Raw genomic sequence first — 57,671 nt, 5'->3', positions numbered from 1 at the left:
TATTGTATCGTTAACGTCAACGTTAACTTTGTACATTTTTCTATTTTTATCTTTCTACAAAATTGTTGTTTTACTATAAAAACAGTACAAATAATCATTTTTGTTACCTATTCAAAAAACCCGAAAGATAAATACGGCTTATGCGCATTTTCTTTCGGGTTCTAACAAATATTTCAACCGAATATCGTTATCATACTTCCTTGTAAAATTCTGTTAGTCTTAGGCCGTTTGCTGTAATTTTCTCATTTTTTTAACTTTGTTTTTTCGTTTTAGCGCCCACATTGTAATCCCAGTTATCCCCAAACCAAGTGGAGCTATTCCAACTAAGGCATAAATTGTTTTTACGAACACACCACCAAAAGTTCCTCTATGCAAACTTTCTCGCCAAACAAAAAATTTATCATAGGCTGTTTCAGTATTTTTCGAAAAAGTTCCTAAATGCTTTCCAGAAAACTGATCGAAAAACTCACTGGTATTTCCTTTACCTTCAGGATCATAACTACCATCGCTTAATTGAGCTTCTATTACACCATCTTTATCCGTTGGAATTCTCAACTTGTATAACTCACCTTCCGGGTGCAATTTATTAATTTGGGCAACTATAGTATCCAGCCCTATTTGATGTTTACCATTATCAACTGATTTAAGTTCTTCAGGATAATTCGATGTAAATTTCAATTTCAAAGATTCTTCAATCTTTTCTTGGAATGGAAATAGCATTCCTGTTATTGCTACAACAAGTAAAAAGGGTAAAGTAATAACCCCAATGAAATTATGTAATGATAGATTTTTAGCCATTTGACTTTTATTCCATTTAATTTTTAAGCTTTTAAACATTCGTTTAATGCCTGGATACCATAAATAAATACCTGTAACAAGAATTAAAATAAATGCAATTGCAACGATACCAATAATTGTTTCACCAATATCATCTAATAATAAATGTGTATGCAACTCTTTAAAAAAAGAAACGATCGATTTCTCTCTATCAAAATTACCTAATAATTTTCCATTGCTAGGATCTACATATGCATCAATTTCATTATGTCCTTTTGACATACTTGCATGATATACATCTGATAACTTTGAAGGCACATCCATCCTCGAAATTTGAAAACCTTTGTAATGTTCAAGGAAAACCTTTTCTGCTTCTTTAATTCCAACATTTCTTTCACTACTTTCAGGCTTAAAATACTGCGGATTTAATACATGCTCAATCTGATTCCCAAACACCAATACACTACCCGTTGCACAAACAGCAATAATAAAAAGTCCAAAAACTAAGCTGCTTACCAAGTGTAGAGTTAAAATAGATTTCCTTACCCCTTTTTTCATCTTCATCTTCTCCCATAGTTTGATAACAATAATCGTTCTCAATTATAAAGGTAATGATTATCATTATCAATAGGATTTTACATTTTTTGTTAAATATTATTTGTATTGCTACAAGTGTTTCAATTTCAAATCAATATAAAAAGGCGACTTTTCGCTCTAATGAACGAAAAATCGCCTTTTCAAATCTTATTATTTTACCCAACCTAATAAAATTTCACGAATAAATTTACTTGCAGCAACTTGAGTTTGCTCTGCATGATCGTAAACTGGAGCTACTTCTACTAAGTCTGCCCCAACAACGTTTATATCACTATTTGCGATTGCTAAGATGCTATCAAGCATTTCTTTTGATGTAATACCACCTGCTTCAAGAGTTCCTGTTCCAGGAGCGTGTGCAGGATCTAATACATCGATATCAATCGTTACATATACTGGACGTCCAGCAAGCGTTGGAAGTACTTTCTTTAACGGTTCAAGCACTTCGAATTTGAATAAATTCATTCCAACTTCTTTAGCCCATTCAAATTCTTCCTTCATACCAGAACGGATTCCAAATGAATAAACATTTTTTGGTCCAATTAAATCACAAACTTTTTTAATTGGTGTTGAGTGAGATAATGGCTCACCTTCATATGAATCACGTAAATCAGTATGAGCATCAAAATGAATAATTGCTAAATCTGGGTATTTCTTGTACATAGCTTTCATTACTGGCCATGATACAAGATGCTCCCCACCCATTCCTAGAGGAAATTTACCTTCAGCTAATAAACCGTCAATATAATCTTCAATCATATCAAGGCTTCTTTGCGCGTTACCAAATGGTAATGGAATATCCCCTGCGTCGAAATACTTAACTTCTTCAAGTTCTTTATCTTGATATGGACTATATTCCTCTAATCCAATTGAAACTTCACGAATACGTGTAGGACCAAAACGAGAACCTGGTCTGAAACTTACAGTCCAATCCATAGGCATACCATAGATAACTGCTTTACTTTCTTCAAAGCTTGGATGACTCTTTATGAATACATTTCCAGAATAAGCTTCATCAAAACGCATAAATAAAGCCCCCTTATTTAGTAAGATCAGCTACAAATTTTGGTAATACGAACGCTGCTTTGTGTAGCTCTTTTGTATAATATTTTGTCTCAATATCAAAGAAACGATTCTCTTCTACTTCAAGAGGATCATGTTTTTTCGAACCGATTGTAAATGTCCACATTCCACTTGGGTATGTTGGAATATTTGCAATGTATAAACGAGTGATTGGGAAGATTTCTCTTACATCACGTTGAACTTGTGTGATTAACTCTGGCGTAAACCATGGGTTGTCCGTTTGTGCTACAAAAATACCATCTTCTTTTAATGCTTTAGAGATTCCAGCATAGAAGCCTTTTGTAAATAAGTTAACTGCAGGACCAACTGGTTCAGTTGAGTCTACCATAATTACATCGTATACATTTTCACTATTTGCAATATGCATAAATCCGTCGTCTACTTTTACTTCTACACGTGGATCTTCTAATTTCCCTGCAATTTCAGGTAAGTATATTTTAGAGTACTCAATTACTTTTCCATCGATTTCAACTAGAGTTGCTTTCTTCACGCTTGGGTGTTTTAATACTTCACGAATAACACCACCGTCACCGCCACCTACAACTAATACGTTTTCAGGATTTGGGTGTGTGAATAAAGGTACATGCGCGACCATTTCGTGGTAAACGAACTCATCTTTTTGAGTTGTCATAACCATACCATCTAAAATAAGCATGTTTCCGAACTCTTCTGTCTCTACCATGTCAAGCTTTTGAAACTCAGTTTGCTCTGTATGTAAAGTTTTATTAATTTTAGCAGTAATTCCAAAGTTTTTTGTTTGTTTTTCAGTAAACCATAATTCCATTTAATGCATCTACCCTTCTTTATCAAGATTTAGTTTGAAACATAAGTATTGTTTTGTCGGGGCTAAAACAATGCGCCTCGACTTTTCGATTATGTTCCGTATTATCCCCACTCTTCCTAATTCCTATCGGATTTGTGTTGTTACAACAATTTTTTGCCGTACAAAAGAAAAGTATAGAGTAATTTTTGTGAAATGCAAGATTTTTAAAGCTAAATTATTTGATATTTTTTACTACGGTAATTTGAATAAAATTTCTCTTAATCTACCATACTAGTATTAAATTAGAGAAACGAATCGAGAGGAGGATACATTTTTTGTATAATATCAACTACTCTTTTCATTGGCGTACACTTCAAAAGGTCGGCATTTTGCTTACTATTATTTCAATTTCAGGAACACTATTTTTATCTTGTGTTTATCTGTTTGCAATTACGTCTACTAAACCTTCATTATTTATTGAGTCAAATTCAAGTTATTATGATCACAATCAAAAACTAATTAGTAAAACTAAGCTACTTCAAAATCGTAAAACACTAAAAATTGCAGATGTGCCTCCGATTGCGATCAATAGTATTTTAGTTTCTGAAGATCGTAATTTTTTTCATCATCATGGCTTTGACTTAAAAAGGTTGGGCTCTGCTATTTTAATTAATATAACGAAAGGACAATACGCTCAAGGCGGAAGTACAATAACTCAGCAACTTGCAAAAAATTTATATCTTTCACAACAAAAAACGATTAGTCGTAAATTAAAAGAGGCTTTTTTTACTATGAGACTTGAGTCAGCCTACAGTAAAAATAAAATATTAGAAGCATATTTAAACACCATTTATTTTGGACATGGTATTTATGGTCTAGAAACTGCTGCGAATACCTTCTTAGGAAAAGAGACAAACGAGCTTACAATTGGTGAATCTACATTTTTATTAAGTATTCCGGCTAATCCTTCAACATATGATCCTTACGTTCATTTTTCATCTGTAAAGAAAAGGCAGCAACGAATTTTATCGGCATTAGAACAAAATAAACTAATCAGCTCAAAAACTGTTAAAAATGCAATTAATGAATCGATAAAGTTAAAACCGATTAAACATACTTCAAATTCTTCATTTACATCCTATTTTCAACAAAGTGTTCAAAAAGAGATTACAGCTTCAATTGGCCAATCAATCAATAACAATGGTAGTCAAATTTATACAACATTTAATTCCACTATTCAAAAGCATATTGATCAAGCATTTGATAAATATATTAGACCACAACCTGATTTACAGGCTAGTGTAGTCGTATTAAATAGTCAAACTGGTGAAGTATTAGGTATGACTGGGGGCCGCGAGAAAGGACAGTTTTTATTTAATCGAGCAATAACGTCAAAACGACAAGTAGGAAGTACAATAAAACCAATTCTATATTACAGTGCACTTGAAAATGGTTATACCCCATCAACAAGACTTCAAAGTAAGCCTACTATATTTCACTTTGAAAATGGAAATTCATATAGTCCCAAAAACAGTGGCAATCTATACGCGCATGATTCAATTACTCTAGCTAAAGCTATTGCTGTTTCAGACAATATATACGCTGTAAAAACACAACAGGCAGTTGGTACTGACGAATTTATTAAAGCACAGAAGTTATTCCATTTAACCACACCAAATAATAAACTACCTTCAATGGCACTCGGCACTCAAGATGCCTCATTGCTCGATATGACAAGAGCATACGCACTAATTGCGAATAATGGTAAAGAAGTTATTCCTCATTTCGTAAAAGAGATTAAAACTCAAACTGGAAAGACGATTTATAAAGAAAAGTTTGATAAAAAACAAATATTAGATAAAGATCAAACCATTATTCTTAAACAACTAATGAACGGAATGTTCAACACAAATTTTTCAAGCTACTTGCCAGTAACAGGTACTAGTATTATTCCTGAACTATCAAAAGATTATTATGGTAAAACTGGAACTACAAAAACGGACAGTTGGATGATTGGATTCCATTCGAATCTTATTGTTGGAGTATGGGTTGGGTATGATCATTCAAAAAATTTAACCGCAGAGGAAGGTACACTGTCCAAGAAGGTATGGGCATCCGTTATGACAAATTTAATGGATAAAAATATAGATTCTAAACTACCTAATGATCTAGTAAAAGTTGCTGTAGATGAAAAGACTGGCCTTTTGTATAAAGAAGGCTGCGGCGATAAGGTTTCACTTTATTTTCGTAGAGGGACACAACCTACAAAACCTTGTATGAATAAAAAAATGAACCAAAAACATAAAAAGGAAAATAAAGACAGTAAACCTTGGTATTCTAAATATTTACTATAAAAACAAAAGACCTCACCAAATTGGTAAGGTCTTTTGTTTGTCCTAGTCCTAGCTTTGTCCAAGCTAATATTAGTTTACTTTATTTAGTCTTAAATGTAAAAAGATTATTCGACGATTTCTTCAAATTTTTTATATAATTTACCAAAAGAAAACTCGTCAATTGGCGAGCCTTAGGGCGAAGACAGAGACGTAGTTGCACTTATACTTAATACTTAAAATTGGAAACTACGTGGACTTTCCTTCTTCGCTGCCAATTTATACTTACTTAATGTGCAAAAAAGTATACTATCCTAAAAGCACAGTTTTTAATTGGTCAGATGAATTATTCCACATCTCTTCATTGTGCGATTTTAAGAAATCGGCTAATAATTTGCGAGACTTTTCATCCATCTCTTCAACCATTATTTTTCGTTTCATTGCTTTATCCATTTTATTTACGTGGTCAGGAAGAAGTTTATATCCCCTTCTAGCTTCACGATCAACCGTCATATAACAGCCAGTTACTCCAGCATAATAAGGTCCACTTTCAGTTCGCTCCGTTGCGACCCACACTAACCAATATGGTTTTCCATTAGGAACTTCATCCTCATTTGTTAAAAACTTGATTCCTTTTTCAACTGAACTTCTTGCATGCATTGCACCGATATCTACAAAAACATCATTCTCTTGTATATCTATAAAGACTGGAGAAATATTTTCTAAACTAATTGCTCCAACACCGAATCCGCCATGCCCACTCGTTGAATCATTTTTTAATATATTAAAACCTAGTGATTTCTTTTTTGGTTGTTCAGACATTATGCCCCTCCTAAAAAATTAATGGTGTAACGATTGAATTAATCCAGTGGAAAACTGAAGGTATAGCAACCTGGAAAATTGGCTGTATTGTATAGTTATCTAATGGAGTTAATACTAAAACTAAAAATACAAATGCTCCATATTGCTCGTATTGTGACATTTTTGCACGAAGGTCATTAGGAGCCAAATCCTCTAAAATTCGATATCCATCTAATGGCGGAAGAGGAATTAAGTTAAACACAAATAATACGATATTCATTTGAACGAAAATATTAAAGAAAGAATCTAAAGTCATTGATAGCGATTGTGGGAAAGAATGAAAAAATCCGAACTTATACAATAGTGAATAAGCGATTAAACCAAGCGTCGCTAGTATTAAATTACTAATCGGTCCCGCTGCTGTCGTTAAGATACCCGCTAATCTAGGATGTTTAAAGTTATGGCGATTTACAGGAACTGGTCTTGCCCAACCAAAACCTAAAATAATAATCGCAATTGTTCCGAAAATGTCTAAATGTCTAAATGGTGAAAGCGTTAATCTGCCTTGTCTTTTTGCAGTGTCATCTCCAAATTTATAAGCTACATAAGCGTGCGCAAATTCGTGAACTGATAACGAAATCGCAACAACTAGTAATATTAATGGTATATCTTTTAATGGATATTGAAAAAATGATCCCATTCTTTACTCCTCTCAAGAAATTACTGTTTTACTTAACTGAACGGTTAATTTATTAATAGTTTAATTTATTCTTTATGATTTCTTCAATGTTAATCGATTTAATCGTTATTATTCTGACTTCCTGAGTTATAATAAAAATGACAAAACGAAGGAGGTCATAATATGCCATACGTTACAGTAAAAATGCTAGAAGGTCGCACTGAAGAACAAAAAAAAGCTTTAGTAGAAAAAGTTACTTCAGCTGTTAGTGAAACAACAGGTGCTCCAACCGAAAAGATTGTTGTTTTCATTGAAGAAATGACAAAAAACCATTATGCCGTTGCAGGTAAACGCCTAAGTGACGAATAGAATTCCTTACATACATCAACAGTAAACGTCAGACTGCCCGCCAAACGCTTTCAATCAGTCTGAAAAACAAGTTTTTAGTACTTTGTCTAAATAATGAGTAAACGGAGTAACTTCCGTTTACTGTTTTTATCTTCTTTTAGCCCCTGCTATTTCTTCAATCATTTCGATTACTTTCTTTTTCTTTTCATCAGGATTGCTATAAATTAAATCATGAGGAAAATATAACTTAGAATCGAATAACTTTTTACCAGTTATTCCATCTACTAGCTCTGATTTACGCGAGATTTCTTTCAAATCCCCGTTCGTTTGTAATAGTAGAATCGGCTTCTTTCCACCTTCTTCACCATACCTAAAGTAATCATAAGCCTCGTCTGAAATTGTATCGATAACTAAATAGTATTCTGGGTCTATATCTATTTCTAAAAATAACTCTTTTAGTTCAGCAAACTTTTCAGTATGCTTTTGCGTATCAAAGTCTACATATTGAAATAATTTTCTACTTAAGAACCGTTGACACAGATCACCTAAGATTTGGTCAGATTCCTCCTGCCATACTTGGAAATAATACAAAAGGACTGATTCATCTAATTTGATATATTCATCTAAGTCAACTTTCCCCTCAAACAATTGACCAAAATGAACTGGTACATAATTAAAATGGTAACCTGTTTCATGCAAATATTTAGCCCTTTGTAATATCTTTTGTAAAATAGCTTCTGCACTTCTAGACACAGGATGAAAGTATACTTGCCAGTACATCTGGAATCGACTAATTAAGTAGTGCTCAACAGCATGCATACCTGATTGTTTAATAACGACACCATCAGGTCGAGGACGCATAATTCTCAAAATACGTTCCATATCAAAATTACCGTAACTTACACCAGTGTAGTATGCATCTCTAAGAAGATAATCCATTCGATCTGCATCAATTTGGCTTGAAATCATGCTCGTAACTAACTTATTCGCCGATGTTTTCTCAATGACTTCCGACACTTTCTTAGGAAAGTCATCCCCTACTTTTTTTAGAACATCATTAATTTCTGTTGAACCCTCAATAATTTCTCTCGTTAATTCTTCATGATCTAAATTAAATATCTTTTCAAATGTATGCGAAAAAGGACCATGACCAACATCATGTAATAATCCAGCACAAAGAGCTAATAAGCGATCATCATCATTCCAATCAGGACGACCAGAAAAAACATCATCTACCATACGTCTTATAATTTCATAAACGCCAAGCGAATGAGTAAATCGACTATGCTCAGCTCCATGAAACGTCAGATATGTAGTACCAAGCTGTTTAATTCTGCGTAGTCTCTGAAATTCTTTTGTTCCGATTAAATCCCAAATAACTTGATCTCTTACGTGAATATAACGATGTACGGGATCTTTAAATACTTTTTCCTCATAAAGCTTTTGGAAACGATATGACATATGTTGGCCCCCTTTCAATATGTACACTAATTCTTTATATGCTAATTGATTTACTTTCTGAACAGGACTCTTCTATCTTACTCTTTGTAGTCCGAAGCGTTAGCCCCTCGAGGTCATAAGCCAAATTCCAATGAAGGTAAAAACCAAAATTAAAATATGTATTTTATGATGTCTAGTTCCGAAAGCTAGCTCTTCGGTAATATTCCATCCATCTTCGAAGTGGAAAGATCGCCACTTCTTCAGCTGAATGGAGATATTCCCTTCAGAGCTGAACAAGCTTTCTCCACATTTCAAATTGTCTAGCTACAGGCGTTAGCCCCTCGAGGTCATAAGCCAAATTCCGATGAAGGTAAAACCAAAATTAAAATATGTATTTTATGATGTCTAGTTCCGAAAGCTAGCTCTTCGGTAATATTCCATCCATCTTCGAAGTGGAAAGATCGCCACTTCTTCAGCTGAATGGAGATATTCCCTTCAGAGCTGAACAAGCTTTCTCCACATTTCAAATTGTCTAGCTACAGGCGTTAGCCCCTCGAGGTCATAAGCCAAATTCCGATGAAGGTAAAACCAAAATTAAAATATGTATTTTATGATGTCTAGTTCCGAAAGCTAGCTCTTCGGTAATATTCCATCCATCTTCGAAGTGGAAAGATCGCCACTTCTTCAGCTGAATGGAGATATTCCCTTCAGAGCTGAACAAGCTTTCTCCACATTTCAATCTATTATATCAAAAAAACGCTCCTGAAGATGAAGGAACGTTTAATTCTTACCTAGTTTTGACTTTATCTTTACAAGTAGATCATCTTCGTTTGGTGCAGATAAAGGGCGATTGTTTACGAAACAAAATGATTTTTTTCGTCCTGGTCCACAGTAAGATTGACAACCAATTTTAATCTCTGCTTCATCATCTATTCTTTTTAAGCGAGGGACTAATGTTTTAATATTTGTCGCCTGGCAGTCATCACATATTCTAAATTCATTTGACATTTTTTTACAATCCTTTCTGTTCTAAATTGAACATACTCAGCAGTAATTTTACTCGTTCCAAAAAGGACATGCAAGTTTTCCAATTAAATCACTCCAAATAGTATTCTACTATTTTCTATTTTTTGTATAGTTTTCTATTTTTTTGTCCAAACTTCTATTAATCAGCTACGAAAATAAACCAATTTAATTGAATAAAAGAAAGTTGAGGAGAATTTTCTATGATGAAATTAAGACAAGATGCTTGGACTGAAGAAAATGATTTACTTTTAGCAGAAACCGTTTTACGTCATGTGCGAGAAGGTAGTACCCAATTAAATGCCTTTGAAGAAGTAGGCGATGTTTTAGAACGTACCTCGGCTGCATGTGGTTTTCGTTGGAATGCTGTAGTTCGCTATAATTATGAAAAAGCACTTCAATTAGCAAAGAAATTCCGAAAAGAAAAGCTTCGTCACGCTAAAGGTGAAGATGCTAAGAAAAAGTTATTATATACACCTTCTGAATCTAGTTATATACAAACAGATGTATCTAGTAATTTTGATCGTTATTTAAATGATGAACAAGACTTAGAATATGGTGTTGAACTCGATCAAGAATTTGGTTCTTTTGTGGAAACTGATAATGAAAATGACACAACTGTTGAAGTAACGCATAATGATGAACCAACAACTGAGATATTTTCAAGTATTCCTTCAGTTCAAAGTCAGTATCAATCACAGACTACGCCAGCTTCACCAGTGAATACTAGAAAAAGTTCAATTACAATGTTTGATGTCATCCAGTTCTTACAAGGTCTTTCAAGTAGTCAGATTGGTAGTGATCGTTTAGTCCGTGAAAATGATCAACTAAAAAGAGAGCTTATTCAATTGCAGGAACGAAATTCACAGTTACAGAGACAAGTAGAAAAGCTTGAAAAAGATGCTACTACTGTTCAAGAAGACTATGAAACAATGATGAAAATAATGAACCGTGCTAGAAAATTAGTACTATTTGAAGAGGAAGAGAAACCAGCAGCAACATCCTTTAGAATGGATAAGAACGGAAATTTAGAAAAAATTGCAGAATAACATTGTCGGTTATAATATAGAGGAACTAAATCTTGGTTTTGATTTAGTCCCTCTATTTTTATGTTCACTAATTTTGAAATTCCGACTACAATCTATTAATTTTCTAAAAATGATTTTTTAAAGAATGCTAGCTGTTTTTCAAGTGTAACTGGGTCACTAAACGAAGCGCCATTGCCAAGCATTTCGTATACACGATTATTTTTTACAGCTGGAATAGATTTATATGTATCTGTTTTCTGGAACGATATATCTGCATCTGCGTATTTACTTAAAATAATGTAATCTCCTGCATATTGTGGCAGCACTTCTGTAGAAAGCGTGTAATAACCATCTTTTAAAGCCACTTCTTTTACTTTCTCAGGCATTTTTAATTTCATTGCTTGGTATAGTATTTCAGTTCCTCGGGCCCAATTATTACCGAATACATATAGCTGTTTATCATATGATTCAAATACTGATACAGTTGCATTTTCACCAATTTTAGCTCGAATTTCATCTCCTGCTTTTTCCGCGCGTTGTTTAAAGTCACCAACCCATTCTCTGGCTTCCTTCTCTTTGTTTAACAGTTTACCAATTTCGATATGCTGTGCTAAATAATCTAACTTACCCCACGTGTATGTAACCGTTGGAGCAATCTCTTTCAATTTATCTATGTTTTTAATAGTTGATAACCCAATAATTAAATCCGGTTTTAACTCAATTATTTTTTCAAGATTCTCATCTGATACTTCCGCTACATCCTTTAATTCTTTCGTAAAAGTTGGATTATTCTTTGACCAAACATCTACCCCAACAACATTTACTCCTAAAGAAATGACATTACCCGTAAAACCTGAAAGTAAGATAACGCGTTTTGGATGTGTTGGTACTTCAACGGGACCAGTTTCTGATTGATATGTAAATGTTTTAGATTGATCGTCCATATTTGAAGTGCTAGCCTTCTTATCTGACGAATTATGACTACATGCGCTCGTGATTAATACAAAAATAAGAATAAACGGTAATAATAACTTTTTCATTTAAATCTCCTTTTTTTATTATTATCAACCTTATACTTAATTGATAACGATTATCATTTTCATTACTTTATTTACTATATGTTTGATTTAAATTATTGTCAACCTATATTTACTATTCAGAATATGAAGTTTTTTTATTTAGTTTAAAATCATGCTAAAATAGGAAAACAAACGCAAAACGCAAGGGGCTTATTTAATGAATCAACATTTGAATCGGTTACAAACAGATGAAATACGTTTTATAGACGGCTCAACTTTAGGGCCATCCTTTGAGGCGATCCAATCTTTTGCATTAGATGACACATTATGTACAAAAATTGGGAAAATGGAGTCTCCAACAACAATTCGAACATGGGTACATCACAATACAATCGTTCTAGGAATTCAAGATACTAGACTGCCGAATCTAACAAATGGGGTTAAATTTCTTAATGACCATGGATACAAGGCAATCGTACGAAATTCAGGTGGGCTTGCTGTTGTTTTAGATGAAGGTGTTTTAAATATATCTATCCTCTTTCCAGAGGCTGAACATAAGCTGCAAATTAATGACGGCTATGAAACGATGTATGCACTAATTCAAGATATGTTTAAGGACTTAACAGATAAAATAGTTGCTAAAGAAATAGTCGGATCATATTGTCCAGGAGATTTTGATTTAAGTATTGATGACAAGAAGTTTGCGGGTATTTCTCAACGTCGGATCCGTAAAGGGGTTGCTGTTCAAATTTATTTATGTATTAACGAAAGTGGTTCAAAACGTGCTTCAGTTATTAAAGATTTTTATGAAATTGCGATTGATAACAAAGAAACTTCGTTTAAATATCCTACAATTATTCCTGATACAATGGCATCTCTTTCCGAACTACTATCATTAAATCTTACAGTGACGGATGTAATGACAAGACTACTTCAATCTTTAATTAAATTAACTCCAAAATTAACTCCTAACTCTTTACTTGATGATGAAATAGAATTATATAATTACCATTTGCAACGAATGATCGATCGTAATTCGGAAATAAGTTCTATGCAAGAAAGATAAGAGCAGAATAAGGATTTTATAAATTGAAAAAACCAAAAGGCTGAAAAATACCTTTTGGTTTTTTGGTTTTTTCTTATATACAGGTTTAATCAATAAACACAAAGTGTTCTAATAAAAAATGAGTGCTCATAAGTTCATTGACTTAAGAGCACTCTTTTTACTTAACACAAGCCCTAATTATAGAGCTTGAGCAGCTGTGATGATTGATAATTTATAAACGTCTTCACTGTTACAACCACGAGATAGGTCATTAACAGGCATATTTAAGCCTTGTAGGATTGGTCCGATTGCTTCAAAGTTACCTAAACGTTGAGCAATTTTGTAACCAATGTTACCTGCTTCTAAGCTTGGGAATACGAATGTGTTAGCATCACCTTGAATAACTGAATGAGGAGCTTTGCTTTTTGCAACAGATGGTACAAATGCTGCATCAAATTGGAACTCGCCATCTAAAGTTAATTCAGGAGCAAGCTCTTTTGCAATTTTAACTGCTTCTGCAACTTTTTCAGTTTCAGGCGATTTTGCAGATCCTTTTGTTGAAAAGCTTAACATTGCAATTTTAGGGTCAATGTCAAATAGTTTAGCTGTTTTTGCACTTTCAATTGCAATTTCAGCTAAGTCTTGGCTATTTGGGGCAATATTAATCGCGCAATCTGCGAATACGTATTTCTCATCTTCACGAACCATGATAAATACACCAGATGTTTTTGTAACGCCTGGTTTTGTTTTAATGATTTGAAGCGCTGGTCGTACTGTATCTGCAGTTGAATGTGTTGCACCACTAACTAATCCTTGAGCAATGTTTGCATATACTAACATCGTTCCAAAGTAGTTTGGATCTAATAATGCTTTACGAGCTTGCTCTTCAGTTGCTTTTCCTTTACGGCGTTCAACAAATGATGCAACTAATTGCTCCATTTCTCCATAAGTAGATGGGTCTAAAATTTCTACTCCTTGAAGTTCTAAACCTAAGCTACTTGCTTTTTCTTTCACGCTTTCAACATTACCTATTAAAATCGGTTTTAATACATCTTCTTTCGCTAGTCTGTCAGCTGCTGTTAAGATTCTCTCATCTGTACCTTCTGGTAAAACAATCGAAATACCTTTACCTGATACTTTTTGTTTAATGCTTTCAAATAGATTGCTCATAATAGCCTCCGAAATCTTTAAAATTATTTTATTTGTACATAATTAGAATAAAACCTTTTTAGTATAATGAAAAATATAATATATTTAATAAAGCGCTATCATTTAAAGTAAATTAATTCCTAATTTTCAAACTAAATTTGAATACTGTATAATTTTGTATGTTTTTACAAAATACTTTTATTTGTAGTATGCTATATAAATGAAAATCAATACGATAACGTTTGGGGGATTTAAAATGAGTGAAGCTGCAAAAACTTTAGATGGCTGGTATTGTTTACATGATTTTAGAAGTATGGATTGGCATGCTTTTAAACAATTAAGTAGTGATGAGCGTCAACTAGCGATTACAGAGTTCCAACAAGTTTTCTCAAAATGGAATCAAGTTGCTGATTCTGGTGAAGGTAGCCATGCTATTTACAATATTTTAGGTCAAAAAGCAGACATTATGTTTATGGTTTTACGACCTACAATGGATGAGTTATTACATATCGAAACAGAAATTAACAAAACTACATTATCTCAATTTTTGATTCCAACTTATTCATACGTTTCTGTTGTTGAATTAAGTAATTACTTAAGCGAAGAAGATGGCGATCCATATCAAAATCCGCATGTTCGCGCTAGACTTTACCCTGCTTTACCAAAATCTCAATACGTATGCTTCTATCCAATGGATAAAAAGCGTGAAGGTGAAGATAACTGGTACATGCTTCCTTCAGGTGCTCGTAAAGAAATGATGTACAGTCACGGAAAAATTGGTCGTGGTTACGCTGGTAAAGTTAAACAAATTATTACTGGTTCTGTTGGATTTGATGATTATGAATGGGGCGTTACTTTATTCTCTGAAGACGTACTACAATTCAAAAAATTAATCTATGAAATGCGCTTTGATGAAGTAAGTGCTCGTTATGGAGTATTTGGTTCATTCTTTGTTGGAACAATTCTAAAAGAAGATGGATTCTCGAAATATCTTTACGTATAATTGAATACTTTAGAGTATCCACTGAATACGATCAGTCATAGTATATAAATTAAAAGACTTCTCTTTTTTGAGAAGTTTTTTTTATTTTCCTATTGGAAAAGAAGTCATATGTTTCTTTCAATTTTAATATAGTTACAGTAGTGAACGAACTAATTAGTCCTCGCTTTCCGATCACCAATGGGATTCATGCAGAATATTTAATTCGGATGAGGAGGCTTTTTTATGGCTGTAATTCGTTTTACCGATGCTGAGGTTTCTTTGCTTGCAAGATTAATGCGTGCTGAAGCTGAAGGTGAAGGTCAACAAGGTATGTTAATGGTTGGAAATGTCTGTGTTAATAGGGTTTTATGTGATTGCTTAGATTTTAGAGACATTCGAAGTATATCAGATATGGTTTATCAAAATCCTGGTGGATTCGAAGCTGTTCAAAAATCTTACTTTTACCAACGTGCCAGGGATCAAGATATTGAACTATCTAGAAAAGTAATAGCAGGGCAACGTTTTTGGCCAGCCACTTATGGCCTATGGTTCTTCCGACCTGCAGGTTCATGCCCAGGAACTTGGTTTAACCAAAAACTAGCAGGAAGATTTAAATCACATTGCTTTTATCAACCAACTTCTCAAGATTGTCCTAAAGTTTACAGTGTTTAGTTTGATTTAACTAAGGGAGGTTTTTTCTTTGAGTAATCCTTACGAATATTATCCAAATCTTTATCGTGCGGCGCAACCTGCCCAAGGGCAAGGACAACAAACCGGACAGGGGCAAGGATATGCAGCCCCATCAGGCGGTATGATTACCCAACAAGGTCAAGTTACCGCCTCGGCTAGTATGTTTGAACAATCCTATGTAGAAAATATACTTAGAGCCAATCGTGGGAAAATTGCTACGGTTTATATGACGTTCACTGGTCACCAGCAACAAGTATTTGTCGGGTATATTATGGGAGCTGGACGTGACCATATTGTACTCAGAGATGTAAATACAACCAAAACATTCGTATTGTTGACAATTTACTTAGATTACGTCACATTTGACGAAGAAATAGCTTTACCTTATCAACTATAAAAAAAAGTGTTCAATATAGTGCAATAATTGCACTTTTATTGAACACTTTTTTTATTTCATTACTGAAATCCCTACTAAAATCCAAGCTACTAAAAATGCTAAACCACCTAATGGTGTAATTGCACCTAGTATCTTAATTCCAGATACACTTAATATGTACAGGCTTCCTGAGAATAAGACGATCCCTATAATAGATAACCATCCCGCCCACATTAATTGAGTCGTTGAACCAAATTTATCAATTAAAAATGCGATAATAAATAGTCCACCTGTTTGGAACATTTGATATTGAACAGCCTTTTGCCAAATTTGAAGCGATTTTTCGGAAATTTTCCCCTCTAGTCCATGTGCTCCAAATGCACCTAATGCGATTGATAAAAATGCAAAAATACTACCAAATAAGAAAAATAGTTTCACTTTTTCTCCCCCTTTATCTTAAAAATCTAATAATGATCCACTTTGTTCCGAGTCATCTAATTTAGGCATCACAGAAGGTCCGGACATAATAGGCTGACTTGGTATTGATTGAACGATACTACTAGTTATTATATTCTTTGGAACCTCTACACTGCCCTCGTCTTCAAGAAGCAACTCACATAAAGAACGAATACTGGCAATTCTTTCTCGTAACTGTCCAGGTTTTTGCGTACTTACTTTTGCCTTATGTAACTCATTTTCAATTTGCTGGATTACTTTTTCTACACTGATATTCAGATAAATCACCACCAAACTTTATTAACACAATCCAATAAACCCTATTATACTATGGCTTTTTTCTGAAAGCGAATACCAACCAAATTAAGCACTATTTTAATCGAACGGTGGTATACTAAAAAAGTTAATTTTTAGGAGGTAATGTAATTTGAACTATAAAATGATCGTTTTGGATATCGATGACACACTTTTAACGGATCAACATGTTATTTCGCAAAGAACGAAGGAAGCTTTACTCAAAGCTCAAGATATGGGTGTAAAAGTAGTGTTAGCTTCCGGTAGACCAACCTTTGCAATGCATAAGTTAGCTGAGGAACTATTACTACATGATTATGGTAGTTATGTTCTATCATTTAACGGGGGGATCATTACTGACTATCAAACAAAAAATAATGTTTATGAATGTAAGCTAACAAAAGAGCAAGCACATGAACTTTATGAGATTAGTAAGAAACATAATGTCTTCGTTCATACATATGTTGAAAATGATATTATTACAGAACAAGGGAATCAATATACTGATATTGAAGGCCAACTCACAGGCATGCAAATTAAAGAAGTAAGCAGCTTTACCAAGCATGTGCAAAATGACGTTGTGAAGTTGTTAATGTTAGAGGACCCAGAAAAACTAGCTCAAGTTGAAAAGATACTCCAAAAAGAGCTTGAAGGTAAAATTAGTGTCATGCGCTCGAAGCCGTTCTTTTTAGAACTAACAAACAGTGAGGTAGATAAAGGTAAAAGTCTAAATCACTTAATTCAAATTTTAGGAATACGACAAGACGAAGTAATCGCTGTAGGAGACGGATATAATGACCTACCGATGATTAAATTTGCGGGTCTAGGTGTTGCGATGGGAAATGCTCCTGAAGAAATTAAGCAACAAGCAGATTATGTCACTGCTACAAATAATGAAGATGGCGTGGCTAAAGTCGTTGAAAAGTTTATATTGAGTAATAAATAATAAACACAAAAAAAGGTTGTCTAAAAAGACAACCTTTTTTAAATCCCATTTATAGGCTACTCAACTGTCCAATCAATCGGTTCCAGTTGAAGTTCTACTAGTTTTTGGTTAATTTGTGAAAATGGTTTGCTATCAAAGAAACCTCTACTAGCTGACAATGGACTTGGATGATGTGATTTTAATATTACATGGTGGTTACTCGTAATCAATTCTTCTTTAGCTTGAGCATGTTTACCCCATAGTACAAAAATAATCGGACGTTCTTGCTTATTTAACTCGGATAAAATCGTATTCGTAAATAGTTCCCACCCTTTATTTTTATGGGAATTTGGTTCCCCTTCACGAACAGTTAAAACAGTATTTAATAATAAAATCCCCTGTTTTGCCCAATTATTTAAATATCCGCTCGTAGGTATTTCTAACCCTAAATCACTATTTAATTCTTTATAAATATTTCTTAAAGAGGGCGGTATTTTTACTCCCGGTAATACAGAAAAACTTAACCCATGCGCTTGACCTGGCTGATGATAAGGATCTTGTCCAATTATCACTACTTTACAATCTTCATATGAACACTCGTTTAATGCCTGAAATAAATGCTCTTTGGCAGGGTATATTGTTTGTTCTTTGTATTCTTTTTCAAGAAATTGCAATAAATCTTTAAAATACGTTTTTTCAAACTCTGGTTTTAATTTTTCTCTCCAATTTGATGATAGGTTAAACAATGAAATACCACCTTTCCTGACGAAATTTCCCGAGAAATAGATATGAATTGTTGTTTTTTGTCGTTGTTCGCGTTTATTAATAGATTACTTGAATTAATAAAATTGCTATGATGATTTGAAATCCTACGATGCTTAATGCATAAAGTGAAAGTGACTTCCCTTGTTTAATGATCATTTTTAGATTTACATTTAAACCAATTGCAGCGAGTGCAATAATTTCAAATAAGTGACTAGTCTTATTCGAAATATTCGCAGCCCAACTTGGTATCACTCCCAAACTATAAAAAACACAAAGGATGACAAATCCAATTACGTACCAAGGAAATTGGATTTTTACTTTTTCAATCGAATCCTCCGCTAAGTGTCTTCTTTTTATAGAAGATAAGCTAAAAACTACAAAAACTAAAAAAACTACTCGAATCAGTTTAAATAAAGTGGCATAATTCTTTACTTCATCATTCACTAAACTACCACTAGCAACTACTTGTCCCACTGATTGTAATGTACTTCCGATTAGTGCAGAGGTCGGCAATGTTTCTGAGTGATATAATACAGATGCTATTAAAGGCAAAATAAACATTAAGACTGTTCCCATCATATTTACAAGTGTCACAGCCAGTCCCTTTTCTTCTTGAGTTGCTTGTATAGCTGGGGCTGTTGCGCCAATTGCTGATGAACCACAAACTGCATTTCCACTTGCCATTAAATAGCTAAAATTCAAACCAAAACCTAGTTTTTCGCCTAACCAAATCGTAAAAATGATGACTAAACACATTTGTATCACGATTAACAAAATTCCTTTTAATCCTAATAAGCCAATCATTTGAATGCTGATCGTTGCACCTAATAAAAATATTGAGATCTCTAATAATTTACTTTCTGCAAACTTTCTACCGCCTTCAAAATAAGGCTTTAAGTGTATTGTATTACCGACAATCAATCCGATTAATATTGAAAATGTAGCTGCTCCAACCGGCAATATATAAGAAAGTGTTTCACTAATAAGTGCAATAAAAAGGCAAAGAACTACCCCTGGAATAGCTTTATAAAGATTCCCCATATTATTCTCCAAGCTTTCATTAAAATATTATTCTATCTTTAAATATTATGTAATGAAAAAAGAAATTCGACAAGATTCTTGTCGAATTTCCAAATTTATCATATCGTGAAATTTAATCTTCATCATAGCTTGAAGACTCAACAATGTATTGGGGTCTTCTTTTTGTTTCGTAATAGATCTTACCTAAATATTCGCCTAATACCCCAATCATCAAGATTTGAACTCCGCCAAATAACATAATGAAATTGGAAATCGTATATAAACCAGGAATTCTAATCCCAACAAAAATTACTTTAAAGCTCATCATAATAAAAATTACAAGACTTATTCCAATTAATAATAATCCGACTTTCGTTAACAACCTCAATGGTCTAGTATTGAAACACAATATATACTCAATGGATTTTTTTACCGAATCTAGTCTTCTTACTTCTGACTCTTTGTTAATGATTCTTGATGTTATTTCATACTCAATCGTTTTTATTTTGTAACCAATCCAGTTAAAAATACCTTTTGAATAGCGATTTGATTCTGGCATATTTAAAATAGCATTCACTACTTTTCTGCTTAATAAACGAAAGTCTGATTCATTTTGCAAAATATCAGGGTCCACAAATTTTTTAATGACCTTCTCAAAAATGCCTTTTTTCGCTTTTTTAAGAACTGAATTCTCTATTTTTTTTGAAGCCACTACATGGTTATGACCTTTTTTGTATTCATCCATCATCTCTAAAATAACATTCGGTGGATGTACGAAGTTTCCATCCATTAGGATGACAACATCGCCTTTTGCATGTTCAAGTCCAGCACAAATTGCTCCCTCTCTTCCGAAGCGGCGGGTAAACGAGATATATTTCAAATGACTGCTATGATTTGCAACAACTTGAAGTGCTAATAATGTATCATCTTCACTTCCGTCGTTTATATAAATAATTTCATAATCTTCTTTTAGTAACTTTATTGTATTTGATAAATCAACGTGAAATCTCTCAAAATTTTCTCCATTGTTATAACAATATACAACAACTGATAATTTCATACAAAACACCTACTTCTCCTAAAAGCTATGAAGATATAACTTTTATCTATGTTATAGCACTTGGCAAAACAGTTCAATGATTTTTATATGAATTTATTTTTTCAAAAGACTAATGGATGAGTCTACTCTTCTTAGAAAGATCTACAATTTTACTTGCTCTTTTATTAATAGGTGCTTTAAGAACAACCCCCACTATAATTGCAATGATGACAAAAAGAATTAGTATTGGAAGGTCCTTATAAATCGTATCCCATACGATTCCACCAGTCGCCTCTCTTAACAAGCTTAATGCATAGGTAAAAGGCAGAAATGGATTTATTTTTTGAAAAAATGGTGGAGTTACTTGGATCGGATAAACTCCTCCTGCTCCTGATATTTGGAGAACCAAAAAGATAATACCGATACCTTTCCCAATATTTCCGAAAACCGAAACAAGCGTATAAACAATAAACGTAAATACAATGCTAATCAATAGTGCAAATAAGATAAAATAACCCCTACTTGCTGCATAAGTACCTAAGATCAGAAAGTTACCAGTAGTCACTACTAATGTCTGTAATATCCCAATAGTAATAAAGGTCAATAATCTTCCAAAATAAACTTCTCTACTCTTATATGGCTTTTCTTCATGAACTTCAGTAGTTAATAACGATACCATTAATAACGCTCCTACCCATAACGACAATGTTGTATAAAATGGAGTCAAACCTGTACCATAATTCGGTATTGGAAACATTCGATCCTTTTTTATTAGGATTGGGCTAGAATAAAAGTCACTTACCTTTTCTATATCTGTTCGAAGAAAATTAATTAAATCCTCGATGTTTCCTTTTTCTTTCGCCTTTCTAATCTCATTAGCTATTTTTTTTATTTTCGTCTCAATCATTGGTAACTCATTTACTAATTGCTGTATATCACCCTTTTTCGTTGCTAATAAAATTGATGTATCCTGAAGTACACCTTTTATTGTTGGTATACTCGTTTTTGCATCAGCCAAAACAGTCTGGGTATTTTTTATTGATTCATTCACTAATCTTGATGCTTCACTTATTTTTGGCGCTAAATCTTGATCAAAATTTCCGTTTAAACTGTTTATCTTGTTATTTATACTTGCCGCGTTCTCATTCATTTTTTGAAGTAAATTAGTCGGTAGGTCGTTTCCGCTTTGTATTGCATTTTTTAATTGAGCATTCTCATTTTGAATCGTCATTAAATCTGCTTCTAGACCTTTTAATACACTAACATCTTTACTAAAATCCGCTTTATTGCCTAAGCTATTAAACGATTGCAGAACTTGATTTAAAGAAGTAACCATATTTCTTGAATTCGGTAGTACTTTTCCGATTTCATTCGATAGCCTCATCGATTCGTCTTGACTAATTGTTTGATCCTGCAATTGTGATAATGTACTTTGTATAACAGCAGACTGGTTCTGGAGTAGGTTAAGTGTCTCTTTAATAAATGGAGTTGAATCTTGTATTGATTGGTTAATTTGATTAAAAAAGCCACTTAAACTAGCTGTTAATTTTTCACCATTCGCTACAATATTATAAATCAATTCCATGTCTTTTTTTGTAGTTTGAATAACGCTTTGTACTTTTTTATAGTCATTTAATGCTGTATTCACAGTTGTCTTTATTTCGGGTAAATCTTTTTCAAGTTTAAAAACCATTTGCTCAAATTTCTTTATTTCAGGTAAATTTGCTTGTAAATCAATTCCTATTTTATTAAACTCCTGCAATACTTCCTTACTTACGGTCTTTTCAAATTTCTTTGTAATCTCACTCGCAATACCCGTTGCACCTTTTTCAGTATATTTCGGCGCAACTATATTTAGCTTTTCATTCACTTGATAAATTAGTTCGGGTTTTTGAGGCTGATCTGTTAAAACCGTGCTAATTTTATTTGAAAAATCATTCGGTATTAAAATACTAGCGTAATATTTTCCTTGTTTAACCCCTTCATTTGCAACTTTCTTACTTGTAAATCTCCAGCCTAAAGAGGGATTTTGTTTTAAAGAATGTATTACTTCGTTTCCGATATTAATTTTATTGTTTAAGACAGTAGCACCACGATCCTCATTTACAATCGCGATCTTTAAGCCCTTTGTATTTCCATACGGATCCCAAGAGGACTTTATATTAAACCATGCATACATTGAGGGCATGATAATTAAACCAATGATAATCATCAATGCAGCCCAATTTGTTACAACCCGCTTTACATCACGAAAATAGATTTCAAATATTGAACTCACCTGTAACTCACCTAATCTTAATTTTTTAAGTAGTATGCAATAAATAATGCATAACTATTCTTAAAGTAGTATGGATGAATCTTGATAAAGAAAAGGTAAAAAAAAAGACTTTCACTAAAATTAGCGAAAGTCTTTGAATTACTTTGTTTTATCTACATTATTCATTATCTAATTTTTCGCTCTTACTCCCATCTAAAAGTACGTGCAGCAATGAAGAAGCTTACGACCATCCAGACACATAACCAGCCGAAATCTGGAAGTAAATCTCCAAATGATGCTCCGACATTCATAATATCGCGCATCGCAGTTGATAAGTGTGTGATTGGAATTGTCTTTATAATCGGCTGTAAATATTCGGGCATATTATTTACAGGGAAAAATACTCCACCTAAAAACATTAGTGGGAACGAGATGAAACCTGCAATTGGTCCAGCACTTTCTGGACTTTTCGCTAAACTTGCTATAATAAATCCAATGCTCATAAATGTTAATGTACCTAATACAACAAATAACACTACTAATAGAAATGATCCTCGAATACTTACGTCAAATCCAAAATAGCCAATTAGAATGGTTAAGATTGCTTGTAAGCTATTCAATATTAGCCTTGCTGTAATTTGCGCGGCAATAAACGTTGAGGCTCTTAATGTAGTGCCTTGCATTCGTCTTAGAACTCCTCGTTCTCTCCAAGACGCAATTTGGCCTGCGACACCATTCATATTGTTATTCATGATTTGCATTGCAATAATTCCAGGTACTAAAAAGTCTAAATATGAAAGAGTAATGCCAGCTACCCCTTTAAAGTCTGTTACGATTTTAGGTGTATACCCTGCCATTTGTTTACTAGCGGCATCAACATATGCTGTAATTGTTGCAATTCCACCTTGAAGCTGGGCTGCATTACTTTCATTATAAAGTACTTTTATTTGTGCAGGAGCGGATTTTTGTTTAGATGTCACTTGATCTTGAAATCCTTTGTTAATGACGATTACAAAATCGGTTTTACCATCAGATAATAATTTCCTAGACTTTAATTCATTTGTTTTTTGATGAATTTTAAGCGATTTTTGTTTATCTAAAACAGTTGTAATTTGTTTACTTACTTGAGTGTTGTCATAATCAATTAAGTTTACGGAATAACTAGTTGTATTCCCATCATTAAACATTAATCCAAAAATAATCATAAAGAAAAACGGAAATAATAATGTCCAGATTAGTGCTTGACGATTACGTACATAAATCCGGAGTTGGGCTAAAGTCAATTGATAATAAGCCTTCATTCTTCACGTAACCCCCTTCCAGTCATATGTAAAAATACGTCCTCAAGAGTGGCAGTTCTAGTCGATAAATCCGAAATCGTCATATCTTGATCTTTTGTATACTCAAGTAAAGCCATTAATGAAGCTTGTAAGTTTCGAGTATACAATGTAACAAAATCATGATTGATCACGACATTCATTACACTGTCTAAATGTGCAAACTTTTCTTCTTGCTCTGGTAGTTTTGTCTTAAATTCAACCGCACTCTCTGCAGAAATTGAACTAACCAGATTGTTTGGTGTATCTAGCGCAATTAATTTGCCTTTATCCATGATACCAATGCGATCAGCTAGTACATGTGCCTCATCCATATAGTGAGTTGATAAAACGACTGTTTTACCGCGTTCTTTTAGTTTTAAAATGATATCCCACAATGTTCTACGAGCTTGTGGATCAAGTCCTGTAGTTGGCTCATCTAAAAATATGATTTGAGGATCATGAATTAATGCTAATGCAATTGCTAATCGCTGCTTTTGTCCACCTGATAATCCTTTTACTAGACTATTTTGCTTTTCAGATAAAAGCATTTCATCAATCAACGGTTGAATCGGGATATGACTTGGATAAAAACTTGCATACATTTCAATGATTTCCTTTACTTTTAACAGTTCAAATAAGGATGTTGATTGGAGTTGTATTCCAATCTCTTGTTTGATTTTATATGAGTCTTTACCGATCACATGGCCTGCAATAGTAGCCGTACCTTCATCTGGTTTTCTTAATCCTACAAGCATTTCCATTGTCGTAGATTTACCAGCTCCATTTGGACCAAGTAATCCAAAAACTTCACCCTTTTCAACTTCAAAACTAATTCCATTTACAGCGTAAAAATCTCCATATCTCTTTTTAAGATTTTCAACTTTAATAATTGAGCCCATAGTTTTTCCTTCACCTCGACTAATCAAATGATTATTTAAAGAGTGCACTATCTTTTTTAATTCAGCCTGCTAAGTATATAATGCAAAACATATTTTATTTGTCGAAAGAACTGATTATTAATAATTTTTAATAAAAATTTACATTTTTTACCAACATGTATTATCTGGCGCTACACTTTACCCCCAAACTTATTTGCAGCCTTTTATGAAATATTTATTTACATTTTATAACTTGATTGTAATGTCCATGTTGTCACTTTGTAATACTCATCCGTTACAATATGTTGGACATTATTAAAAAAAATTGGCTTTAATCTGAAGTTTTTTTGCTTTAAGTAAGCCATAAAAACAAGGTGATAAAATGAAAATAGAACGTGAAAAATGGTTGGATGTTGCCAAAATGATCGGCATCTTTTTGGTTGTTTATGGTCATTCTACAGAAGGTCCGAATTCTATTACATTTATTTACTGGTTCCATATGCCCCTGTTTTTTATAATTAGTGGCTATTTATTTAAACCGGTCAATTCGATTAATGAACTTAAATTTTTTATAAAAAAACTAACATTTAGATTGCTTGTACCTTACTGTACGTATTTAGTTTTATTTAGTTTATATAACATCGCCATAGAGGTACTAAACGGAACCATTAACCAATTAAATTTATCAAAAGAAGTCCTTTCTTTGTTAATTGGTGGTAGATTTATTACTGGAGTCCATGGCGTATTTTGGTATGTGACATGTTTATTTATTACTCAAATATTATTTGCGTTAATCTGCTTATACTTTAAAAAGAATAGTACCCGTCTATTCATCGTTATTGCATGCTATTTGCTTGCACATTTTGAAACAATTAAATTAATTCCACAAGTTGGTAAAAATACCTTTAATCAAATTACGATTCCTTGGAATATGGATGTTGCTCTACTGGCTATTTTCTTTTTAGGGTTAGGATTCTTTACAAAAAAATTGTTAGCGTCCATTTCTAACTTCATTGGAATATCCTGTATTACGCTAAGCATCGGTTATATGACCCTATATGAATTGAATAAATTAGACTACCATTTAAGTCTTAAATATTTAAGATATAACCACCTATTTTTAGATGCATTAATTCCAATAACAATGACGATTGCCTTACTTTATTTATGTCAAAAGCTTGCAAAACTACAATTTATTCAGCCTTGCACAATATTTGGTAAAGAATCATTAACGATTATGTACATCCACATTTTTGCAAATGCTGTTTTTTCACAGTTTTTCGATTATGGACCGCTATTGTACACAATGATTGGCTTAGTCGTACCTATGGTTGCGAAGAAATTTATTATTGAAACACAACCTACTATAAAACCGTTGTTCATTGGTTTAAATGTAAAACGAAAACAACACTTAAAAGTAAGAACTGCATAAAAAAAATAGCCCTAGGGCTATTTTTTTTATTTTAATGTAGCTACAGCTGCATCTGAACCTCTTTGGATTGAGCCAGTTGCTGTAACTTTAATATTTTCTAGCGCATCTCCATTTGTAAAAATAACTGGAGTAATTGTGCTTTTGGCATTTTCTTTTATGTAGTCAATATTGAATGTTAATAAATGGTCTCCAGCATTAACACTTTGTCCTTCTGTAATATGAGCATCGAAACCTTCACCATTTAGTTTTACTGTTTCTAGGCCAACGTGAATTAAAATTTCAACACCCTCTTTTGAACGAATTCCAATAGCGTGTTTAGTGTGGAATACTTGTACGATTTCTCCATCAAAAGGAGCTACGACAACGCCTTCCGTAGGTGTAATAGCAAATCCATCACCCATCATTTTTTCTGCAAATACAGGATCTGGTACTTCAGATAGTGGATGTATCTCACCAGTTAATGGCGCTTTAATGACAACTTCCTTAACTGCTTCCGTAGATACAGGAGCAGATCCTTGTTGCTGTTCATTTTCCTCTAAACCGAACATTTTTTTTAATTTGTTAAACATAATACTCACCTTTTCTTTAAATTAGATTCCAGTCTTATCATTATCTTTTCATAGAAAATAATACTAATTATCCTAACAGAAAAAATACTTTTATGCTAAAGAAAAGATGAACTTTTATTGAATTATTAACCAAACTGTAGCATATCTACAATAAATGACATGAAAAATCCTCACATGAATCATTTATTAGCTAGTAGCTAGTTCTAAAAATTGGCAATACATATGATAAAATAATGATGCATTACTATTTGTCCATCCAATTAATAGATAGGAGCGATTAGATGACTGAAATGGTTCCATTAGTTTTCTCACTTCAAAACAAAAAGATAGTGATCATCGGAGGAGGAAAAATCGCTTTTCGAAAAGCAAAAGCGTTTATAAAAAGTGGTGCTTCAATTACGATTATAAGCCCAAAACTATGTGATGAATTTAAACAGTTACCTACAATAAAATGGATAAATAAGTATTTTGAAAAAGCTGACCTAACTGAAGCACATATTGTTATTGCAGCTACAGATGATAAAAATCTAAATAAATTCGTCAAAGATTGCACATCAGATTTCCAATGGTTTAATGATGTAAGTGATCAAAATAACAGTGATTTCCATACACCGGCTGTGGTTCGTAGAGGAGACCTTATTGTATCAGTCTCAACTTCTGGTAAAAGTCCAGTCCTATCAAAAAAGATAAAAAAGGAACTAGACACTTATTTTGACGATCATTATAGTGAAGTCGTAAATGAATATGCAATTGAACGAAAAAAACCAGTCATAGAGTAAACTCACATGACTGGTTCTAGTGCAGTGTCCCTGCCTTTATTGTTTTTTCAGCTTTGCTAAGGCTTCTGCAAATGGGTTGTTAAATGGTTCATCATCTTGTTTATCCTGTTGCTTTAAATATTTTTGAACGTCTCGTTTTGATACTTTACTATTTTTTTCTTTCGAACGTCGATCTTTAAAAGTAGAAAGTTTTTCTCTATGCCCACATGCACATACAAAAATTTGACCTTCTCCTTCGCCTCTTAGTTCTAAACGTTTGTGGCAATTAGGACATCTCGCGTTAGTTGACTGTGAAATTGTTTTACGATGACCACATTCCCTGTCCTGGCACACTAACATTTTTCCACGTTTACCGTTTACTTCTAACATAAGCTTTCCGCAGTCAGGACATTTAGTACTTGTCATGTTATCATGCTTAAATTTTTGTTCAGTTTGTTTTATTTCTTTCACTGCATCTGAAGAAAAACTAATCATTTCACTCATAAATTTAGATTTAGCTAATTTACCTTTGGAGATAGCTTGAAGCTTCTGCTCCCACTCGGCTGTTAGAGCTGGTGACTTCAATGCTTCTGGAACAAGATTTAATAATTGTTTGCCTTTATTTGTGATGAAAATATCTTTTCCCTTTTTTTCAATTAAAAAGCTACTGTAAAGTTTTTCAATAATATCCGCTCTTGTTGCAACTGTTCCCAATCCGCCTGTTTCGCCAATCGTCTTTTTTAAATCATTACTATTACCAGACATAAAATGAACTGGATTTTCCATTGCACTTAAAAGTGTGGCTTCATTGAAGTATGCTGGTGGTTTCGTATACCCTTTTGTTTCAATTACTTTAGCGACTTCAAGACGCTCATTTTCATTAATAATTGGTAATCGTTGATCTTCTGTACTGTCAAGATCGTCTTCGTCTTTAAAGACTTCTTTCCATCCCAGTGATATAACCCTTTTACCTTTGGCAACAAATACTTCGTTATCAACTTCTGCAATAACCTTTTCCTGTTCATATACGTACGGAGGTAGTAAGACTGCTAAAAATCTTCTTACGATTAGTTCATATATTTTAAATTCTTTTGAAGAAAGTTCACTCAATATAGGCGCCTGCTCTGTTGGTATAATCGCATGGTGATCTGAAACCTTGTTATCATCTACAAATGACTTATTAACTTTAATCGGTTGATTCGTTAACTTCATAATGATTTTTCCATAAGGTTTTATGTTACATGCTGATAAACGTTCCTTTAATGTATCAACTAAATCCGATGATAAATATCTTGAATCAGTTCGTGGATATGTGACAACTTTATGGTGTTCATATAACTTTTGCATGATGGATAAGGTTTCTTTAGGTGAAAAGTTAAATCTTTTATTCGCTTCTCTTTGAAGCTCAGTTAAATCGTAAAGCTGTGGAGCAAAAGATTTTTTTTCGGCTGTTGAAACTTCATTAACCTTTAGTTGTTTTCCTTTTATAGTTCCAATAATTTTTTGTAATTCATCGGACGTTTTAATTTTCTGGTCATTCGACTTACGATTTTGCCACGTAAAAGTTACATTATTTGCTAATACTTGTAACCCATAATAAGTTTGTTGCTTAAATTCTTTTATTTCCTTTTCACGCTCTAAAATCATCGAAAGTGTGGGAGTTTGAACCCTACCACATGAAAGTTGAGCATTATGCTTACAAGTAAGTGCTCTTGTTGCATTTATCCCCACAATCCAATCTGCCTCAGCTCTTGCTACAGCAGAAAGATATAGATTTTCATATTCCTTACCACTACGTAAATTTTCAAAGCCTTTTTTTACTGCCTGATCTGTGGCAGAAGAAATCCACAGTCTTTTAATTGGTTTATTAACCTTTGCCAATTGAAGAATCCATCTTGCAACAAGTTCACCTTCTCGCCCTGCATCCGTTGCGATCACGATATCTGAAACATCTTTTCTTAATAATTGAGTTTTTACAGCTTGAAATTGCTTGCCTGTCTTTTTAATAACAACAAGCTTTAATTTATCTGGAATCATTGGTAAATCTTCTAAATTCCATGACTTATACTTATTATCATATCCCTCTGGATCAGCCAAAGTCACAAGATGCCCTAGTGCCCAGGTCACAATATACTTTTTACCTTCTAAAAAACCATTACCCTTTTGATTGCACCCTAGCACTTTAGCTATATCTCTAGCAACTGAAGGCTTTTCCGCTAATACTACAGTTTTACTCATATAATACTCCTTAGTTTATTTACAAATTTCTTATTAACTAACTTTAACACTTAAGACAGGGGAAAGGGAAGTGAACGGAATACAATAGGGAAAACCTAAATTACAGGATTAAAGAAAGAGGGTAAATTATGACAATATAAGATTTAAAAAATACATTTATTCTACAAAAATATCCGTTTTTTCTTTTATTCTACCTAATTTTACTATATTTTCCTCTCTTCCTGTTTTTTCAACAAATGTTCTTTTTTTTGCTGAAAATTGACGTTTTATTTTATTAGAAAAACAAAGGAATTCACTCTATATATGGCAAATTTAGTAATTAAATTCCATATATAAGGAGAGAGACAATGATAAATAAGATTGTATCTGTACTTTTGGGGGTATTTTTATTCCTTTTACCCACTGCTAATGCAACTTCTTTTTCTCAAGGTTTTAGTGATGGTGAGTTATCGAAATATATAGATAATCTAAATTTAAACACTACTGAAGCCACTTTTGGACAATCGATTGAAGTTGGTTTAACAACTAAAGAACATTTCGACAATGTATCTTTAACATTTAAAAATGGAACTAATTTGACAGAAGTTTTACTAAAAAATCCATCGTCATCAGATCTTTACTATTCTGGAAAAATAGGAGTTGCAGCTTCTTTTATAAAAGGTACTTATCAACTTAGTTCAATTACGCTAGGTGATCAAACTCTACCTGTTTCAGACCAGAATGTTAAATTTATAATTAAAGATTTACCAACCCCAAAAATCAATCCAATTACTAATAAATCTACTTCAGTATCAGGAGCATTTTTAGAAAAAAGCAGTGTCCAAATTCTCATCAACAATAAGCTGGTAAGCACTGTACAAACAGATGCAAAAGGTAATTTTCTATTCAATACTAAACCTCTAAAAGAATTTACTAAAATAAATGCAGTTGGTGTTTCAATTGGATTAAAAAGTAAAATTGCTACATCATATGTTTCAGATGTAATCGCACCTTCTATCACTTCAATACCTTCAATTTCAGATCAATCTCAAAGTATATCAGGTAAGTCGGAGCCGAATGCTGATGTTCTCATTTACTTAAACAAGAAAGTATTAGCAAAAGGTAAAGTTAACACGGCAGGTAAGTTTACTATTAAAATTGCGAAGCAAAAGGCAAACACAGTTCTTCAAGTTGTTGCAGTTGATAAGAGTAAAAATCAAAGTAAACCTGTTTCAATTCGTGTATTAGATCGTACTGCACCTGCAGCACCTACAATCCAAACAGTTAAAGAAAATGCTACTGTCATTAGTGGAAAAACAGAACCAAATGCTTCCGTTAAACTGTATTTAAACGGTAAATATACTGCTAAAACGGCTGCATTAAACAATGGTAGTTATACTTTTAAGGTCAGTAAATTAAAAGTATTTACGCCTATAAAAGTACAATCAATTGACGCTGCTGGAAATCAAAGTAAGCCTTCATTTACTGAGGCAAAGAGCTCCAAACCCCTTTCGAATGGACAGCTAATTATTATTAATACAAATACAAATAAACTTTCATATTATAACAAGGGAAAACTAGTTAAAACATTTAGTGTAGCAACAGGAAAAGCTTCGAGTCCTACACCTACTGGAAAGTTTAAAATCGTAAATAAAATTAAAAATAGACCTTGGTATAAAGAAAATATTCCTGGAGGAGCTCCAAATAATCCACTAGGTAAAAGATGGATGGGCTTAAGTGTCGGTAGCGCATACGGAATACACGGAAATGCTAATGAGAGCTCAATCGGAAAATCAGTTAGTCACGGTTGTATCCGAATGCATAACAGTGAGATCGAATGGTTATTCGATCAAATAAATGTTGGAGCAACAGTTATTATTGCAAAATCCTCTAATACAAATGGGCAAATTGCTCACGCATATGGTATTTCTATCGCATAAAAGCAAACCATTTATGGTTTGCTTTTTTTATAGTTTAATAGACTACTATCTTTATTTCTAATAGCATTCTTTACATTTTTCACTGATAATATTTAGTAAAAAGGAAATAGTTAGAAAGGGGTAATTTTATTTTGAAGAAGTATTTACCTATACTTATTTTATTTTTTGGTATTCTCTATATCTTTTTTATTCCTTCAGAACCTGTGAGCATAAAAATACTATTTAAGGTAATTCCAATGGTGTTGATTATTAGTTATGCCTTTTCACAAATTCCTTATCAATCAACTAAATATCGTGCTCTTATATTTTTAGGTCTTATTTTTTGTATGATTGGTGACGGAACGTTAATCTGGTTTGTTGTTGGTTTAAGTGCTTTTCTAATTGGGCATTTGTTTTACGCTGCTGGTTTTATATCAGGATGGAAATTTTCAATTTATCGCGTACTAGCGATCATTCCAATTGCAATTTATGCGTTTTTTCTATGCTCTAATTTAGTAAAATCGTTAAACGAAAGTGGACAGGAAAACTTAGTTATTCCGGTAATAGCCTATTCAGTAGCAATCTCTTTGATGGTATTTACAGCCATAATGACTGGAAACAAATGGGCTATTTTTGGGAGTTTATTATTTATCATTTCAGATTCTATCTTATCGTGGGACCTATTTGTAGAAAGTGTTAAATATGGTCATGAATTAATCATGATTACCTACTACTCGGCACAGTTTTTAATCGCTAAAAGCATTTTAAATAGGAACAGAGTTGCGTAATATTTTACTTTCAAATATAGAAAGAACTACAATATAAATATAGCCTCTTTTCGCTAAAAGTAAAAAATGAAAGCGTATTACCCAAGAAATATGAAATGTAAAAAAGGAGATTTTCATATGAAAAATGAGTTAATTAATCGTTTAATTAGTTATGCAAAGGTTGATACACAATCAAATGCAAGTAGTGAAACATGCCCTTCTACACCTGGCCAATTAACTTTGGGCCGCATGTTAGTGGAAGAGTTAAACAAAGTTGGATTAGTTGACGTAACAACGGATGACAATGGTTATGTAATGGCTACACTTCCGGCAAATTCCGACAAAGATATTCCAACAATTGGATTTTTAGCGCATTTAGACACAGCGACAGACTTTACAGGAAAAAATGTTAACCCTCAGCTAGTTGAAAACTATGATGGAAATGACATCGTTTTAAACGAGAGTTTAAATGTAGTATTATCTCCAAGTCATTCACCAGAGTTAACTAAATATATAGGTCATACATTAATGACAACTGATGGAACAACATTACTTGGTGCAGATAATAAGGCTGGAATCGCTGAAATTATGACTGCGATGGAGTATTTAGTTCAACATCCGGAAATCAAACACGGCAAAATAAGAGTCGCATTCACACCAGATGAAGAGATTGGTAGAGGCCCACATAAATTTGATGTAAAAGCATTTGATGCTAAATATGCTTACACAATGGACGGTGGTCCACTAGGAGAGCTTCAATACGAGAGCTTTAATGCTGCAGGAGCAATGATTACGGTAAAAGGTAAAAATGTGCACCCAGGTACTGCTAAAGGTAAAATGATAAATTCTATGAAAATTGCCATGGAAATAAATAATTTATTACCTGTTGAAGAAGCGCCAGAATCAACTGAAGGTTACGAAGGCTTTTATCATCTAGTATCAATTGAAGGTGATGTAGAGCTAACAAAAATGCACTACATAATTAGAGATCATGATAAAACAAAATTTGCTAATCGAAAAGAGACATTGTCGAATATTGTAAATCAATTAAAAGAAACACATGGTGAAAATACCATAATTTTAGAATTAAAAGATCAGTATTATAATATGGGTGAGAAAATCTTACCTGTTAAAGAGGTTGTTGATATTGCTCACGAGGCAATGACAAACCTAGAAATCACACCAATTGTAGAACCAATTCGTGGTGGTACAGATGGATCACAGCTTTCATATATGGGGCTACCTACTCCAAATATTTTTACAGGTGGAGAAAACTACCACGGTAAATTTGAATACATCTCAATCGACAATATGGCTAAAGCAACGAATGTTATGATTGAAGTAATCAAATTATATGAACAAAAAGCAACTTCAAAGTAAAAAAGTAGGACTGACAGATCTGTCAGTCCATTTTTTTACTTTATTTTACGAATAAATACGACTTTTAAATAGTTACCTTCTTTAAACTGTTTACTTGTTTTAAAATCATTAGGTAGGCTGAATTCTTCCATTAATTTATATTGCCCGCCTAATTCCTTAAACGCCGTGTCAATAAACCCTTTAAATTTATTCATTCCAAAAGTACTACAATTCGTTGAAGCAACAATTACACCATCATTTTCTGTAATCGTAATCGCTTCTTTCAACAGGTTCTTATAGTCCTTTTCGGCACTAAAGGTATGTTTTTTAGATCTTGCAAAGCTTGGTGGATCTAAAATAACCATATCAAATAAAAGGTTCTTTTTTACTGCATATTTAAAGTAATGAAATACATCCTCAACGACTATGCTTTCGGTAGAAGGATCAATCCCATTAATTTTAAATTGTTCTTTTGTTTTATCTAAGCTCCGATTAGCTAAGTCAACACTAGTAGTCTTACTAGCCCCTCCTACTGCTGCAAAGACAGAGAATGCGCCTGTATATGAGAAAGTATTTAAAACTGTTTTCTCGTAAGCATATTTATCTCGAATTAGCTTTCTAACTTCGCGTTGATCCAAAAATACGCCTACCATTGCTCCATCATTTAAATAGATAGCAAAATTAACTCCATTTTCCTTTACGATAATAGGAAATTGACCTCTTTCCCCCATCACAAAGTCATCTTCTTCAATATACTGACCTTTTGTATCGAAGCGCTTCTTCTGATAAATCCCTTTGAATTCGACAATATTCTCTAATGCTTGAATAACCCAATCTTTGAATTGATAGATTCCTTCGCTATACCAACTAATTAAATAAAATCCGTCAAAAAAATCTATCGTTAATCCGCCAATCCCATCGCCTTCTCCATTAAATACTCTAAATGCTGTCGTATCAGAGCTATTATAAAATTGTTTGCGGTCTTCGATTGCTTGTTTAATTTTATCTTCAAAGAACTTAGGACTAATCTTTTCATGCTCTTTTAGGCTAAGAATCCAACCTAAACCCTTATTTTGCTTTCCATAGTAACCCTTTCCGATAAAACCATTACGCTCATCTACTAGATTTATTATCGTACCTTCACTTTTTAAATCTTTACTATTCACGATCGATTCTTTTGAAATTAGTGGATACCCGGTTTTATAATCTCTTACAAATTTTTGTTTAATTTTTAGATTCATTTCTTTATCCATAAGCCCATCCATTCATCCTCTTTTTTACTCATTATTTCCATTATCAACTTTTATAGTGTGACCTATTAGTCAAAACTGTAGATTTTGATATTATATAATCTTTTTCTATGAAATAACCGCTGAAGCCATTTCGCGCACATCACGCTGTCAAGTCTTTAATTATAACATGACAATCAAACAAATGACTTATTCTCTATATTGCAATCTCTCTTTTTACACTAATCAACTCTTTTTCTTAGCAAGAATGTTCGTAGTTTTATAATAGGAAACATAGAATAATCTCTTTCACTTAAAGGACCAGGGAATTACTCCCGCTAGCCATTTTATTTTTAATATCACAAATACCTTTTGATGTAATACTAAACAAATAGAGGACTTAAAAGAAAATAGCATAATTTCTTTTGGAAATAGCCTTTTATTCGTGCACGTAAGAACTTTTTAGCTATAAAAAACACCCCTTATATTCAATGTTGCCCGACAGAGGGTATTTCCAACATCTACTTTAAGGGGTGTAGTCTAAATTGAATAAGGTTTTAAATTCATTCATTAACCTGTTTTATTCTTCTAGCAAAATCAACAAATTTGAACTTATCAGGCCTATGTCTAGATTGACCGTATTGTAATAGAGAACCATCGTCTAAGTATACGAATGTATTTACAACTACTACCATATCATAGCCATCTAAATCTAAATATTTTTGGTCATCTTCTGTACAAGCTTGTACGACAATTTCTTTTTTCGCAAAGCCAATATTTAAGTGTAGAGTATTTTCTATATAGTCGAAAATTGACCCTTCGCAGATTGACCTTGAAAGTTTTTCGACATAAACACTATTGTAGTACTCTTTGTCTAAAATTATTTTTTTCCCGTCGATTTTTCTAGCTCTAACTACTTTCCAAATCGTGGTTTGGTCATCTATTTCTAGTTGTTCTCTTATAAATTTACTAGGCCACTTCTTTTCAAGAATTTCTACAATCGTTTCTGCTTCTCTACCGATTTGATTTGATAATTCTTTAAAACTAATTAAACCTGTTACTGGGAAATTTAATTTTGCAGTGTCTAAAATAAACGAACCTTTGCCTTTGACTTTATTTATATAACCGTTTTGTTCAAGCATTTGTAATGATTTTCTAATTGTATCTCTAGAAACATTAAATTGCTCCATTAATGACTTTTCAGAAGGTATTTTACTACCAACAGTAAAAGCTCCTTTTTCAATCTGTTCAATTAACTTATGATAGATCGAAATATACTTTGTGTTCATTTTCATCACCTAGAAAAATTTTATTATATTCTCACATTTTTCTCAAGAAGGTAACAAATTGACTCATATGGACGCAACGTAAACTCAGTTAAATCTTGACTAGAATCCTTATAATTTGAAATTAATATCTGCTTGTCATACTCCCCAATAGCAATATCTTCTGGTAACTTAAAAAGAGCATCCTCGCCATAAAAATTATTAACGACTAACAACATTCGATTATCAAGCTTACGAGTGTATGCAAAAATTTGTTCATGATTTAGTAATAAAGAATCATACGTACCTGTCGAAATTATATCGAATTCTTTTCTTAAATTAATTAGTTTTTTATAATGATGAAACACTGAATCTTCATCAACTAGAGACTTTTCGACATTTATTTGTTCGTAATCTTTTCCTGTTGAAATCCAAGGTGTACCAGTAGTGAATCCTGCATGTATTGAACCATTCCATTGCATAGGCGTACGAGAATTGTCCCTAGATTTACTCTTTAAAATGGCTAATATTTCACTTTCTGGAACACCATTTTCTTTTAATATTTTATAATAATTTAAGCTTTCTACATCTCGATAGTCTTCAATTGCGTCAAATTTAGGATTAGGCATTCCAATTTCTTCACCTTGGTAAATATATGGCGTTCCTCTTAATAAATGCATTGTAGTAGCAAGCATTTTGGCTGATTCTTTATGATATTTTTGATCGTCTCCAATACGTGAAACAATACGTGGCTGATCATGGTTACACCAAAATAGGGCGTTCCATCCATTTCCTGATTGCATACCTTTTTGCCACTGATCCAGAATTGACTTAAGTGACATAAAATCAAAATCCATTAATGACCATTTTTGTCCATCTTTATAGTCAATTTTTAAATGATGAAAGCTAAAAACCATCGATAACTCATTCTCAGACGGATTTGAGTATCGAATACAATGGTCGATTGAAGTTGAAGACATTTCACCAACAGTAATGATTTCTTCACTCTTACCAAACGTCTCATTATTTAACTTCTTTAAATACTCATGAATTCGAGGTCCATCTGTATAGTATTTTCTGCCGTCACCTATTTCGTCATCAACCATAACTTCTGGCTTAGAAATCAGATTAATGACATCCAAACGAAATCCTTTTACGCCCTTATCAATCCAGAAATTAACGATATCGAATAGTTCATTTTGTACCTCACTATTTTCCCAGTTTAAATCTGGTTGAGTTTTATCGAAGAGGTGTAAATAATATTCATTCGAATTCTCAATGTTTTCCCAAGTAGAACCACCAAATTTGGAAATCCAATTCGTTGGCTCTTTTCCGTCCTTTTCTTCCCTAAAAATATAGTAATTTTTATATTTTTCATCTCCGTCAAGAGCTTTCTTAAACCACTCGTGTTCTGATGAAGTATGATTAAAAACCATATCCAGCATTATTTCTATATCACAGCGTTTGGCTGCCTTCACTAATTCATCAAAATCTTCCATTGTTCCGTATGCTGAATCAATCTTTCGATAATCTGCGACATCATAACCATTATCATTTTGAGGAGATACATAAAATGGAGTAAGCCAAATGTAGTCAACACCTAATTCTTTTAAATAATCAAGCTTTTTTGTAACTCCTCTTAAGTCTCCAAAGCCATCTCCATTCGAATCATAAAAAGACTTAGGATAAATTTGGTATACGACACTGTTCTTAAAATCCTTCATTTTGATAATCTCCTTGATTTATAAATAAATTCGAAAGGAAGGAAAATAGATTTCCTTCCCCTTAAATAATTATGAGCTTTTCACTAGTAGTTTTTTCTTGTTAAAGATAATCGTTAAAATAAATGGGACAACGACTGCAACTAGCATAGCGATTGAAAACATCCCAATATGTTTAGGTTGAATAGATAAAATTGCTGGAAGGCCTCCAACACCAATTGAATTCGCCATTACACCTGAACCAACTGAAACAATAGCAGCTATACCAGATCCGATCATAGCAGCTAAGAATGGATAAGCATACTTTAAGTTAATACCAAACATTGCTGGCTCTGTTACGCCTAAGAAACAAGAGATTGCAGCAGGTATTGATACTTGCTTTTCTTCTTCATTCTTTCTATTCAAATAAATGATTGCTAAAACAGCTGAACCTTGTGCGATATTTGATAAAGCGATCATCGGCCACAGATTTGTTCCATTAAGCTGACTCATTAGTTGAAGATCGATTGCATTAGTCATATGATGCAATCCAGTTATAACTAGAGGTGCATAAAAGAAACCAAAAACTAAGGCAAATAGCCATCCAAATGAAGACGTTAATCCTGAATATACTAAATGCGAGACAGCTGAACCGATTTTCCAACCGATTGGACCTAATACTACATGTGCAATTAAAACTGTTGGTACTAGTGCAAAGAATGGTACTACAATCATTGAAATTGCACTTGGAACGATTTTTCGAATATTTGTCTCTAAAAACGCTAAAGTAAAACCGGCTAAAATAGCTGGAATAACTTGCGCTTGATAACCAATCATATCGATTTTAGCAAAACCAAAGTCCCAAACTGGTGGTACAGCCCCACCTGCTACTGCGTATGCATTTAGTAGCTGTGGTGAAACAAGTGTAATACCTAAAACAATCCCTAGAATTTGAGTCGTACCCATTTTCTTTGTAATTGACCATGTAATACCGACTGGTAAGAAATGAAATATGGCTTCACCGATCAACCATAAAAAGGAATGCGTACCTGCCCAAAATTGAGAGGTTTCGACAAGTGTTTTTGTACCATGGTCTAGTAGTTTAATATCCCCAATTATGTTACGGAACCCTAAGATCAGCCCCCCTACAACAATGGCTGGAATTAATGGTGAGAAGATTTCTGCTAAGTGAGCAAGTAGTCTTTGAATCCATGTCATATTTTGCCTTGCAGCTATTTTAGCTTCTTCTTTTGAAGTTTCCTCTACCCCAGCTAATTTTGCAAAGTCATTATAAAAAGTAGATACTTCATTACCGATAATTACTTGAAATTGTCCAGCTTGCGTAAAAGTACCTTTAACTATTTTAATTTCTTGAATCATTTTTTCATCAGCTTTTTTAACATCTTTCAACACAAAACGCATTCGTGTTGCACAATGAGTTACGGTAGCGATGTTATCTTTACCGCCAATGTATTGAAGTAATTGTTTTGCTTCATCATTAAATCGGCTCATGATATCCCCTCCTTGAGCAATCTATTATTTATTTTATAATTTCAAATTCATCCTGTACGTACAAGATTAGTATATTCTTGTACGTACAGGATTGCAAGCGTTTTTTGTAAACGTTCTCACTTCTTACTAATTTCCATGGAAATTGCTAATCAATTTACTAATAATAATCCATAAATATTGATAAAAAAACCGTTAATGCTCTATCTGTTCCCAGGTAGAGCATTAACGGTTTTTACCTTTTATTTACTTAGTTTCCTCTGTAAAGTGATCAAATACGATACAGCCTGCTCCTTGTGCAACGATATTATAGGCTGTTGATGATTTAATGATTTGAACAGGACTGTTTGGATAATTTTTCAATCTTCCTTGTGCTGTTTCGCATGCTACATCAAAGAATAATGGCTTTGGAACTAGTGTACCTCCACAAATTACAATATCAGGGCGCACGATATAAATTAGATTAGTCAGTCCAATTCCAAAGTAATTAGCTGCCTCTTTTATGACTTCTAAACAAAGTGGGTCTTCCTTCTCTAAAGCTTCAAGAATTTGATGATAGCTAATATTTTCGACATCGTTTAATTCACCCATCAAAGAAGTCATCTCACCGCGCTTAACACGTTTGATAACCTCTTCTCGAATCGCAGGCAAACTACTGTATGCTTGTAGACACCCATATGAACCACATGAACAAAGTTTTCCATGAATATCAACGATCATATGTCCAAAAGCATCGTCCATCTCGTTCTTATTGCTTATTAATTTACCTTGTTGAATAATTCCACAGCGTATTCCCATATCACTCGAAACGAAAACAATATTCTCGTTTTCTTTACTGAAATTTAGTCTGTACTCTGCTAAGGCAGCTAAATTTGTACCGTTATTTAGTAACACCGGGCACCGATTAGCTTCTTCTAAGTGCTTAACAATATTTAAATCATCCCATCCATCTGCTAAAAATGATCCCGATTTAATCATTACACCTTTTTCTTGATCAATTGGGTCTAACACTCCAATACCAATACCTAATAATTGTTCTCTATTCATATTATTTTGATCTAATAATTCACTTACACTTTTGGTTACAAAATTTAAAGTATATTCTCCAGTACTCACATTGCTCATTTTTAATTTTTTTGAATCGACAATTGTTAGATTTAAATCAAGCAGTAGTACCGTTGTAAATAAATTCGTGATTTCGACACCGATTAAGTAGAATGCAGTTGGGTTAATCACATACATTGCTGGTCTCCTTCCACCGCTAGAAACCCCTAAACCACTGTCATATATAAGTCCTTCCTGTACTAATTCATCTAATAAACGTACACATGTAGTATGTTTATACCCTGTCATTTCAGTTAATGTACTAACTTTAATTGGTCCTAATTTTCGTATTAAGCTATATAAAAGCTTTAAACTTTTGATTTTAGGCGACTGATAGCCTATAAATTGCCTGATCATTGACTCCTCCAAAACTCTAATCTTATTTTATATCCATTTAACTTTTTATATTTTATGAATTAAGTATAGCTATTTATACGTTATATTCACAGTGTTTTTAGTAAAAAGGAATAATCTTTTTACCAAAATGATTTTTAGTCTGTTTACAAGTAAGGAATTATCCATTAGACTTATAGTGAAAGCATTATTATTTATTAGAAATCTTTTTAAATCCCTATCGCTCATTTTAGGAGGAAAAATAAATGCATAAAACTGAACATATTTTAGAAACAAGAGATTTTATATTAAGTAAAACAAACTACCGTCCAACGGTTGGATTAATATTAGGTTCTGGTTTAGGCACTCTTGCAGATGAAATCGAAAACTCTGTTGTAATCCCTTACAGTGAAATTCCTCACTTTGCAAAGTCTGAAGCAGTTGGACACGCAAATGAATTAGTAATCGGTGAATTAAAGGGCCAAGCTGTTGTAGCAATGAAAGGCCGTTTTCATTATTATGAAGGCTTTACTTTAGATGAAGTAACTTTCCCTGTGCGTGTAATGAAAGCACTTGGAGTAGAAAAATTAATCGTAACAAATGCTTGTGGAGCTGTTAACACTAGCTTTAATCCTGGCGATTTAATGTTAATTACGGATCATATTAATTTAGTAGGAACAAATCCTTTAATTGGACCAAATAACCCAGAACTAGGAACTCGCTTCCCTGATGTTTCTGAAGTATATAACAAAGAATTACGTAGCCTTGCATTAGATGTTGCTGCGAAACAAGACCTTAAATTACAACAAGGCGTATATGCTTGGTGGAGTGGCCCTTCATACGAAACACCTGCTGAAATCCGTATGATCCGCACACTTGGTGCTGATTCTGTAGGAATGTCAACGGTTCCTGAAGCAATCGTAGCTGTTCACGGAAGTATGAAAGTTTTAGGTATCTCTTGCCTAACAAACATGGCTTGTGGCATCCTAGACCAACCATTAAACCATGAAGAAGTAATTGAAGTAGCAAGCATGGTTAGAACAAAATTCGTTAACTTAGTTAAGGGCATTTTAGAAGAAATGTAATTCGAAATACGAAATACGAAATGCGGAAGGCGTTTGATCAGCCCCGACAAGCATAAGACGAAGAACGATAAAGGTTGCTTTTTACCTTTATTGAGCTTCAGCTTATGACCTCGAGGGGGCTAACGCCTGGAGCTAGACAATGCGGAAAGTGTTTGAGTGGCTCTCTGAGAGAGTATTACCGGAGAAATATCTCGCTCAACAGTAACAAAATATGAAATTAGATATAAGTAAAGAGGTTTTGGTTTTCCCTCTTTACTTCTTTTTATTAAATGGGGTGTTATTTTGAAAGGCATACTATATATCATTATCGGATCTGTTTGTTATGGCGTTTTGTCTACCTTTGTAAAATTGGCATATGGTGATGGTTTTATTGTAAATGATGTAGTCGGTATTCAAATGTTTGTTGGGGCTGTATTGTTATGGTCCATCGTACTTTTTAATAAAAGTAGATCTGCTAAGTCAACTAATCAACAATATTTAAAACCTGCAAAGAAGGATGTTTTATTACTTGTAGTATTAGGATCTACCACTGGCCTAACGGGAATGTTTTATTATTTGGCGTTACAATATATTACTGCATCATTAGCGATTGTACTGTTGTTCCAGTTCACTTGGATTGGCGTTTTATTAGAATCAGTAGTCAATCGAAAACTTCCAGAAAAAAGTAAGTTACTCTCATTGATTCCACTCGTTATTGGAACGATCTTTGCGACAAATGTTTTAACCGATGGAATTGGTTCATTAAATTGGTTAGGAGTTTTATTTGGAGCGTTGTCCGCGGTTTCGTACAGTACTTTTATCTTACTTAGCGGTAGAATAGCTTTAAAAGCCAATCCTATAACAAAAACGGCATTAATGATAACAGGTGGTTTTATAATTTGTGCTATCTTCCTTCCACCTACATTTTTCACAAACTGGAACTTATTTGCAGAACTTTTGATAAAGTATGGGTTGATCCTTGGCTTTTTAGGTCCATTTTTCTCTACTTTAATGTTTTCAAAGGGCGTTCCTTTAACAGGTTCTGGTCTTGCTTCTATTTTAGGTGCAGCAGAGTTACCGACAGCTACATTAATGTCAGCGATTGTATTAAAGGAAACAGTTGGAGCTCCGCAATATTTTGGTATCATTTTAATTTTAATCGGTATCGTTATACCTGAATTCCTTAAAAGAAAGTCACTTCAATCTGCATAAAATTATTTAAAAATGAACAAAGGGACCGTGTTTATTACGGTCCCTTTTATGATTCCTTATTTATTCATTTGTGCAAGAAAATCTCCCAGAAGACTACCCATATCTTCCTCTTCAACTTCTTCTTCAGCTGCAGAGACTTCACTTTTGCTTGCAACTTCCCAATTAAAGTTTTCTAAATCATCATCACGATCATTTTTGCTTCCGGTATTATCTAAATCTGTTACTCTCCGTTCTTTTGTACGGCTTTCTGTCTGAACGGGTTCCAATTCTGGTTCTAGTTCATTCTCTTCTTCTTGAAGATATAGAGCTTCTTCAATTGCTAGACTATTACTATTTAGCGATGTAATAAGAGAAGCCGTACGGACTGGATTGGCTAATAATTGGTACACAATACTACCTAATAGTGCCTCAGAATGTTCGTGTTTCAACCAATCTCTTTGGGCTTTACTTAGACTTTTCGGAAGTGGAATCGTTATTGTTTGCCTTTGCTTTGATAATGAGTCATTAACTCCGCTCATTACGTACTCAGCAATTTTACCTGAAAAGTTTCGCCTTTCGTTTTGCTTAAGCTGTTGCAAATGTTTTATTATCTGATCAGGCGTATCGGAAGGGATACGAAATGTAATAGGTTGTCCCCTCGTCAATTCTTTTTCCTTCATGGAATCACCTTATTTTGATTTAGACATTTTTTGTTCTTCTCTTTGATTTTGATTTTGATTTTGATTTTGATTTGCTTCTCTTCGGGATTCCCTTATTCTTTTTATATCAAAATCAGCAATTAGTTTATAATAAGCATTCGCCATCATCCAGATACTTTCCTTCTCATCTTCAAAGAAATCAATATTATATCCGTCTAGGTTGTTATTTAGTGTCTTAAGATAATCCTTTAAGATTAGGGATCCTCCACCGATGAAATAGCATATCTCCGTTTGAGAGTTTTTCTGCCAAATATTTCTTAAATGACGATATTGTTTTTTTGCTAATTCTAATAGAATTCGGTCTACAATATCATGAACGCTTGTCCTACTTCCCTTAACATAAATATGATTTCTGTCGCTTTTTTTAGTTATTATCTCTACAACATCTCTACGACTATCGAGTTCAACTCCATGTCTAGAACGAATCTCTTCACGAATTGCTTCTAGAGATTCTGCTACTCCTAGATTAAAGCCTTGAGCTTTATCGTCATCTACCTTTCTATTTCTAATGACGGCAATATCAGTTGATAACCCTCCGATATCCTGAATAAGGATCTTTTTATCTATAAGGTCTTTATTAATTATGTTTAGATGACTATCCATAACTAGGTTAATAAAAGCGGCAAAACCTTCAGGATAAACCTTAACGTCTTCAAATTTAATATTAACTTTTAATCCTTGATGTCTAGGTGTTACTAAAAATTCCACTTGGTGAACTGAACCTAGTAATCGAGATCGATAGCCAACGTCCTTACCTTCTTTTACTTCTCTAAGCGGTAGGCCTGTTCCTAATATGTAAGTTGCCTCAATTACATTATTTGAGTTCTTTACTATTTGTTTATTTTCTTCTCTAGCTGCATCTAATGCTAACGCTGCAAATAACATAATAAGTGTTTGATCTTCTTCAGACTTATTGCTTCCTGGATCTAATTCCGTTGCATTACTACTTTTTGTTGCTAAGTTTCCTACTCGGTAAACAGTATTATTCTCTTTTAAAGTAGGAGAGTGAACGCGAATATGTATTCCATCAACTGGATCTTGGTTGTCTAATTCTTCTATCCCAATGATTGGACGATCTTCTGTATCCCTTGCAATAATATTAGGAATATTAATCTCAGATTCCATCTTCCCAAAAATTCCTTTGAGTGAATCGTTTCCTACATCAATAGCAGCTATACGAGCATTTACCACTTAAATCATCCCTTTCGTTAATAGGTTTACATATTAATAGATAATTCTGATTTAAGATTATCTAACTTTAGTCATCCGGTCAATGTCCCGTACTGAACTATTATAAAAATGTAACTGAAATGTCATCTTGTATACAAAATTGTAAACACATAAATTTGTATACACTTTTGTGTACATGTGTACAAAAACGTATACAACTGTACACAAAAAAGTGTACTTGTATACAAAAATGTATACATTTCTTTTTTTATTTAAAAATTATTCTTGGGACGGCTGTCTTCTACCTACGAAAAGCTTATGAATATTTTTATTTAAATAAGAATGTTTCAATATATTGGAGTCAATATCGAAAAGTACTAACACTAAGTGAGCTTCATTCATAATGTTGTGAATTTCGTTGATAAAATTATTTCGACCAACTTACTAAACTAATATTTACAAAATTAGTGTCATAATAACTACCAGTATCTTTTTTCAGAGGCTCAAAACATTAAATTGTTTACAATATTTGTATTGATGTGTAAGCCGATGATTATTAAGAGGTAATTCTTTAGAGTAATGATTACTTTAGATATTTTTTAAGATTAAATTTTTTTTACGGAGAACTTGAATGGAATGAATGGGTGTTGATTCCTGTGAAATACGTGGGAAGGCTCAGATCGCTCCACACGGAAAGCGAGAATCCCGTAGTGGAAATCAACGAATATCTAACACAAATAACCAGAGCAAATTGATCAAATAAAAAATAATGAAGAATATTTGGATTAGACAATCTCATTATTTCAATAACATGTAAAGTTTACATAATTGTACACAAGTACACTTTATCGTGTACAATCGTTTACAAAAATGTATTCCTGTGTACAAATATGTGTACAAATATGTGTACAATTGTTTACAAAACGTATTCCTGTGTACAAATATGTGTACAACTTACTTTAAATTAACTTTACTCTAAAAATTAAAATATAATCAGATGACTTCTACCTACCCGTTTGTGGATAAATTCCTTATTTCTTGATATCCACATGTGGATTACTTATTTTTATTTTGATTAACTAACACTTGAATAGGCTTTTACTTAAATAGTATCATTTTTGCACCAAGTTCATAGTGACAACCCTAAACTCTTACTTGAAGCTTCCAATATACTGCGATAGCTTCTGTTATTAGGTCCTCCCCTACATTTACAAATGCTTTTTCCCAAGATGCAACTTCTGTTCCTGATACAGTCATAATTTTACCAATCATTCGTTGAGTTATATTTATATCCCCTATAATAGAAGAAGATTCTACAATTTTTAATCCACCAGAGTATCACAATTTCGAGTAACTTCTTGGATTTTCAATTACTTCCCCTAGCCCTCCCCCGCTTTGTAGAAAAAAACAATAGTTACTATACAGCTTTAGGCGCAAAAAAACATTTGTGCCTACACAACTAGCTCCCTCCTTTTTGAAGCATGACAATCAATATATAGTCCATTTTCTTTCCTCTACTTTCGCTAAAAGAAATTGCTCTACCCCCGCGAAGTTTATTTAACATTTTATAAATCACAGTGATTTTTAAGGTTAAATATGCAAATTTTTACTTTCTTACAAAAGTTTTTGTTCTTTTTTCATGAAACGATTATAATAGGAATTATGATTGTACTTCTCTAGTACAATTTAATAAATAGAAAATTTAATAAAAAATCCATAAGTTTTATTACTTATGGTAGAGGTCGCAAACTCCCCTCTACAAAAAAATAAGGCGAAAAACAATATTTGTCGTATTGTTTTTATTTTTGTTATTCGGGATGCCCTCTTCTTTTTAATCATGTAAAGGAGAGAAGAAATATGAAAAATGAAAAAGCAATCGTTGTATTTAGCGGTGGCCAAGACAGTACTACGTGTTTATTCTGGGCTATGCAACAATTTGGTGAAGTTGAAGCTGTTACGTTTAACTACAATCAGCGCCATAAACTAGAATTAGATGTAGCTGCAGATATTTGTAAGGAATTAAATATTCCTCACCATATCCTTGATATGTCCTTGTTAAATCAGCTTGCACCAAATGCTTTAACAAGATCAGATATTGATATAACTCACGAAGAAGGCGAACTTCCTTCTACATTCGTTGATGGACGTAACTTATTATTCCTATCTTTTGCAGCAGTACTTGCTAAACAAAAAGGCGCAAAGCACATTATTACTGGTGTTTGTGAAACTGACTTTAGCGGATACCCTGACTGCCGAGATATCTTTGTTAAATCATTAAATGTAACTCTTAATCTATCAATGGATTATCCATTTGTTATTCATACTCCACTTATGTGGATTGATAAAGCTGACACATGGAAATTAGCTGATGATTTAGGCGCATTTGAATTCGTTAAAAATAAAACATTAACTTGCTATAACGGCATTATTTCTGATGGTTGTGGAGAATGCCCGGCATGTGAGCTTCGTCAGGCTGGTTTAGATCGTTATCTACAATCGAAGGGAGCCGCAAAGCATGTTTGATTTTCGCATCGTAGAAAGACTTCATAAAATTGATGAGCATATTAAAAAAGAAGACTTAAAATATCACCATAAACGAGTTCTTGTTAATAAAGAATTTACCTTTGATGCTGCACATCACTTACACTGCTATGAAGGTAAATGTAAGAATTTACATGGCCACACATATAAAGTTATTTTTGGAATTAGTGGTTTTGTTGATGAGATCGGCTTAGTGATCGATTTTGGTGATATTAAGCAGATTTGGAAAGAAAAAATTGAAATCTATTTAGATCATCGTTATTTAAATGAGATGCTACCTCTGATGAATACAACAGCAGAGAATATGGTTGTTTGGATTTTTGAGCAAATGGAAAATGCGCTTAAAGATGAAACAAATCCTGCACAAGATATTCGAGTTGAGTTTGTTCGTTTATTTGAAACGCCTACAAGCTATGCAGAAGCTCGTAGGGAGTGGATGATCAATGAGTAAAATTCCAGTACTTGAAATATTCGGACCTACTGTACAGGGTGAAGGAATGGCAATTGGTCAAAAAACGATGTTTATTCGTACGGCGGGTTGTGATTACTCTTGTAGTTGGTGCGATTCATCATTCACATGGGATGGTAGTGAAAAAGAAAATATAAAATGGATGGCCGCAGAAGAAGTTTGGGAGAATTTAATGAGTCTAGGCGGCGATACATTCTCTCATATAACGATTTCTGGTGGAAATCCTGCCTTACTTCCATCTTTAGGCCCTGTAGTTGAGTTTTTAAAGGAAAAGAATATGACTTTAGCTCTTGAAACTCAAGGTAGTAAGTGGCAACCATGGTTACCTTCTATTGATGAAGTTACTTTATCGCCTAAACCGCCTAGCAGTGGCATGAATACTGATTTTGATATGCTAGGAAGCATCATTCAAAATTTAGAAAATCACCCGAAGTTTTGCTTAAAAGTTGTAATTTTTGATGAAAAGGATTTAGCTTATGCAGAAACTGTTCATCAAAAATTCCCACATGTTCCGTTCTTTTTACAAGTCGGAAATAGTTGGCTAAATGCGGATGATGGTACTTTATTACAATACATGTTAAATCGTTACGAATGGCTTATAGATGAAGCAATGAAATCAAAAGTCTTTAAAAATGTAAAAGTTTTACCTCAATTACATGCATTTGTTTGGGGAAATAAGAGGGGAGTTTAACCAACATGGTAGGAAGATCAAAAGGTTCACTAGAAGAAGTATCATTACTTGGCAGCAACAACACAAAATATTTATTTGAATATGATCCAGGAATATTAGAAACATTTGATAATACTCACCCAAATCGTGATTATTTCGTAAAGTTTAATTTCCCTGAGTTTACTTCACTTTGTCCAAAAACTGGTCAACCTGATTTTGCGACAATTTATATTAGCTATATTCCTGAAAAGAAAATGGTTGAAAGTAAATCATTAAAACTATACTTCTTTAGCTTCCGTAATCATGGTGACTTCCATGAAGATTGCATGAATATCATTATGGATGATCTAATTAAATTAATGGATCCTCGATATATTGAAGTTTGGGGAAAATTCACTCCACGTGGTGGAATTTCAATTGACCCATACTGCAACTATGGTCGCCCAGGTACGAAATACGAAAAAATGGCTGAACATCGCATGATGAACCATGATTTATATCCTGAGAAAATTGATAATCGATAAAAAATCACTTTAAAGTGCACTGTATAAAATACAGTGTACTTTTTTTATTCAGGTAAATACTATATTCGTTTATGGCACTTAATTTGTTTTTATTTTACAATTAATGGAAAGTAAATAAGAAGTGTGGTGAAACCATTTGTTTAAACTATTACTCATTGAAGATGATTCTTCTCTATTCACTGAGATTAAAGATCGGCTATCAGGATGGTCCTACGAGGTTTATGGGATCACAGACTTTAGTAAGGTAATCCAAGAATTTACAGAGATAAAACCAGATTTAGTCATCATTGATATACAACTGCCAAAATACGATGGATTCCATTGGTGTCGGATGATTCGTTCCCATTCAAACGTACCTATTATCTTTTTATCTTCAAGAGATCACCCTTCAGATATGGTCATGTCGATGCAGCTTGGAGCAGATGATTTTATACAAAAGCCATTCCATTTTGATGTACTAATTGCAAAAATCCAGGCTACTCTTAGACGCGTCTATAATTATAATACCGAAAAAATTGCACTTAAAACTTGGTGTGGTGCAACCGTGGACTATGAAAAAAATACTGTATCAAATGAAAATGGTGCAATTGAACTTACAAAGAATGAGATCTATATTTTAAAACTGCTAATTGAACAAAAAAATAAAATCGTAAGTCGCGAGGATTTAATTAATGCCCTTTGGGATGATAAGCGATTTATTAGTGATAACACCTTAACAGTAAACGTAAATCGATTGCGTAAAAGACTAGATGAAATAGAATTAGGACAATTTATTGAAACTAAGGTTGGTCAAGGATATATTGCTTTAGAAGAGGAGATTTAATGATTAAAACATTTCTAATTGAGCGATTTAGTTGGATTCTTTTTTTTCTACTAACACAAGTACTCATTGTATTTGTTTCATTTATTGATTTGTCAATTCCTTTAAAATCATTACTTTACATTGTCTTTCTATCACTATTATTGTTTATCATTTTTTTAGTCATTCGATATCCTAAAGAAATAAAATTTTATAAAAGTCTTGTTGAACGTGAGGATAACCTTGATTTGACGGGAATTGAAGAGTCAAATAGCCCATTTGAAGAAATTGTTGAAAACAGTTTAACAAATCAAACAAGCTTATTAAAAAAAATTGCTATTCAAAATCAAACTTATTTAGAGCAAGAAAAAGATGAGCTCCTATCATGGATCCATGAAGTAAAAACGCCTTTAACAGCAATGCACTTAATGATTGATCGTATGAAGGATGAAAAGTTAAAGTCAAATTTAACATATGAATGGCTACGTATTCACCTATTATTAGATCAACAGCTTCACCAAAAAAGAATACCTTTTATTGAAAATGATCTTTATATAGAAAAAATTGAGCTGGAAGATGTCATTTATCCAGAAATTAAAACTTTGCAATCATGGTGTATACATAAAGGGATTGGATTTGACATTGAATTAGAGGAGCTAGAAGTATTTAGTGATGCTAAATGGCTATCCTATATACTACGGCAGCTATTAACAAATGCAGTGAAATATAGTACATTCTCAGACATTCGGATTATAAGTAAGCAAATTAATGAGCATGTGATTCTTGAAATTGAAGACTTTGGTCGTGGTATTCATTCAAAAGATTTGCCGCGAATTTTTGAAAAAGGATTTACTTCTACGTTTCAGCATCAAGACAATGCCTCTACAGGGATGGGGTTATATTTAGCAAAGAAAGCTGCCCAGTCACTACATATTACTTTCCAAGTAAAGTCTGAGTTAGATAAAGGTTCAATTTTCACGCTAACATTCCCTAAACGAAATGAATTTGTAAAAATAACAAGCATGTGACAAAATTGTCACATGCTTTTGTTTATTGTTCGGTTAATCAAAGGAAACGGTCTATGTAACCATTTATACTAATTTTATCGAATGAAAATAAGGGAGTGTATGAATTGAATATTTTAGAAGCAAATAAAATTCATAAAAGTTACGGAAATAAATTTAATAAACAAGAAGTGTTAAGTGGCATTAATATAAACATCGAAAAAGGTGAATTTGTTAGTATCATGGGGCCATCTGGATCTGGTAAAACAACTTTACTAAACGTTCTTTCTTCGATCGATAAGATTAATAGTGGAACGATTGCAATTGAAGGTAAAGATATAACGGATATGAGAGAAAAGCAATTAGCAGAATTTCGTAAATACTATTTAGGCTTTATTTTTCAGGAATACAACTTACTAGACACATTAACTGTAAAAGAAAATATTCTTCTACCTTTATCAATAACAAAAACGTCACCAAGTGAAGCCAATCAAAAGTTTGATGTAATCGCTAAAGAGCTTGGTATTTACGAATTAAAAGATAAGTATCCTAACGAAATCTCTGGGGGACAAAAACAGCGTACTTCAGCCGCTAGAGCATTTATTCATGAACCTAGTATTATTTTCGCTGATGAACCTACAGGTGCATTAGATTCAAAATCTGCTTCAGATTTATTAAATAAACTAAGCGAACTAAACGAGAAAAGAAGCGCGACAATTGTAATGGTTACACATGATCCAGTAGCAGCAAGCTTTTGCAATCGAGTTGTCTTTATTAAAGATGGACAAATCTATTCACAACTACACAAAGGTGATGAAACGAGACAAAATTTCTTTAAAGATATCATGAAAACTCAAGGTGTATTAGGTGGTGTTCACCATGAGCATTAATCATTTGATATTCCGAAATTTAAAAAAGAATTTAAAAAACTATTATCTATATGTTTTTGCTTTAATATTTAGTGCTGCTTTATATTTCTCATTTGTTACATTGCAGTATGATCCCTCAATGGATGCGACAAAAGGTTCGATTAAAGGAGCTGCTGCAATTCGCTCAGCGTCGATTTTACTTGTTGCGATCGTTTCGATATTCCTTTTATATGCAAATATGATTTTTATAAAAAGAAGAAGTAAAGAAATTGGTTTGTTCCAATTAATCGGAATGACTAAAAACAGGATTTTCGGTATTTTAACAGTTGAAAATTGTATTCTATATTTTAGTTCATTGGTTCTTGGTGTCTTAGTGGGTTTTTCTATTTCAAGGCTGATCGTTATGATTCTATATAAAATCGTAGGAGTTAAAGCGATTGCTAATTTACATTTTTCTTCACAAGCATTAGTACAAACATTAATAGTATTTGTCGTCATTTACGCGTTCATTATGTTAATGAATTATGCTTTTATTAAAAGACAAACTATTTTATCTTTATTCCGAGTAGTCTCATCGACTGAAGGAAAGCTTAAAAAAATGTCTATTTTCGAGATTTCTATTGGAGTTTTAGGTATTTTATTAATTATCTCAGGTTATTTTCTATCATCAAAATTATTTGATGGCGATTTTACTACTATGACTCAACTATTTTCGGTAATGATTTATATTTTAGCGTCAGTCATTATTGGAACTTATTTAGTGTATAAAAGTTCGGTTCGTTTTATTTTAAATATCGTTCGTAAAAAGAAAAATGGCTATTTAAATATTAATGATGTTCTCTCTTTATCTTCAATTATGTTTAGAATGAAGTCTAATGCCTTATTACTAACTATTATTACAACTGTTTCAGCACTAGCGATTGGCTTATTATCTTTAAGCTATATATCTTATTATTCTGCAGAAAAGACAGCTGAGAGCCACGTCCCTGCTGATTTTTTCTTAAATAATAAAAAGGATTTACAAACTTTCACATCTGCGCTAGATAAAAATGGTATTAAATATAGAGAAAAACACACCGAGGTTATTCAAGTTAATGCAAATATAAAGAATATACTCGATAAAGAGTTAGAAGGCATGATGAAGGATGCAGACAAGTTTCCACTTGCGGTCGTAAGTGAAAAGTCAGTTAAACTAAACCTTGCTTCAAATGAAGTGTTATTTACTGGATACGATGATATGCTTCAAAAATTTATGACCTTAAAGGATTCAGGGCATATTGAATTAACTAGCAACAAGAAAAAGTTTAACCTTAACTATTTAGGATTAAAACGTGAAAAGATTATACCTTCCTACTTCACAAATGGCGGATTTCCTACTGTCATAGTGGACGATCAAGTATTTAAAACGTTAAAACAGAATCTTGATCCATCAATTCAAAAAGATTCTACTGTCTACAATGGAATTAATATAAGTGATGAAAAACTAATCGAAAAAGCAAATAATATTTTTGTGGACCATCAACTTGAAAAGAATTATCCTAATGATTCTCGACTTCAAATCGTTAAAAGTCAGAAAGCAAATATGGGTCTTATTATGTTTATCGTAGGATTTTTAGGACTAACGTTCTTAATGACATCGGGATGTATTTTATACTTTAAACAAATGGATGAAAGTGTTGACGAAAAACCAAATTATACAATTTTGCGCAAACTAGGTTTCTCCCGTAGAGACTTATTAAGAGGTATACGCTCTAAGCAATTGTTTAATTTTGGTATCCCATTAGTAGTCGGACTAGTTCATAGCTATTTTGCCGTTCAATCTGGATGGTTCTTATTTGGTGCTGAAGTGTGGACACCAATGATTATCGTCATGGTTTTATATGCGGTTTTATACTCTGTGTTTGGTCTTTTATCCGTTCTTTATTATAAAAAAGTGATTAAAGAAGCTCTTTAAACTTTTATAATCCCTATTCCCTACTCTAAATAATAGAAGCTCTATCTGAGCTTCTATTATTTTTTTTACTTATTTTGATTTATAATAACATTATACATACTACTTTAAAGGTGGATCGGGATGACGAAAACGATTGTTGAAAAACTAAACTTAAAAAAGTATAAAAAAGCTACCGTTTTAAATCAGCCAAGTGATGCAAATTATTTTGCAGATTTACCACATTTTGATACGGATCTATTAAATCATCCTTATGATCTAATATTTGCTTTTGTACTTGATATGGACTCGCTTAAAAAACTAGTAACAAAGATTACCCGAAATCATTATTTAGATAAGAATGGCTATATTTTTATTGCCTACCCTAAAAAAGGCAACAAAGTATATCCGACTTATATTCATCGTGATGATTTATTTGAGGGATTAGGTGCTGATGAGAGCGGCTATATTGGTTCAAGTACAATTAAGTTTGCTCGTATGGTTGGACTGGATGACGTCTTTACGGTTATTGGATTAAAAGACGAATCAAAAACAAAAGCTGTGAACTCAGCAAAAGCAAGTCAATGCGTAGATGATTATATCGAAATGATTCCAAACGTCGAAAAGGATTTAGAAGATTCTCCTGAATTACTTACGATTTATAAGTCTCTAACTCCTGGGTATCGTAAAGATTGGGCACGACACGTCTATAGCGCTAAGCAAGAAGCAACGAAAACAAAAAGACGAGAAGAAATGAAAATGGCCCTAGGTGCTGGTTATAAAACGATGGATTTATATCGTAGAGATAATAAATAGAAAAAAAAATCCACAAGATTATTTCTCTTGTGGATTTTCTTCACTTATTAGATCATTTTGATGTTACTTTAACAACAACGAGTAACTTTACCGCCTTTAGAATTAAAACGTGACTCTTGTGCTTCGATAAAGAACTCTTTTCTAGATTGAATTGGTTGATCAGGGTGTTGTGTTTTCATATGTTCAACATATTTCTCATAACTTGGTACACCTACTAATAAACTAATAAACTGTTTATAATATTTTTTGAACTCCTTCACTTTATAATGCATAATTTTTCGGTTCACTTTCTTCGCGTTTAATATACGGAGTTTCATGTAATTTTATTGGTTTATTGGACAATATATTTATCCAATTTCGAACCGAAGCAATTAGAACTAAAAGCACAATCACCATAAATACTCCACAAATCGTTGCGTCAATATAGTCATTTAAAATAATTTGATTCATTTGTGCTTTACTAGCTGCCGGTGCAAGGATTTTGCCAGCATCTAAACCATCTTTAAAAATTTTAGCATGCGCTAAAAATCCTATTTTTGGTAATGCATGAAACAGCTTTTGCCAACCAGCAGTCATTGTTACGATTAAGATCCAAATCGTTGGCACTAATGTAATCCATGCATATGCCTTTTTCCCCATTTTCAGTAATATAGTTGTGCCTAGCAATAATGCAATCGCGGCGAGCATTTGATTTGCAATTCCGAATAATGGCCATAAAGTATTAATACCTCCAAGCGGATCAATAACTCCTTGGTAAAGGAAATACCCCCAGCCAAAAACGCAAATGGCTGTCGCAATTAAGTTCGCAGGAAGTGAATCCGTTTTTCCAAATGGCTTATACACATTGCCTAAAATATCCTGCGTCATATAACGGCCAATCCTAGTTCCAGCATCAATTGTTGTTAAAATAAATAAAGCTTCAAATAAAATAGCAAAGTGATACCAGAAAGCCATTAATGCCTTACCACCGATTACTTTAGAGAAGAGTGCCGCCATGCCGATTGCTAAAGTTGGTGCCCCACCAGTACGAGAAAGGATTGTTTGTTCACCTACGTCTTTGGCTAGCGTGCTCAAATCATTTGGAGCTATTGTAAAGCCCCAGCTTGAAACTACTTGAGCCACTTGATTTACGTCAGTTCCAATTATGGCAGGTGGGCTATTGATGGCAAAATATGCTCCTGGAGTTAATAAACAAGCAGCAATCATAGCCATTACTGCTACAAAAGACTCCGTTAACATAGCACCATAACCAATGGCACGTGCATGCGTTTCACGCTCAATCATTTTAGGGGTAGTACCTGAAGCAACTAATGCGTGGAATCCAGAAACAGATCCACAAGCAATTGTTATAAATAAAAATGGAAATAAATTTCCAGCAAATACTGGTCCTGTTCCGTCAATAAATTTTGTAACGGCCGGCATTTGTAAATCCGGTGCTACAATAATAATGCCAATTGCTAAAGCTAAAATCGTTCCAACCTTTAAAAATGTGCTTAAATAATCACGTGGAGCTAATAATAGCCAAACTGGAAGTACTGATGCTATAAACCCGTAACCAATTAACATAAGGGCAATCGTTTCTCCCTTAAACGTAAACATTGCCGCTAATGTTGGACTTTCTGCTACATATTGTCCCGCATATAATGAAATTAGTAATAAAATCACACCAATAAAAGACCCTTCTCCTACTCGGCCTGGGCGTATGTATCGCATATAAATACCCATGAAAAGTGCGATTGGAATTGTTGCCGCAATCGTAAACATTCCCCACGGACTTCCCGCAAGTGCTTTAACTACAACAAGGGCTAAAACAGCTAATAAAATAACCATAATTCCTAAAATACCTATTAAAGCAATAACGCCTGTTATAGGACCAATCTCTTCTTTAATCATTTCACCTAGTGATTTACCATTTCTACGTGTCGAAGCAGCTAATATGACAAAATCCTGTACTGCGCCAGCAAATACAACTCCTACAATAATCCAAATCGTTCCGGGTAAATAACCCATTTGCGCAGCTAAAATTGGTCCAACTAGAGGCCCAGCCCCTGCGATCGCTGCAAAATGATGGCCAAATAATACCCACTTATTAGTCGGTACAAAGTCTTTACCGTCGTTATTAATTTCGGCAGGTGTTTTACGAGTTTCATCAAGTTTAAACACTTTATCTGCAATAAACTTACTATAAAAACGATAAGCCACTGCATATGTACAAACTGCCGCTGTGAGGAGCCAAATTGCATTTATTGTTTCCCCTCTTTTTAAAGCTAAAACAGAAAAACAGAAAGCTCCAAGTATTGAAATTAATCCCCAAACAACTATTGATTTTAAAGATTTCACAACAAAAGATACCTCCTTTTTCATTTATAAAAGAAAGTATATCATCAATTCAGAATTTTTTGTCAATTAATGGTAAAAAAAGTATAATAACGACATTTATACTGATTTTAAGCTGGTTTTTCTTCATAAAAGTGGACGAAAGTTATATTGAACTTCTCTAATTGAAGAGTTTCAAGGGAAAAAACAACTTAGCTATAGTAATATTTGAACTAATCTTTTTAAACAAAAGAAAACCATCCTAAGCTTAATTGTAGTGACCCCATAAAGTTAGACTGGTTACTTCAATTAGGCAGCCTGTTGGGCATGAACTCGGTATTTTACTGG

Annotated in this window: 52 protein-coding genes; 24 read left to right on the top strand and 28 right to left on the bottom strand. The window is 33.2% G+C overall.

Features of this window, described 5'->3' with window-relative positions; genetic code table 11:
* Window positions 1-219 precede the first annotated feature (219 nt).
* The 3 genes from AN960_RS07650 to speE all read right to left on the bottom strand — a co-directional run bounded on the left by AN960_RS07650 (window position 220) and on the right by speE (window position 3,238).
* Window positions 220-1,335: a PepSY-associated TM helix domain-containing protein gene (locus tag AN960_RS07650; protein ID WP_056469193.1), complete on the bottom strand. Its 1,116-nt coding sequence runs from the start codon at window positions 1,333-1,335 to the stop codon at window positions 220-222.
* Window positions 1,336-1,524: 189 nt separating this feature from the next.
* The gene (gene speB / locus AN960_RS07645) at window positions 1,525-2,397 is read right to left on the bottom strand and encodes an agmatinase (RefSeq protein WP_025671011.1); all 873 of its coding nucleotides are present in this window, start codon (window positions 2,395-2,397) and stop codon (window positions 1,525-1,527) included.
* Window positions 2,398-2,410: 13 nt separating this feature from the next.
* Window positions 2,411-3,238 carry a spermidine synthase gene (gene speE / locus AN960_RS07640; protein WP_025671010.1) on the bottom strand — a complete coding sequence of 276 codons (828 nt, stop codon included), beginning with the start codon at window positions 3,236-3,238 and terminating at the stop codon, window positions 2,411-2,413.
* Between the two features lie 314 nt (window positions 3,239-3,552).
* On the opposite strand from speE, the gene AN960_RS07635 reads away from it, so the two are divergent.
* Window positions 3,553-5,571: a transglycosylase domain-containing protein gene (locus AN960_RS07635; protein WP_056469191.1), complete on the top strand. Its 2,019-nt coding sequence runs from the start codon at window positions 3,553-3,555 to the stop codon at window positions 5,569-5,571.
* A 285-nt stretch (window positions 5,572-5,856) separates the two neighbouring features.
* Here the strand turns inward: AN960_RS07635 and AN960_RS07630 are convergent, their stop codons facing one another.
* Window positions 5,857-6,369, bottom strand: coding sequence for a YwhD family protein (locus AN960_RS07630; protein ID WP_056469188.1), 513 nt, complete (start codon window positions 6,367-6,369; stop codon window positions 5,857-5,859).
* A 10-nt stretch (window positions 6,370-6,379) separates the two neighbouring features.
* Window positions 6,380-7,048, bottom strand: a complete 669-nt coding sequence (locus tag AN960_RS07625; RefSeq protein ID WP_056469185.1) for a site-2 protease family protein — start codon at window positions 7,046-7,048, stop codon at window positions 6,380-6,382.
* 162 nt (window positions 7,049-7,210) lie between these two features.
* Between AN960_RS07625 and thmT the strand changes: the two genes are divergently transcribed.
* Window positions 7,211-7,396, top strand: a complete 186-nt coding sequence (gene thmT, locus AN960_RS07620; RefSeq protein ID WP_056469182.1) for a 2-hydroxymuconate tautomerase — start codon at window positions 7,211-7,213, stop codon at window positions 7,394-7,396.
* Window positions 7,397-7,522: 126 nt separating this feature from the next.
* Here thmT and AN960_RS07615 read toward each other — a convergent pair whose 3' ends face one another.
* Window positions 7,523-8,836, bottom strand: a complete 1,314-nt coding sequence (locus AN960_RS07615) for an HD domain-containing protein (RefSeq protein ID WP_056469180.1) — start codon at window positions 8,834-8,836, stop codon at window positions 7,523-7,525.
* A gap of 759 nt (window positions 8,837-9,595) precedes the next feature.
* Window positions 9,596-9,823 carry a YuzB family protein gene (locus tag AN960_RS07610; protein ID WP_025671004.1) on the bottom strand — a complete coding sequence of 76 codons (228 nt, stop codon included), beginning with the start codon at window positions 9,821-9,823 and terminating at the stop codon, window positions 9,596-9,598.
* 221 nt (window positions 9,824-10,044) lie between these two features.
* On the opposite strand from AN960_RS07610, the gene AN960_RS07605 reads away from it, so the two are divergent.
* On the top strand, window positions 10,045-10,887 hold the full coding sequence (locus AN960_RS07605) for an RsfA family transcriptional regulator (RefSeq protein WP_056469938.1): 843 nt from the start codon (window positions 10,045-10,047) through the stop codon (window positions 10,885-10,887).
* 95 nt (window positions 10,888-10,982) lie between these two features.
* Here the strand turns inward: AN960_RS07605 and AN960_RS07600 are convergent, their stop codons facing one another.
* Window positions 10,983-11,906: an iron-hydroxamate ABC transporter substrate-binding protein gene (locus tag AN960_RS07600; RefSeq protein ID WP_056469177.1), complete on the bottom strand. Its 924-nt coding sequence runs from the start codon at window positions 11,904-11,906 to the stop codon at window positions 10,983-10,985.
* Between the two features lie 196 nt (window positions 11,907-12,102).
* On the opposite strand from AN960_RS07600, the gene lipL reads away from it, so the two are divergent.
* Window positions 12,103-12,951 carry an octanoyl-[GcvH]:protein N-octanoyltransferase gene (gene lipL / locus AN960_RS07595; protein WP_056469174.1) on the top strand — a complete coding sequence of 283 codons (849 nt, stop codon included), beginning with the start codon at window positions 12,103-12,105 and terminating at the stop codon, window positions 12,949-12,951.
* Between the two features lie 177 nt (window positions 12,952-13,128).
* On the opposite strand, the gene pta is transcribed toward lipL, so the two are convergent.
* Window positions 13,129-14,100, bottom strand: a complete 972-nt coding sequence (gene pta, locus AN960_RS07590) for a phosphate acetyltransferase (RefSeq protein WP_056469166.1) — start codon at window positions 14,098-14,100, stop codon at window positions 13,129-13,131.
* Window positions 14,101-14,335: 235 nt separating this feature from the next.
* Here pta and hemQ point away from each other — a divergent pair, with 235 nt between their 5' ends.
* The 3 genes from hemQ (at window position 14,336) to gerQ (ending at window position 16,148) form a co-directional block, all read left to right on the top strand.
* Window positions 14,336-15,082, top strand: a complete 747-nt coding sequence (gene hemQ, locus AN960_RS07585; protein ID WP_056469164.1) for a hydrogen peroxide-dependent heme synthase — start codon at window positions 14,336-14,338, stop codon at window positions 15,080-15,082.
* Between the two features lie 222 nt (window positions 15,083-15,304).
* Window positions 15,305-15,733, top strand: a complete 429-nt coding sequence (locus tag AN960_RS07580; RefSeq protein ID WP_056469162.1) for a cell wall hydrolase — start codon at window positions 15,305-15,307, stop codon at window positions 15,731-15,733.
* 28 nt (window positions 15,734-15,761) lie between these two features.
* The gene (gerQ, locus tag AN960_RS25430) at window positions 15,762-16,148 is read left to right on the top strand and encodes a spore coat protein GerQ (protein ID WP_056469160.1); all 387 of its coding nucleotides are present in this window, start codon (window positions 15,762-15,764) and stop codon (window positions 16,146-16,148) included.
* Between the two features lie 51 nt (window positions 16,149-16,199).
* On the opposite strand, the gene AN960_RS07570 is transcribed toward gerQ, so the two are convergent.
* Window positions 16,200-16,565, bottom strand: a complete 366-nt coding sequence (locus tag AN960_RS07570) for a DUF423 domain-containing protein (protein WP_056469157.1) — start codon at window positions 16,563-16,565, stop codon at window positions 16,200-16,202.
* Window positions 16,566-16,583: 18 nt separating this feature from the next.
* Window positions 16,584-16,871: a YwdI family protein gene (locus AN960_RS07565; protein WP_156339640.1), complete on the bottom strand. Its 288-nt coding sequence runs from the start codon at window positions 16,869-16,871 to the stop codon at window positions 16,584-16,586.
* A 139-nt stretch (window positions 16,872-17,010) separates the two neighbouring features.
* On the opposite strand from AN960_RS07565, the gene AN960_RS07560 reads away from it, so the two are divergent.
* The gene (locus AN960_RS07560; protein ID WP_056469152.1) at window positions 17,011-17,823 is read left to right on the top strand and encodes a Cof-type HAD-IIB family hydrolase; all 813 of its coding nucleotides are present in this window, start codon (window positions 17,011-17,013) and stop codon (window positions 17,821-17,823) included.
* Between the two features lie 56 nt (window positions 17,824-17,879).
* Here the strand turns inward: AN960_RS07560 and AN960_RS07555 are convergent, their stop codons facing one another.
* From AN960_RS07555 to AN960_RS07530, 6 genes are all read right to left on the bottom strand, one after another.
* Window positions 17,880-18,548, bottom strand: coding sequence for a uracil-DNA glycosylase (locus AN960_RS07555; protein ID WP_056469149.1), 669 nt, complete (start codon window positions 18,546-18,548; stop codon window positions 17,880-17,882).
* 76 nt (window positions 18,549-18,624) lie between these two features.
* Entirely contained in the window at window positions 18,625-19,608 is a 984-nt protein-coding gene (locus AN960_RS07550; protein ID WP_056469146.1) for a YeiH family protein, read from the bottom strand.
* A 112-nt stretch (window positions 19,609-19,720) separates the two neighbouring features.
* Window positions 19,721-20,647 carry a glycosyltransferase family 2 protein gene (locus tag AN960_RS07545; RefSeq protein WP_056469143.1) on the bottom strand — a complete coding sequence of 309 codons (927 nt, stop codon included), beginning with the start codon at window positions 20,645-20,647 and terminating at the stop codon, window positions 19,721-19,723.
* A gap of 109 nt (window positions 20,648-20,756) precedes the next feature.
* Window positions 20,757-22,904 carry a YhgE/Pip domain-containing protein gene (locus tag AN960_RS07540; RefSeq protein WP_056469140.1) on the bottom strand — a complete coding sequence of 716 codons (2,148 nt, stop codon included), beginning with the start codon at window positions 22,902-22,904 and terminating at the stop codon, window positions 20,757-20,759.
* 182 nt (window positions 22,905-23,086) lie between these two features.
* On the bottom strand, window positions 23,087-24,184 hold the full coding sequence (locus AN960_RS07535) for an ABC transporter permease (protein WP_056469138.1): 1,098 nt from the start codon (window positions 24,182-24,184) through the stop codon (window positions 23,087-23,089).
* The gene (locus AN960_RS07530; protein WP_056469135.1) at window positions 24,181-25,101 is read right to left on the bottom strand and encodes an ABC transporter ATP-binding protein; all 921 of its coding nucleotides are present in this window, start codon (window positions 25,099-25,101) and stop codon (window positions 24,181-24,183) included. The genes AN960_RS07535 and AN960_RS07530 overlap by 4 nt, the downstream gene beginning before the upstream one ends.
* A gap of 361 nt (window positions 25,102-25,462) precedes the next feature.
* Here AN960_RS07530 and AN960_RS07525 point away from each other — a divergent pair, with 361 nt between their 5' ends.
* Window positions 25,463-26,512 carry an acyltransferase family protein gene (locus AN960_RS07525; protein ID WP_056469132.1) on the top strand — a complete coding sequence of 350 codons (1,050 nt, stop codon included), beginning with the start codon at window positions 25,463-25,465 and terminating at the stop codon, window positions 26,510-26,512.
* 26 nt (window positions 26,513-26,538) lie between these two features.
* On the opposite strand, the gene AN960_RS07520 is transcribed toward AN960_RS07525, so the two are convergent.
* Window positions 26,539-27,081: a PTS sugar transporter subunit IIA gene (locus AN960_RS07520; protein WP_390310767.1), complete on the bottom strand. Its 543-nt coding sequence runs from the start codon at window positions 27,079-27,081 to the stop codon at window positions 26,539-26,541.
* Window positions 27,082-27,362: 281 nt separating this feature from the next.
* On the opposite strand from AN960_RS07520, the gene AN960_RS07515 reads away from it, so the two are divergent.
* The gene (locus AN960_RS07515) at window positions 27,363-27,860 is read left to right on the top strand and encodes a precorrin-2 dehydrogenase/sirohydrochlorin ferrochelatase family protein (protein ID WP_082459418.1); all 498 of its coding nucleotides are present in this window, start codon (window positions 27,363-27,365) and stop codon (window positions 27,858-27,860) included.
* A 36-nt stretch (window positions 27,861-27,896) separates the two neighbouring features.
* On the opposite strand, the gene AN960_RS07510 is transcribed toward AN960_RS07515, so the two are convergent.
* Entirely contained in the window at window positions 27,897-30,077 is a 2,181-nt protein-coding gene (locus tag AN960_RS07510) for a DNA topoisomerase III (RefSeq protein WP_056469129.1), read from the bottom strand.
* 347 nt (window positions 30,078-30,424) lie between these two features.
* On the opposite strand from AN960_RS07510, the gene AN960_RS23950 reads away from it, so the two are divergent.
* From AN960_RS23950 to pepT, 3 genes are all read left to right on the top strand, one after another.
* Window positions 30,425-31,996 (top strand): L,D-transpeptidase, encoded by a 1,572-nt coding sequence (locus AN960_RS23950; RefSeq protein ID WP_082459417.1) that lies wholly within the window; start codon window positions 30,425-30,427, stop codon window positions 31,994-31,996.
* Between the two features lie 131 nt (window positions 31,997-32,127).
* A complete protein-coding gene (locus AN960_RS07500; RefSeq protein ID WP_082459416.1) occupies window positions 32,128-32,763 on the top strand; it encodes a lysoplasmalogenase in 636 nt (211 codons plus the stop codon).
* A gap of 117 nt (window positions 32,764-32,880) precedes the next feature.
* Complete coding sequence (gene pepT, locus AN960_RS07495; protein ID WP_056469123.1) at window positions 32,881-34,122, top strand: peptidase T; 1,242 nt, start codon at window positions 32,881-32,883, stop codon at window positions 34,120-34,122.
* Window positions 34,123-34,157: 35 nt separating this feature from the next.
* Here pepT and AN960_RS07490 read toward each other — a convergent pair whose 3' ends face one another.
* The 5 genes from AN960_RS07490 to AN960_RS07470 form a co-directional block, all read right to left on the bottom strand.
* On the bottom strand, window positions 34,158-35,354 hold the full coding sequence (locus AN960_RS07490; protein WP_056469930.1) for a class I SAM-dependent rRNA methyltransferase: 1,197 nt from the start codon (window positions 35,352-35,354) through the stop codon (window positions 34,158-34,160).
* Between the two features lie 539 nt (window positions 35,355-35,893).
* A complete protein-coding gene (treR, locus tag AN960_RS07485) occupies window positions 35,894-36,619 on the bottom strand; it encodes a trehalose operon repressor (RefSeq protein ID WP_056469120.1) in 726 nt (241 codons plus the stop codon).
* Between the two features lie 23 nt (window positions 36,620-36,642).
* Window positions 36,643-38,319: an alpha,alpha-phosphotrehalase gene (gene treC, locus AN960_RS07480; RefSeq protein ID WP_056469117.1), complete on the bottom strand. Its 1,677-nt coding sequence runs from the start codon at window positions 38,317-38,319 to the stop codon at window positions 36,643-36,645.
* Between the two features lie 69 nt (window positions 38,320-38,388).
* Window positions 38,389-39,807 carry a PTS system trehalose-specific EIIBC component gene (gene treP, locus AN960_RS07475; RefSeq protein ID WP_056469115.1) on the bottom strand — a complete coding sequence of 473 codons (1,419 nt, stop codon included), beginning with the start codon at window positions 39,805-39,807 and terminating at the stop codon, window positions 38,389-38,391.
* 243 nt (window positions 39,808-40,050) lie between these two features.
* Window positions 40,051-41,265, bottom strand: coding sequence for an ROK family transcriptional regulator (locus AN960_RS07470; protein WP_056469112.1), 1,215 nt, complete (start codon window positions 41,263-41,265; stop codon window positions 40,051-40,053).
* Window positions 41,266-41,507: 242 nt separating this feature from the next.
* Between AN960_RS07470 and AN960_RS07465 the strand changes: the two genes are divergently transcribed.
* The gene (locus AN960_RS07465) at window positions 41,508-42,326 is read left to right on the top strand and encodes a purine-nucleoside phosphorylase (RefSeq protein ID WP_056469109.1); all 819 of its coding nucleotides are present in this window, start codon (window positions 41,508-41,510) and stop codon (window positions 42,324-42,326) included.
* A 282-nt stretch (window positions 42,327-42,608) separates the two neighbouring features.
* On the top strand, window positions 42,609-43,517 hold the full coding sequence (locus AN960_RS07460) for an EamA family transporter (RefSeq protein WP_056469105.1): 909 nt from the start codon (window positions 42,609-42,611) through the stop codon (window positions 43,515-43,517).
* Window positions 43,518-43,573: 56 nt separating this feature from the next.
* Here AN960_RS07460 and AN960_RS07455 read toward each other — a convergent pair whose 3' ends face one another.
* Complete coding sequence (locus tag AN960_RS07455) at window positions 43,574-44,176, bottom strand: hypothetical protein (protein WP_056469102.1); 603 nt, start codon at window positions 44,174-44,176, stop codon at window positions 43,574-43,576.
* A gap of 9 nt (window positions 44,177-44,185) precedes the next feature.
* A complete protein-coding gene (locus tag AN960_RS07450) occupies window positions 44,186-45,406 on the bottom strand; it encodes a ParM/StbA family protein (protein ID WP_056469099.1) in 1,221 nt (406 codons plus the stop codon).
* 1,836 nt (window positions 45,407-47,242) lie between these two features.
* On the opposite strand from AN960_RS07450, the gene queC reads away from it, so the two are divergent.
* The 9 genes from queC to AN960_RS07405 all read left to right on the top strand — a co-directional run bounded on the left by queC (window position 47,243) and on the right by AN960_RS07405 (window position 55,007).
* A complete protein-coding gene (gene queC, locus AN960_RS07445; protein ID WP_056469096.1) occupies window positions 47,243-47,908 on the top strand; it encodes a 7-cyano-7-deazaguanine synthase QueC in 666 nt (221 codons plus the stop codon).
* A complete protein-coding gene (gene queD / locus AN960_RS07440) occupies window positions 47,901-48,377 on the top strand; it encodes a 6-carboxytetrahydropterin synthase QueD (RefSeq protein ID WP_056469092.1) in 477 nt (158 codons plus the stop codon). Before queC ends, queD begins: the two co-directional genes overlap by 8 nt.
* On the top strand, window positions 48,370-49,086 hold the full coding sequence (gene queE / locus AN960_RS07435) for a 7-carboxy-7-deazaguanine synthase QueE (protein ID WP_056469088.1): 717 nt from the start codon (window positions 48,370-48,372) through the stop codon (window positions 49,084-49,086). Before queD ends, queE begins: the two co-directional genes overlap by 8 nt.
* Before the next feature lie 5 nt (window positions 49,087-49,091).
* Window positions 49,092-49,589, top strand: a complete 498-nt coding sequence (queF, locus tag AN960_RS07430; RefSeq protein ID WP_056469085.1) for a preQ(1) synthase — start codon at window positions 49,092-49,094, stop codon at window positions 49,587-49,589.
* A 136-nt stretch (window positions 49,590-49,725) separates the two neighbouring features.
* Window positions 49,726-50,412 (top strand): response regulator transcription factor, encoded by a 687-nt coding sequence (locus AN960_RS07425; RefSeq protein ID WP_056469083.1) that lies wholly within the window; start codon window positions 49,726-49,728, stop codon window positions 50,410-50,412.
* A complete protein-coding gene (locus tag AN960_RS07420) occupies window positions 50,412-51,416 on the top strand; it encodes a sensor histidine kinase (protein WP_056469080.1) in 1,005 nt (334 codons plus the stop codon). The genes AN960_RS07425 and AN960_RS07420 overlap by 1 nt, the downstream gene beginning before the upstream one ends.
* A 104-nt stretch (window positions 51,417-51,520) precedes the next feature.
* Window positions 51,521-52,282: an ABC transporter ATP-binding protein gene (locus tag AN960_RS07415; RefSeq protein WP_056469078.1), complete on the top strand. Its 762-nt coding sequence runs from the start codon at window positions 51,521-51,523 to the stop codon at window positions 52,280-52,282.
* Window positions 52,272-54,215, top strand: coding sequence for an FtsX-like permease family protein (locus AN960_RS07410; RefSeq protein WP_056469075.1), 1,944 nt, complete (start codon window positions 52,272-52,274; stop codon window positions 54,213-54,215). The genes AN960_RS07415 and AN960_RS07410 overlap by 11 nt, the downstream gene beginning before the upstream one ends.
* Before the next feature lie 120 nt (window positions 54,216-54,335).
* Complete coding sequence (locus tag AN960_RS07405; protein WP_056469071.1) at window positions 54,336-55,007, top strand: YdeI/OmpD-associated family protein; 672 nt, start codon at window positions 54,336-54,338, stop codon at window positions 55,005-55,007.
* A gap of 68 nt (window positions 55,008-55,075) precedes the next feature.
* Here the strand turns inward: AN960_RS07405 and AN960_RS07400 are convergent, their stop codons facing one another.
* Window positions 55,076-55,279, bottom strand: a complete 204-nt coding sequence (locus AN960_RS07400) for a YbdD/YjiX family protein (RefSeq protein ID WP_056469068.1) — start codon at window positions 55,277-55,279, stop codon at window positions 55,076-55,078.
* Window positions 55,269-57,371 carry a carbon starvation CstA family protein gene (locus AN960_RS07395; RefSeq protein ID WP_429898723.1) on the bottom strand — a complete coding sequence of 701 codons (2,103 nt, stop codon included), beginning with the start codon at window positions 57,369-57,371 and terminating at the stop codon, window positions 55,269-55,271. The genes AN960_RS07400 and AN960_RS07395 overlap by 11 nt, the downstream gene beginning before the upstream one ends.
* Window positions 57,372-57,671: the final 300 nt, after the last annotated feature.

Source organism: Bacillus sp. FJAT-25509, from assembly GCF_001420605.1.
Classification (GTDB): domain Bacteria; phylum Bacillota; class Bacilli; order Bacillales; family Bacillaceae_G; genus Gottfriedia.
The sequence above is the reverse complement of the archived record's forward strand: the minus strand, read 5'-3'. Positions and strand labels throughout refer to the sequence as shown.

What these genes read in the sequence shown, in the direction of transcription:
- treP (WP_056469115.1), bottom strand. Translation starts at nt 39,807, where the DNA reads ATGAGCCGATTTAATGATGAAGCAAAACAATTACTTCAATACATTGGC.
- pta (WP_056469166.1), bottom strand. Translation starts at nt 14,100, where the DNA reads ATGAGCAATCTATTTGAAAGCATTAAACAAAAAGTATCAGGTAAAGGT.
- AN960_RS07420 (WP_056469080.1), top strand. Translation starts at nt 50,412, where the DNA reads ATGATTAAAACATTTCTAATTGAGCGATTTAGTTGGATTCTTTTTTTT.
- AN960_RS07515 (WP_082459418.1), top strand. Translation starts at nt 27,363, where the DNA reads ATGACTGAAATGGTTCCATTAGTTTTCTCACTTCAAAACAAAAAGATA.
- treC (WP_056469117.1), bottom strand. Translation starts at nt 38,319, where the DNA reads ATGAAGGATTTTAAGAACAGTGTCGTATACCAAATTTATCCTAAGTCT.
- treR (WP_056469120.1), bottom strand. Translation starts at nt 36,619, where the DNA reads ATGAACACAAAGTATATTTCGATCTATCATAAGTTAATTGAACAGATT.
- AN960_RS07405 (WP_056469071.1), top strand. Translation starts at nt 54,336, where the DNA reads ATGACGAAAACGATTGTTGAAAAACTAAACTTAAAAAAGTATAAAAAA.
- AN960_RS07470 (WP_056469112.1), bottom strand. Translation starts at nt 41,265, where the DNA reads ATGATCAGGCAATTTATAGGCTATCAGTCGCCTAAAATCAAAAGTTTA.
- AN960_RS07400 (WP_056469068.1), bottom strand. Translation starts at nt 55,279, where the DNA reads ATGCATTATAAAGTGAAGGAGTTCAAAAAATATTATAAACAGTTTATT.
- AN960_RS07580 (WP_056469162.1), top strand. Translation starts at nt 15,305, where the DNA reads ATGGCTGTAATTCGTTTTACCGATGCTGAGGTTTCTTTGCTTGCAAGA.
- speB (WP_025671011.1), bottom strand. Translation starts at nt 2,397, where the DNA reads ATGCGTTTTGATGAAGCTTATTCTGGAAATGTATTCATAAAGAGTCAT.
- AN960_RS07545 (WP_056469143.1), bottom strand. Translation starts at nt 20,647, where the DNA reads ATGAAATTATCAGTTGTTGTATATTGTTATAACAATGGAGAAAATTTT.
- AN960_RS07525 (WP_056469132.1), top strand. Translation starts at nt 25,463, where the DNA reads ATGAAAATAGAACGTGAAAAATGGTTGGATGTTGCCAAAATGATCGGC.
- AN960_RS07510 (WP_056469129.1), bottom strand. Translation starts at nt 30,077, where the DNA reads ATGAGTAAAACTGTAGTATTAGCGGAAAAGCCTTCAGTTGCTAGAGAT.
- queE (WP_056469088.1), top strand. Translation starts at nt 48,370, where the DNA reads ATGAGTAAAATTCCAGTACTTGAAATATTCGGACCTACTGTACAGGGT.
- thmT (WP_056469182.1), top strand. Translation starts at nt 7,211, where the DNA reads ATGCCATACGTTACAGTAAAAATGCTAGAAGGTCGCACTGAAGAACAA.
- AN960_RS07530 (WP_056469135.1), bottom strand. Translation starts at nt 25,101, where the DNA reads ATGGGCTCAATTATTAAAGTTGAAAATCTTAAAAAGAGATATGGAGAT.
- AN960_RS23950 (WP_082459417.1), top strand. Translation starts at nt 30,425, where the DNA reads ATGATAAATAAGATTGTATCTGTACTTTTGGGGGTATTTTTATTCCTT.
- AN960_RS07610 (WP_025671004.1), bottom strand. Translation starts at nt 9,823, where the DNA reads ATGTCAAATGAATTTAGAATATGTGATGACTGCCAGGCGACAAATATT.
- lipL (WP_056469174.1), top strand. Translation starts at nt 12,103, where the DNA reads ATGAATCAACATTTGAATCGGTTACAAACAGATGAAATACGTTTTATA.
- pepT (WP_056469123.1), top strand. Translation starts at nt 32,881, where the DNA reads ATGAAAAATGAGTTAATTAATCGTTTAATTAGTTATGCAAAGGTTGAT.
- AN960_RS07455 (WP_056469102.1), bottom strand. Translation starts at nt 44,176, where the DNA reads ATGAAGGAAAAAGAATTGACGAGGGGACAACCTATTACATTTCGTATC.
- queD (WP_056469092.1), top strand. Translation starts at nt 47,901, where the DNA reads ATGTTTGATTTTCGCATCGTAGAAAGACTTCATAAAATTGATGAGCAT.
- queF (WP_056469085.1), top strand. Translation starts at nt 49,092, where the DNA reads ATGGTAGGAAGATCAAAAGGTTCACTAGAAGAAGTATCATTACTTGGC.
- AN960_RS07615 (WP_056469180.1), bottom strand. Translation starts at nt 8,836, where the DNA reads ATGTCATATCGTTTCCAAAAGCTTTATGAGGAAAAAGTATTTAAAGAT.
- AN960_RS07650 (WP_056469193.1), bottom strand. Translation starts at nt 1,335, where the DNA reads ATGAAAAAAGGGGTAAGGAAATCTATTTTAACTCTACACTTGGTAAGC.
- hemQ (WP_056469164.1), top strand. Translation starts at nt 14,336, where the DNA reads ATGAGTGAAGCTGCAAAAACTTTAGATGGCTGGTATTGTTTACATGAT.
- AN960_RS07520 (WP_390310767.1), bottom strand. Translation starts at nt 27,081, where the DNA reads ATGTTTAACAAATTAAAAAAAATGTTCGGTTTAGAGGAAAATGAACAG.
- speE (WP_025671010.1), bottom strand. Translation starts at nt 3,238, where the DNA reads ATGGAATTATGGTTTACTGAAAAACAAACAAAAAACTTTGGAATTACT.
- AN960_RS07625 (WP_056469185.1), bottom strand. Translation starts at nt 7,048, where the DNA reads ATGGGATCATTTTTTCAATATCCATTAAAAGATATACCATTAATATTA.
- AN960_RS07600 (WP_056469177.1), bottom strand. Translation starts at nt 11,906, where the DNA reads ATGAAAAAGTTATTATTACCGTTTATTCTTATTTTTGTATTAATCACG.
- AN960_RS07550 (WP_056469146.1), bottom strand. Translation starts at nt 19,608, where the DNA reads ATGGGGAATCTTTATAAAGCTATTCCAGGGGTAGTTCTTTGCCTTTTT.
- AN960_RS07410 (WP_056469075.1), top strand. Translation starts at nt 52,272, where the DNA reads ATGAGCATTAATCATTTGATATTCCGAAATTTAAAAAAGAATTTAAAA.
- AN960_RS07605 (WP_056469938.1), top strand. Translation starts at nt 10,045, where the DNA reads ATGAAATTAAGACAAGATGCTTGGACTGAAGAAAATGATTTACTTTTA.
- AN960_RS07395 (WP_429898723.1), bottom strand. Translation starts at nt 57,371, where the DNA reads ATGAAAAAGGAGGTATCTTTTGTTGTGAAATCTTTAAAATCAATAGTT.
- AN960_RS07535 (WP_056469138.1), bottom strand. Translation starts at nt 24,184, where the DNA reads ATGAAGGCTTATTATCAATTGACTTTAGCCCAACTCCGGATTTATGTA.
- AN960_RS07490 (WP_056469930.1), bottom strand. Translation starts at nt 35,354, where the DNA reads ATGGATAAAGAAATGAATCTAAAAATTAAACAAAAATTTGTAAGAGAT.
- AN960_RS07630 (WP_056469188.1), bottom strand. Translation starts at nt 6,369, where the DNA reads ATGTCTGAACAACCAAAAAAGAAATCACTAGGTTTTAATATATTAAAA.
- AN960_RS07465 (WP_056469109.1), top strand. Translation starts at nt 41,508, where the DNA reads ATGCATAAAACTGAACATATTTTAGAAACAAGAGATTTTATATTAAGT.
- queC (WP_056469096.1), top strand. Translation starts at nt 47,243, where the DNA reads ATGAAAAATGAAAAAGCAATCGTTGTATTTAGCGGTGGCCAAGACAGT.